Here is a 55,380-nt window from a genome sequence, read left to right on the forward strand (position 1 = left end):
ATCTTGGTGGTCGAGGCCCGGATGAAGTTGACGGCCTCGGGCACATCCTCTCGCACGGCGCGAACGGCTTCAGGATCGATCAGGTCCGGATGGGTCTGCTCGATGCGCGACAACTGCTCGTTCAGCGTCAGACCGACCTGCTCCAGTTCGGAGGTGTAACCCATGACGTTGACCAGCGGCGAGCGCAGGTCGTGGCTGACGATATAGGCGAAACGTTGAATCTCTTCGTTGGCGCGGGTCAGCTCGGCGGTCCGGTCACGCACCTGGTTCTCCAGGCCGGCGTTCAGGCGATCCAGCTCGAAGTGCGCGGCCTGAATTTCATCGACGTAGCGTCGAACGAGCCAGACGCTGATGCCGGCCAGAATCAGGATGAGCACTCCGGCCAGGGCATTGACGGACACCGTGATCGCTGAAGCCCGTTCCGATTGGCGGGTGCGCTCGACCAGTCGACGCGCCTCAATCGCATCGATCGCCGTCAGTTCGACCCGCATGGCGTCCATCAGCGCCTTGCCGCGTCCGCCCCGGATCAGCGACACCGCCTCGCCGATCCGCCCCGTCCGCGTGAGCTCGATCGTATCGAGCATCAACTGCATCCGCTCATGATACAGCGCCTGAACCAGCTCCAGCCGGGGAGCCAGTTCGGGATCCTCGCCGATCAGCCCCTCCAACCGCACCATCACGCCCGGCAAGGCGGCGACGGCGCGGTCATGGACCTTGAGGTATTCCGGCCTCGCGGTCAGCATGAAGCCCCGCTGCCCCGTCTCGGCGTCCACGACCAGGTTCAGAACATCCTTGGCGGCCAGGCGGACCTGCTGACTGTGATCGACCGTGTCGTTGTAGGCGGTCGTTCGCTGGATCATCACGAAGGTGGCGGCGTTCACCGCCAGCAGCAGCAGGATGGCCAGGGCCAGCAGGGCGATAATCGAACGACTGAGGGTCGGCGTGCGCAGGAAGACGCCGAAGGTCCTGAGGGCCGGCCGAATACGTTTCATATGTTGAACATCAACGACCTAACTCCCTGAGTCCAGTCGTTAACCTCGACGGCGGTCAGACCGTGCCGACCGTGCGCAGTCGGGCCTTGGGATGGACCTCGTTCTGGCTCATCACCACGGTCTGGCCGCGGAAGCGCTCGATGATGGAGCGGACATAGGGGCGCACCTGGGGTCCCGTCAGCAAGACCGGATTCTCACCCGCCATGGCGGCGCGCTCAAACACATCGCGGACGTTGCGGATGAAGTCCTGCAGGCGGCTGGGCGCCATGGCCAGTTGCTTGTCCTCACCGGGGCCGATCAGGCTCTCGGCGAAGGCCTGCTCCCAGTCCGGCGACAGGGTGATGATGGGCAGGGCGCCGTCGTCGCCGCGGTTGGCCCAGCACAACTGACGCGCCAGACGGGTGCGGACATGCTCGACCAGGGTGGTGACGCTGGTGGTGTGGGGCGCGGCCTCGGCCAGCCCTTCGAGAATGGCGGGCAGGTCGCGGATCGAGACCTTCTCACGCAGCAGGCTTTGCAGCACGCGCTGCAGGGTGGTGACGGTGACGACGGTCGGGATCAGTTCCTCGACCAGCTTCTTCTCTTCGCCGTTCAGTTCGTTCAGCAGCTTCTGCACCTCGGCGTAGGACAGCAGTTCGGCCATGTTCTCCTTGAGGATCTCGGTCAGGTGCGTGGTCAGCACCGTCGAGGGATCGACCAGGGTGTAGCCGCGGAAGGTCGCCTCTTCGCGCAGGCTTTCGTCGATCCAGGTGGCGGGCAGGCCGAAGGCGGGCTCGCGCGTGTGCTCGCCCGGCAGTTCGACCTGACGGCCCGCCGGGTCCATAGCCATCAGCGACGACAGACGCACCTCGCCGGCTCCGGCCTCCATCTCCTTGATCCGGATGGCGTAGCCCTGATTGGGCAGACGCATGTTGTCGAGGATGCGCACGCTCGGCATGACGAAGCCGTATTCCTGGGCCAGCGAACGGCGCAGGGCGCGGATCTGATCGGTCAGGCGACGCCCCTCCAGATCATTGATCAGCGACAGCAGGGCGTAGCCCAGTTCGATCTTGACCTCGTCGATGGTCAGGGCGGTCGAGATCGGCTCCTCGACGTCCTCCTTGGGCTTGCCCAGGTCCACGGTCTCGACCGGGGCGGGCTTGAGCCGGTCACGCCCAAGCTTCCACGCCATGAAGCCCGAGCCCAGGGCCAGGGCGGCGAAGGGGATCAGCGGCATGCCGGGGATCAGGCCGATCAGGCCCGCCGCCCCGGAGACGACGCCCAGACTGACCGGATTGGTCGCCAACTGGTTGACCAGGGCCTTGTCCGCCGAACCCTCGACGCCCGCCTTCGACACCAGGAAGCCGGCGGCGACCGAGACGATGATGGCCGGGATCTGGGTCACCAGACCGTCGCCGACGGTCAGCTGGACATAGGTGTTGGCCGCCTCGCCCACCGGCATGCCGTGCTGCGTCACCCCGATCAGCAGACCGCCGATGGCGTTGATGAAGGTGATGATCAGACCGGCCACGGCGTCGCCGCGCACGAATTTGGAGGCGCCGTCCATGGCCCCGAAGAAGGTGGATTCCTGCTCCAGCTCCTTGCGACGCAGCTTGGCCTGGTCTTCGTTGATCAGGCCCGACGACAGGTCGGCGTCGATGGCCATCTGCTTGCCCGGCATGGAGTCCAGGGTGAAGCGGGCCGAGACCTCGGCGATACGGGTCGAGCCCTTGGTGATGACGACGAAGTTCACCACCAGGATGATGGCGAAGATGATCACGCCGATGATGAAGTTGCCGCCCATCATCAGCTCGCCAAAGGCGTTGATGACCTGACCGGCGCTGTCGTGGCCTTCCTGGCCGTGGGTCAGGATCAGGCGCGTCGAGGCCAGGTTGAGGCCCAGCCGATACAGGGTCGAGACCAGCAGGACCGTCGGGAAGATGGCGAAGTCCAGCGGCCGCTTCATCATCACGGCCGTCATCAGGATCAGCACGCTGGACACCAGCGAGATCGCCAGCAACAGATCCAGAAGCATCTTCGGGATCGGCAGGATCAGCAGCATGATGACCGCGATCACGCCGATCGCCAGCCCCACGTCGCCGCGCAGCAGCCAGCCGAGCGCATCGCGCCCGGTGGGGCGCGCGTAGCCATCCTTCATCAGGATCGGCGCATCAGCCATGGCGGCAAGCGAAGGTCATCTCGCCTGATGACAGGATTCGCGTGGTGTCAGCCATGCCCGAGGGCCTTCAGCGCCAGACGAGTCGCGTCGGCGATGACGGCTTCGCGCTGGGCGTCCGTCGAATCCCGCGTGGCGTGGAAATAGACGGCGATGACGATGGGCTCACCACCGTCGGGGCGCTGGATCAGGCCGATGTCATTGGTCGGACCATAGCCGCCGGTGCCGGTCTTGTGCGCCACCGTCCAGCCGGTCGGAACGCCCGCCTTGATCCGCCCCGCCCCCGTCGGCGTCTCGGTCATCCAGCGCATCAGCAGGGCCCTGGACGCCGCGTTCAGCGGGGTGTCGGGCGCGACCAGCAGGCGGCTGATGTTCTGCACCGACTGGATCGGGGTGATGGTGTCCTTGTCGCCGTCGAGGCGGTTCATCTCGGGCTCGAGACGGTCGACGCGGGTGCTGTCGTCGCCGATGCCGCGATAGAAGGCGCGCAGGGTCTCCAGCCCGCCCATCTCGCGGATCAGGATATTGGCGGCGGGGTTGTCGCTCAGCTCGACCGTGGCCTTCATCAACTGTTCGACCGTCAGGGTCGAACCGACCGCCTTTTCCGTGGTCGGGGCGTGGTTGATCATGTCGGCGGCGGTGATCGGAACGGCGCGGTCCAGCCGCTCCTGCCCCGTCTGGACGCGCAACAGGGTGGCGGCGGCCAGATACATCTTGAAGGTCGAGCAATAGACGAAGCGCTCGTCGCCGCGCCAGGCGGCGTTCACGCCCCCAGAGGCGACGGCCAGACCCAGGCGGCCGCCATGACGCGCTTCCAGATCCGACAGATCCAGGTCCAGGGCGCCGGCCTCCTCGACGTCGGCGTCCAGATCGGTCTCGGCCGACTGCACCTCGCGCGAGCAGGCGGCCAGCGCCAGCGCGCCTGCTCCCAGCAGAACCGTGCGGCGGTCGGCGCGCATGGGTCTAGCCCGCCGCGCCGTAGGCGGCGGCGACGCCCGACTGGGGCGCCGGAATGGCCGTGCCCTCGTCGGCGTATTCGTTCAGCTTGTTGCGCAGGGTGCGGATCGAAATGCCCAGGATGTTGGCCGCATGGGTGCGGTTGCCCAGGCAGTGGTTCAGGGTGTCGAGGATCAGGGTCTTTTCCATCTCGGCGACGGTCTGACCGACGAAGCTGCGGGTCATGGCGTCAGCCATCTGGGCCGCGTGACCGGCGACGCCCGCGTCATAGACCGAGGCGGTCGGCGACGGGACGGTCGAACCGCCCTCCAGCAGGGGGCGGCCGTCCGGCAGGCGGATGGCGTCGATGTCGATCTCGGCGCCGGTCGCCAGAAGGACGGCCCGGTGCATGGCGTTTTCCAGCTCGCGCACATTGCCGGGCCAGCGGTGGCCGACCAGGGCGCGGCGGGCGTCCGACGAAATGGGGCGCGGCGGCACGCCGTTGGCGGCGGCGTATTTGCGGATGAAGTGGTCGCACAGGACGGCGATGTCGCCCGGGCGCTCACGCAAGGACGGCAGACGCAGGTTCACCACGTTCAGACGGTACAGCAGGTCTTCGCGGAAGGTCCCCTCGGCCACGGCCTTGGCCAGGTCGCGGTTCGAAGTGGCGATGATGCGGATGTTGACCGGCACCGGCTTGGAGCCGCCGACGCGATCAATGACGCGTTCCTGAATCGCGCGCAGCAGCTTGGCCTGCAGGCGGGCGTCCATCTCGCTGATTTCGTCCAGCAGAAGCGTGCCGCCGTCGGCCTCCTCGAACTTGCCGATGCGGCGGGCCACGGCGCCGGTGAAGGCGCCCTTCTCGTGGCCGAACAGTTCGGATTCCAGCAGGTTGTCGGGAATGGCGGCGCAGTTGACGCTGATGAAGGGCTTGTCCGCGCGCTTGGAGCCGGTGTGCAGGTGACGGGCCATCACCTCCTTGCCGACGCCGCTTTCACCGGTGATCAGGATCGAGGCTTCCGAACGCGCCACCTGATCGGCCAGGCTGATGACGGCCTTCATCGCCGGGTCGGCCGAGATCATCGGGCGCTCGTCGTCGGCCACGGCGGACAGGACGGCGGCGATCAGGTCCGCTTCGGGCGGCAGGGGGATGAACTCCTTGGCCCCGGCGCGGATGGCGTCGGCGGCTTCACGCGCGTCGGCGTCCACCCCGCAGGCCACGACCGGAACGTGGATGCGCTCGGCGTCGTTGGCGGCGATCAGGGCGGCGATGTCGATGCGGTAGTCGACCATCATCAGGTCGGCCCCCTGCCCCCGGCGCAATTGCTCGGTCGCCTGATCGGCGCGTTCGACGTGCTGGACCTTGGCGCCGTGCGCCATGGCCATCTTCACCGCCGTCGCCAGCTGTCCGCTGAGCCTGCCAACCACCAGAAGCCGCATGGGTCTTCTCCTCTAGATCTCTACTGCGAAAACCGGGCGGCCAATCAGGCGCCCGAGTCCTCGGTCTTGATGATTTCCGTCATGGTCACGCCCAGGCGGTCCTCGACGACGACGACCTCCCCACGGGCGACCAGGCGGTTGTTGACGAAGATGTCGATGGCCTCGCCGACCTTGCGGTCCAGCTCCAGCACCGAGCCGCGGTTCAGCTTCAGCAACTGGGCGACCGACATATGGGCCTTGCCCAGGACGGCGGAGATGTTGACCGGCACGTCGAAGACGGTGGCCAGGTCGGCGGCGGACTTGTCTCCGGCCTCGTCGGCGAGGGTCAGGGCGGTGGAGTCGCCGAACTCTTCCAGCGAGAGATCGTCGGTGGCCATCAGAAGGCGCTCCTGTCGAGGGATTCAGCATGACCGGCCTCGGCCGCGAGCGCGGCCTCCAGCGCGGCGGAAACACGGGCGGCGACGCCCTCGGGATCGAACTCGGCGCGGCCGTCGGCCCATTCCAGGGCGAAGGCGGCGGCCGGCGCGCCGGCGTCCTCGCGGAAGGCGATCAGACCGGTGAAGCCGGCGTCGGCGCACAGGGCCTCGATGTGGGCGCGGGCCGTCTCGTCCAGACCGGCGGCGCGGACCAGCAGGCGCGGCGAGGCGTCGATCTCCTGGCCCAGTTGCTCGATGGCGGCTTCCAGCGGACGGCGGGGGAAGCGGTCGAAGGCGGTCGAGGCCAGGACGCGGGCGGCGGCGACCGCCAGCTCGGCCGACTGACGGCGATGGGCCTCGGCGATGGTGCTGAGGGCGCCGGCGGCATGGGCCGCCTGCTGGGCCAGGGTCGACAGGGCGTCGGCGCGCAGGGCCTCGACCTCGGCCAGGGCCTGCTGACGGGCTTCCAGCCGAGCCTGCGCCACCAGGGCGTCGACCTCGGCGGGGGCGAAGGATCGCTTGACCGGTTGCCAGGCCGAGGGGCGCACGACGTCGCCCGAGGCGTCGAACTCGGTGTCGAAGATGAAAGGGCGGGCTGTAGAGGGGATGCCGGTCATGTCAGTAAATCAACTCGTCGTCGCCGCTCTGGCCGGCCAGCATGATGTCGCCGCGCGCGGCCAGGTCCTTGGCCACCTGGACCATGGTCATCTGGGCGGCGTCGACGTCCTTGAGGCGCACCGGCCCCATCGACTCCATGTCCTCGCGCATGATCTTCGAGGCGCGCTCGGACATGTTGGAGAAGAACATTTCGCGCAGGGCATCCGAGGCGCCTTTGAGCGCCAGGGCCAGTTGGTCCTTCTCGACCGCGCGCAACAGGGTCTGAACCCCGCCGGGGTCCAGCTTGGACAGGTCCTCGAAGACGAACATCAGCGAGCGGATACGCTCTGCGGAATCACGGCTGCGCTCCTCCAGGGCGCCGATGAAGCGGGCTTCGGTCTGGCGGTCGAAGCTGTTGAAGATGTCGGCCATCAGTTCGTGGCTGTCGCGCTTGGAGGTGCGGGCCAGGTTGGACATGAACTCGGTGCGCAGGGTCTGCTCGATCTTGTCGAGGATGTCGCGCTGCACCGGCTCCATGCGCAGCATCCGCTGGACGCACTCCAGGGCGAAGTCCTCCGGCAGGGCCGTCAGCACGCGCGAGGCGTGGTCGGGCTTCACCTTGGACAGGATGACGGCGACTGTCTGCGGGTATTCGTTCTTCAGATAGTTGGCGAGGACGGCCTCGTTCACGTTGCCGAGCTTGTCCCACATGGTCCGCCCGGCGGGGCCGCGGATTTCCTCCATCAGGGCGTCCACGCGGTCGCCCGGCATGAAGGAGGCCAACAGACGCTGGGTCTGCTCATAGCTGCCCATCAGGGCGCCGGCGCCGCCGATGCCCGAGACGAACTCGACCAGGACTTCCTCGACCACCTGAGCCGCGACGGTGCCAAGACCAGCCATGGCCTGGGAGATTTCCTTGATCTCCTCCTCGTCCAGCTGCTGCCAGAGGATGGTGTGCTCCTCGCCCAGCGACAGCAGGACGACAGCGGCCTTCTCAGGCCCCGTCAGCTTGCGGATATCGTCGATCGGCCCCTTTTTTCCCACGAGACGGGTCATCAGCTTTCATGCACCCAGGAGCGGAGGATCGCGGTGGATTCCTCCGGATGCGTGTCCACGAAGTCGGCGACCTTCTTGATCGAAGAGGCCTTCACCTGACCCTCGATGCGAGCGATGTCGAGGCGTTGATCCATGTCGCTGGGACCGGCCAGCATCTGCGGTTGGCCCGGCAGGGTTCCACCGACCAGTTGCGTGTCCAGCGGCGTCACAGGCATGCCGTTGGCGCCGACCAGCGCGGGCGTCGCCGCACCGCCCGTCGCAGCCTTCAGCAGGGGACGGACAACGAAGAAGATCAGCAGGAAGCCGGTGATGACCAGCACCAGCAGCTCGATCCCGCGCATGATGTCGTTCTTGTCGAAGTTGAACATCGACGAGCCTTCGTCCGCGCCCGGCGCCGCCGAGGGTTCGCGATTGAAGCGGACGTTGACAACTTCGATCTTGTCGCCGCGCGTCTCGTCGATGCCGACAGCGGCGGCCACCAGGGTCTTGATCTGCTGGACCTCCTCGGCCGTGCGAGGAGCGTAGGTCGGCGCGCCCTTGCCGTCGGCGGCGGGGGTGTACTTGCCGTCCACGGCGACCGAGACCGACAGCTTCTTGACCTCGCCCGGCTCCTTCACCGTGGTGGTGGTGGTGTTGGAGATCTCGTAGTTGGTCGTCTCGGTGTTTTCCGAGTTGGTCGAGCCGATGGGCGTCGTGTTCGGAGCCTGACCGCCGGGGATGTTGTTGGTGGCGGTGACGCCGCCGTCGGCCTGACCCGTCGTATCCTGGGACTGCGAGCCGTTGGTCGAGGTCGAGCGGACGACCTGGCCGTCGGGGTCGAACTTCTGCTCCTGGGTGGTCGAGCGGCTGTGATCGATGTCGGCCGTCACCTGGACGCGCGCCGCGCCGGCGCCGACAACGCCCTCGACGATGTCCTTGATGCGGGTCTGCAACTGGGACTCGGTCGTGGCCTTGGCCGCCTCGGCGGTGGCCGAGGTGAAGCCGGTGTCTTCCGAGCCGGCCGCCAGGGTCCGGTTGGACTGGTCCGTCACCGTGACCTTGTCCGGCTTCAGGTTCGGCACCGAGGAGGCGACGACGTTGCGGATGGCCCGGACCTGATCGGCGCTGAGGTCGCGACCGCCGACGCCTACGACCACGGCGGCGGTCGGGTCGGTGGCGGCGGCCTGGAACATCTCACGGCGCGGCATGGTGATGTGCACGCGAGCCGAGGTGATGCCGCGCATCGACATGATGGTGCGCGACAACTCGCCTTGCAGGGCGCGCTGTTCGTTCAGGTTCTGCTGGAACTCGGTCTGACCCAGGACCGACTGGTTATCGAAAATCTCGTAGCCGACGCTGCCCGAGGTCACCAGCCCCTTGCCCGCCAGCATCAGGCGCGCCGTGCCGACTTCGTCGCGGCTGACGAAGATGGTCGAGCCGTCGCCCTTGGAGCTGTACCTGATGCCCGCCTGATCCAGGGCGGCGCCGATCTCCGACGCCTCGCGCAGGTCGAGGTTGGAATAGAGCAGAGCGTCGGGCGCTTGGCCCACCCGCAGCATGACGGCGACCAGCACCGCGGCCACGCCGGCGGCGACGCCGAGCACCGCGGCCAGACGGCCGATACCGAACTTCTGCAACGCCGCCGTGAAGCCGCCCACGCGTCCCCGCCCATCCACTGGCGGGATGAACTGATCCCGCTAGGCAGAAACTGCCGCCTGGATGGTAAACGCCGCGTTAAGATGCGTTAAAGATTGAGGGAATCCCGCTTCACCATTCCGCCACGCGGCAGGGTTGGAGTCCGCACAACGACGGTATACATCATGAAGGAAAGGCGGGGCGATGAAACGGGAAGCTTGGATTTACAGGGCGGCAGCGATCCACGGGCTGGTCCTGCTGCTCGCTGTCTTCTGCGTTTGGCAAGTCATTCAACTGGCGGTTTGGGTCTGGCCCCATCTGCCCGAGTGGGCGACCCGCCCGGCCGGTCGCGGGTTGGCGCTTGCCGACTACCCGTTCGTCGCGCTCGGAGCCTACGCCTTGGTTGGCTTGGCCCACTATGTGCTTTTCCCCTTGTATCGCTTGATGCGGGTGCCGGACGACGTGCTTGATCCCGAAGGACAGACGCCCGACTACCCGTTCAAGTCACAGCCAAAGACGCTCGAGGAAATCGCGAAGCGCGAGGCGCAAAGAGAGCCTTAGGCCGCCTTCAGCAGCTCGGCCTTCTGATCGCCGGCCGCCTTGATGCGGGCTTCGGCGATGGCGTCGGCGATCAGGTGGGTCGGCTTGTTCTCGACGACCGAACGCTCGAGGATCTCCTCGAAGGTCTCCATCAGACGCGACAGCTTGCCTTCGACCCACGAGGCGTCATAGGCGCCGCCCGACTGGCGAGCATTCATTTCCGAGGCGACGTTGATGATGCCGCCGCCGTTGACGACGTAGTCGGGGGCGTAGAGCACGCCGCGACGGAACAGCTCGTCGCCGATGTCCGCGGTGGCCAGCTGGTTGTTGGCAGCGCCGCAGACGGCCTTGACCTTGAGGCGGTCCAGGGTCTGCAGGTTCAGCGTCGCGCCGAGGGCGCAGGGCGCATAGATGTCGGCGGCGACGCCATAGATGGCGTCGGGGGCGACGATCTCGGCGCCGGTCGCGGCGGCGACGGCTTCCAGGTTGGCCTGGTTGACGTCGGTGATGATCAGCTTGGCGCCGGCCTTGTGCAGCTTCTCGGCCAGATAGGCGCCGACGTGACCCACGCCCTGGATGGCGACGGTCAGGCCGGTCATGTCGTCCTGCTTGAACAGTCGGCGCGCGACGACCAGGTTCGAGCGGAACACGCCCTCGGCGGTGACGGGGCTGGGGTCGCCCGAGGCTTCCGGGCCGTCCTTCAGGCCCAGGACGTATTCGGTGACCTTGCGCGCTTCGGCGATGTCCTCGACCGAGGTGCCGACGTCTTCGGCGGCGTAGTAGTTGCCGCCCAGGCCGTTCAGGGCGCGACCGAAGGCGCGGAACAGTTCCGGCGATTTCTGGGTGCGGCTGTCGCCGATGATGACCGACTTGCCGCCGCCCATTTCCAGATCCGCCACGGCGTTCTTGTAGCTCATGCCCTTGGACAGACGCAGGACGTCCTCCAGCGCCTCGGCGGCGGTGGCGTAGTTCCACATGCGGGTGCCGCCGACGGCGGGACCGCGCGCGGTGGAGTGAACCGCGACAATGGCCTTCAGGCCGGTTTTCTCGTCGTGGAAGGCGTGGACGCCTTCATGGTTCGCGAAAGAGGGGGAATCAAACAGCGTCTTGCCCATGACAGGCCTTTCCTGGGGTATTTTTTATGCGCGTGGAGATACGCCGCGCCCGCCTACAGGGCAAGCGTGTCGGTTTCACGTCAGGAAAAGGCGGGTTCAGCGGGCTTTGGGGTCGGCCCGCAGGGCCGGAAGCACAGGTCCGGCGCCGGACGGCAAGGGGGCGGCGGCGTCGCGCAGCCAGGCCTCGACGTCGTGATAGACGACCTCGCCCTGCAGGTCGCGGTTCAGGATGTGCCAGCCGTCCGGATAATAGCCCGTGTGCAGGTTGGGTCGCTCGCCCGCCCGCTCCAGCGCCAGCCGCATCGGCCCCTTGCGCACGATCTGGTCATGGGCGCCGTAGAGCAGCAGGGTCGGCTTTTCGACCGCCCCCAGACGCATGGACGCCGCCTCCATCAGGTCGACCAGGCCGTGCATGGAATCGAACCGGGTGGAGAGGATGCTCTGCGGATCGCGACCGTTGCGGATCAGCTCCAGCGTATTGTCCGAGGCGCGGATATTGCGAACGGCGAAAGCAGGCGGCTCGACAGTCTTGGCCCCCATCAGACGGGCGGCGGCCCATAGGCCGGCGCGGTTGAACGGGCTCTGGCTGGACCAGCCCCAGACGCCAGGCGCCAACAGGACCACCCGGTCGGCGTCGGGCGGCGCCTCGCCCCCGAAGGCGGCGATGGTCGAGGAACCGCCCATGCTTTCGCCCGCCACCACGATCAGGGCGTTGGGGCGTTCGGCGCGCACCAGGGCTACGATAGTGCGCAGGTCAGCGCTGGTCAGGCTTTCCTGTGCGAACTCGCCGCGATGGGGCGACAGGCCGAAGCCGCGCTGGTCATAGGCCCAGGTCTCGATGCCGCGCGTCGCCCACCACGGTCCGGCCAGACGGAAGGAGGCGTAGTGATCGTTGAAACCGTGCAGGGCGACGATGACCGCCCACGGCTCCTGCCCCTCGGGGCTCCAGCGCAGGTAGGGCAGCCGCGCGCCGTCCTGAACGATAAAGGCGCCGCGTCCCAGCGTCCCGGCCTCGATACGCGGACCATGAAAGCCGTTGGGCGGAGTCTGCGGCCCTTGCAGATGTGGCGTGGCGCAGGCGGACAGGGCGAGCGAAAGCGCCAGAAGACCCGCCGTCAGTCCGCTTCGTCCGATGCTCACGCCAGTATCTCCGCTGTCCTCTGGCGAAGGTAGGGCAGAACATCGGTCTCGAACCACGGGTTTTTCTTCAGCCAGGCCGTATTGCGCCATGACGGGTGCGGCAGGGGCAGGACGGCGGGGGCGTAGTCGCGCCAGGCGCGGACGGTATCGGTCATGTTGGGCTTGGCCGCCGCGCCCAAGGCCCAGGCCTGGGCGTAGCCGCCGACCAGCAGGGTCAGCTCGACCTTCGGCAATTCGGCCAGCAGTCGGGGCCGCCACAGCTCGGCGCAGCGGCGCGGCGGCGGATAGTCTCCGCCCTTGGGGTCCGTGCCGGGAAAGCAGAAGGCCTGGGCCGCGACGCCGAGGCGCGGATCGCCGTAGAAGGTCGCCTCATCCACGCCCAGCCAGTCGCGCAGGCGATCGCCGGACGGATCGGTAAAGGGCAGACCGCTCTCATGCACCCGTCGGCCCGGCGCCTGACCGCAGATCAGCAGACGCGTTTCGGGCGCGACCATGACCACCGGGCGCGGCGTGTGGGGAAGTTGTCCCAGGCACGCCCGGCAGGCGCGGATTTCGGCCAGGACGTCAGCCAGGCCGGTGCCCGTTTCAGTCGAAATCGTCATCCGATTTTTCGACGGGCGGCAGGGCCGCCAGGGCTGCGGCCGTCTCGGCCTCGGTCGGCAGGCGCAGACGGATCACGCCCTTGAAAGCGTTGGGGTCGACCGCCCTGCCCTTCTTGGTGATGGTCAGCTTGCCCTGACGCATCAGGCCCAGGGCCGTGGCGCGGACCTTGGGCAGCATGCGCTGCCACTGCTCGGGCTGCAGCGCTTTGGCCACATCCGAGGGTTCAATGCTCTTGCCGCCGACGTTCTTGGGATCGGCCTTGGCCAGTTTTTCGAAAATGGCCGCTTCGATTGGATCGTTCATCAGGTCTATATGCTGCACCGCAAGATCGGAAAGAAGGCGTAATCGGCATGGTCGCGAAAATCACCATCACGGAAGGCGAGTTCGCCGGCTGGCAGACCTATGACCTGCACGACACCTTCGACGTGGTGGTCGGCCCCTTCTACGGCAAGCTGGATCCCGACGGCCACATGCGCTGCGCCTTCCGCGCCGAGCAGAAGCACATGAACGCCGGCGGGCGGATGCACGGCGGCTGCCTGATGACCTTCGCCGACATCGCCATGTTCCAGATCGCCTATCAGGAGATGGAGGGCGCGTCGGGCGTGACGGTGCAACTGGATTCCACCTTCATCGACGGCGCTTACGTGGGCGAACTGATCGAGGCGACCGGCCAGGTCACCAAGGCCGGCAAGAGCCTGATCTTCGTCCGTGGCCAGATCAATACGGGCGAACGTCTGCTGATGACCTTCTCGGGCGTGATCCGCAAGTTCACGCCTCGGGACTGACGCGGGCGAAGACGGCCAGACCCGCCGCCAGCGCGGCCGCCGCCCACAGGGCGTTCAACCCCAGCGCGCCGTAGCTGAAGGCGCCCACCACCGCCCCGCCGAACAGGCCGGCCCACAACAACAGATAGGGCGCGAAGGCCGTGCGATGTCCGCCGCGCATGGCACCGGCCAGCGCCTGCCCCAGCTTGACCAGGGCCCCGGTCATATAGGTCAGTCCTACGCCGACCTCGCCGTCACGCAGGAAGACGGCGTTCTCGATCCCCATGGCCAGAACCATCAGGCCCACCGCCAGCGGCACCAGCCCCGTCGGCGCGGCCAGGGCGGCGCCCGCCAGCAGCGCCGCCTCCAGCATCAGAACGCGGCTGCGCGAGCGCATCCCCTCGCCGCCCGCGACCAGCGCGCCCACAGCCGCGCCCAGGACGAACAGGATCAGGATCGCCGCCGCCACGCCCACGGTGCGCCAGTCGCCCATCGACACCCCGACCGCCATCCGGGTCGAGTTGCCGCTCATGAAAGAGACGAACAAGCCGCCCAGTTGCAGGAAGCCGAGACTGTCGACATAGCCGGCCAGGGCCGCCAGCAGCACAGCCATGCCCCGCTCGGGCGGGGCCAGGGTCCGCATGGAGGCTAGACCCCGGCCTTCGCGGCCGGACGGGCGCGGCAGGCCTCCATCCAGCGGGCCAGATGGATCAGGTCTTCCGGCGGGCGGTATTTGACCAGGCGGGCGAAATCCAGACCCACGGCGGCGACGATGTCGGCGATGGTGAAACGATCAGCGGCGATGAAGTCGTGCTCGGCCAACTGACGGTCCAGCAGGCGCATGAACTTCTCGGCGCCGAGGCGGCTGTACTCGGCCACCTGGGGCTGGGGCGCTTCAAGGGCGGCCAGGGCCGGGTGGCTGAAGCGCACGTTCAGCATCATGGGATTGGCCAGGTAGATCTCGCAGCGGCGAGTCCACATCTCGATGATCGCCTGCTCCTTCGGGTCGCGCCCGAAAAGATTGGGCTCGGGATGCAGGGCCTCCAGATAGCGGCAGATGGCGATGGATTCGGAGATGCAGGCCCCGTCGTCCAGTTCCAGCGCCGGGACGTGGGGCACGCCGACCCTGGCGCGATAGGCCGGGGTGCGGTGCTCGCCCGCGAGCAGGTCGATCTCGACGAAGTCGACATTGTCGATACCCTTCTCCGCCATGACCCAGCGGACCCGGCGCGGGTTGGGCGCGCGATAGGAGGTGTAGAGCTTCATCGGATGCTTCCCCCGGTTCAGATCAAACCTACTGGCCGAACACCGAGGCCGGCATGGCCCCGACGATGCAGGCGGTCATCAGGGTGGCCAGGAAGCCCGCCAGCAGCGCCTTCCACACCAGACCCAGAACCTCCTCGCGGCGTTCGGGCATCAGGACCGACAGGCCGGTGACGGTGATGCCCACCGAGCCGATGTTGGCGAAGCCGCACAGGGCGTAGGTCATCAGCATGCGCGTGCGCTCGGTCATCTCTCCGTCCGGCACAGCGCCCAGTTTGATGAAGGCGACGAACTCGGTCAGGGTCAGCTTGACGCCCAGCAGCCAGCCGGCCGTCTGCGCATCGGCCCATTCCACCCCGATCAGCCAGGCGACGGGGGCGAAAACCACCCCCAGGATGCGCTCGACGCTCAGCGGCTCGCCGCCGATCCAGAAGGCGCCCAGCATGACGTTGGCCAGGGCCACCAGGGCCACGAAGACGATCAGGACGGCCGAGATGTTCAGCACCACCATCAGGCCGTCGGACGTGCCCTTGACGATGGCGTCGACGGCGCTGTCGTATTTCAGCGCCGAGTTGTAGTCGGCGACCGCCCCGCCCTCGCCCGGCTTCTCGGGGATGATGACGCGGGCCAGCAGGACGCCCGCAGGCGCCGAGACGATGGAGGCGACCAGGACGTGGCCCGCCGCATTGGTCAGGACGGGCGCCAGGATGGTGGCGTAGGCCACCATGGTCGAACCCGCCACCGTGGCCAGGCCGACCACCATCATCAGGAAGACCTCCGAGCGGGTCAGCTTGTCCAGATAGGCGCGGATGACGATGGGGCTCTCGATCATGCCCAGGAAGACATTGGCCGCCACCGCCAGGGCCGAGGCCCCGCCCAGGCCCATGGTCCGCTGGAACAGGAAGCCGAAGCCGAGGGTGATCCACTTCAGGATCTTCCAGTGCCACAGCAGGGCCGACAGGGCCGAAATGACCAGGATCAGCGGCAGGACCTTGAAGGCGAAGGTGAACAACGCCCCTTCATTGGCGACGGCGTAGGGTTGGTCCCCGCCCGCCAGATAGCCGAAGACGAACTTGGTCCCCTCCTCGGTCGCCAGTTCCAGCCCCTTCACGGCGTTGTTGACGCCGTCCAGCACCACCTGCGAGCCGGGAATGGCGAAGGTCGCCAAAATCAGGGCCGCCTGCACCAGCACCGCCCCGATGGCCAGACGCCAGGGGAAGAGTTTGCGGTTCTCGGACAGGGCCCAGCAAACGGCGATGATGACGACCAGGCCCAGCAGGCTCTGCAGGTTCAGAAGGCTGAACATGGGAAAAGGCGGCTCCGCGACCGGCCGACGGCCAGCAGCCGCCCTTGAAATCTGCTTGAACGCTACCGTGCGCCCTCTGGTCAAGAGCGCATGCGGCGTCCTGCCGCGCCCGCCTCGGCCCAGGCGTGAAGGCGCGCAAGAAAAAGGCGGAGGGTGAACCCTCCGCCTGATCTGATCAGAGCTGGCCGCGGACCAGCTTGCCGTAGTCGTCCATCAGGCTCAGCGACAGCTCGCCGGGCGTGAAGCGGTAGTCGCCGATCTCGCTGACCGGCGTGACCTCGGCGGCCGAGCCGGTGAGGAAGCACTCCGAGAAGCCCGACAGCTCTTCCGGCAGGATGTCGCGGATCACCACCTCGATGCCCTTGGCCTGCGCCATCTCGATCACGGTCTGACGGGTGATGCCGTCCAGGATGTGATCGACGCGCGGAGTGTGCAGGGCGCCGTTCTGGACGAAGAAGACGTTGGCGCCGGTGGCTTCGGCGACATAGCCGCGCCAGTCCAGCATCATGGCGTCGGCGAAACCGCGCTTCTCGGCCGCCGTCTTGGACATGGTGCAGATCATGTAGAGACCGCCGGCCTTGGCCGTCGAAGGGGCGGTGGCCGGGTCGGGTCGACGCCACTTGGCCCACTCCAGACGGATGCCCTTCTTCTTGACCTCGGGGTCGAAGTAGCTGGGCCATTCCCAGGCGGCGATGGCCAGGTGGACCTTGCTGTTCAGCGACGAGACGCTGAGCTGTTCGGCGCCCAGATAGGCCACCGGACGGATGTAGCAGTCGGTCAGGCCGTTCTTTTCACAGGTTTCCTTGCAGGCGGCGTCGATCTCGGCCACGCTGTAGGGAATGTCGAAGTCCAGCAGCTCGGCCGAGCGCTTCAGCCGTTGGCTGTGCGCCGTCAGCTTGAAGATTTCGCCGCCATACATACGCTCACCCTCGAACACCGACGAGCCGTAGTGAAGGCCATGGGTCAGAACGTGCGTTTTCGCGTCCCTCCAGGGCACGAACGCGCCGTCAAACCAGATCCAGCCGTCACGATCGTCGAAAGGAACGAAGGCCATTGAATAACGTCTCCTCGGGATGTGGTCCGGTTACACTCTTCTCTCCCGCCGCCGTCAACGCCTTTGCGTTCGGCAGGATCGCCTAAGACATGACTGATACGCGCTCGAACGGCCGCTCCGGCCCCATCGCTGCTCCCGGCGCCGGCCGTCACCTGCTGGTCGTCGACGACGACGACAGAATCCGCGAACTGCTGAAAGAGTTCCTGACCCGCGAAGGCTATCGCGTCACTGGCGCCGCCCACGCGGGCGCGGCGCGCCGCCTGGTCGAACTGATCGAGTTCGACCTGATCGTGCTGGACGTCATGATGCCGGGCGAGAGCGGTTTCGACCTGACCAGCTGGATCCGCAGCCAGGCGTCCCTGTCCAAGACCCCGGTCCTGCTGCTGACCGCCAAGGGCGATCCCAACGACCGGATCGAGGGCCTGTCGCGCGGCGCCGACGACTACATGTCCAAGCCCTTCGACCCGCGCGAACTGGCCCTTCGGGTCGAGGCCATCCTGCGTCGCACCGGCGGCAAGCCGATGACGCCACGCGAGATCCGCATGGGGCCGGCGGTGTTCGACATGGAGCGGCTGGAACTGACCCGCGACGGCGAGTTGCAACGCCTGACCGAGGCCGAGGCGCAACTACTGAAGACCCTGGCCATCCACGCCCACTCGCCGGTCGAGCGCATGAACCTGTCGCCCGACACCGCCGACATCACCGGCCGCGCCGTGGACGTCCAGGTGACGCGCCTGCGCCGCAAGCTGGAGGCCGACCCCAAGAACCCGCGCTACCTGCAAACGGTGCGCGGCGTCGGCTACATGCTGGCGCCGGACTGACCCGTCGATGAGACTGCTGCCCTTCAACGTCTGGGCGCGAATGATAAAGCGCCGCCTGCCGACCTCGTTGTGGGGGCGGTCGTTGCTGATCATCGTCCTGCCGGTGCTGATCATGCAGGGGGCCGTGACCTGGGCCTTCTTCGACGCCCACTGGCAGGCGGTGACCGCTCGCCTGTCCGAGGGGCTGGCGGGGGATGTGGCCTGGGCGGCCGAGAGCTACCGCGACCAACCGACGCCGCAGAACCTGACCGTCATCGCCGATCGGGCCGAACGATCGATGCAACTGTCCATCGCCTTCCAGGACGGAGCGGTCCTGCCCAAGGAACAGCGACGCGGCGCGCTCGGCGTGGTCGACCGCACGCTGGAAAAAGCCCTGGCCTCGCGCCTGGATCAGCCCTTCTGGTACGACACCACCCGCTATCCGGCCTATGTCGACATCCGTGTGCAGGAGCCCGGCGGCGTGCTGCGCGTCATCGCCCCGCGCGAACGGGCCGTGGCGACCCAGGCCCATATCTTCGTCCTGTGGCTAACGATCGCGACCGTCCTGCTGCTGGGAGTGGCGGTGCTGTTCATCCGCAATCAGGTGCGCGCCATCGAACGCCTGGCCGACGCCGCAGAAGCCTTTGGCCGGGGCGAAAGCGTGCCGCGCTTCAAGCCGCACGGCGCACGCGAAGTGCGAGCAGCCGCCTCCGCCTTCCTGGACATGCGCGGGCGTATCCAGCGTCATATCGACCAGCGTACAGCCCTGCTGGCCTCGGTCAGCCACGACCTGCGCACGCCCCTGACCCGTCTGCGCCTCGAACTGGCCCTCGCCCCGCCGTTCAAGCGGGCCGAGGCGATGAAGGGCGACCTGGACGAGATGGAGCACATGATCGACGAATACCTGGCCTTCGCGCGGGGCGAGGCGGGCGAGGCCATGCAGTCGATCTCCGTGCCCGAAATGCTGCGGCGCGCCGCCGAGGACGCGCGTCGCGCCGGCGCCGAGGTCACGGTCGAGACGCCGGACGAACTGGACGCCATGCTGCGCCCCCTGGCCTTCCGCCGCGCCCTGAACAATCTGGCAGGCAACGCCGCCGTTCACGGGGAACATGTCCGTCTGTCGGCCCGCCCCCTGCCCTCGGGCGGCATAGAGATCGCGGTAGAGGACGATGGACCGGGCATTCCCGACGACATGCACGAGGAAGCCTTCCGGCCCTTTTCGCGGCTGGACGCCTCACGCAACCAGAACAGCAAGGGCGTCGGTCTGGGCCTGGCCATCGCCCGCGACGTGGCCCGCGGCCACGGCGGCGACATCACTCTGAGCCGTAGCGATCTCGGCGGCTTGAAGGCCTCGATCCGCCTGCCGGGATAAATCGTCACGCGCCCTCTGGCGTGACTGTAAAATCATCGCCATCTTGCGAGTGTTCCAGGGGGGCCTGGATCAGGAGTCCGTATGATGCGCCGTTTCGCATTTCTCGCACCGCTCGCCGCCACGCTGGCCCTCGCCGGCGCCGCAGCAGCCCAACCCTCCGCCGTCATCGTCACTGTCAGCCCGGATTTCGCCAAGACCGCCGAGGAACTCGGTCAGCGCGACGTTCAGCAACAGGTCGACGACCTGACCGCCACGGTCACCCGCGTCCTGACGGAGCGCCACGCTCTGGACGGGGCCCGGATCGAGCTGACGATCACCGATCTCAAGCCCAATCGCCCCACCATGCAGCAGACCGTCGCCAAGCCTGGCCTCGACCCCATGCGCAGCATCTCCCTGGGCGGCGCCGCCATCGAGGGCACGGTGACCACCGCCTCGGGCGAGGTTCATCCGGTCAAATATGAACGCTATTCGACGACGCTGAGCGACGTGCGCGGGTTCAGCACCTGGCAGGACGCCAGCACCGCCTATGGCCGCCTAGCGCGCAACCTTGCCGAAGGGCGCTACGTCACCCGCTGAGTTCGGTGGACTTGGCCACAGCCGCCTGAACGGCGCTCTCGACCGCCCGGTCGAGGGCGCTGTTTGCGTTCAGGGCCAGAAGACCGGCCTGGGTCACGCCGCCGGGCGAGGCCACACGGTCGATCAGAGCGTCCAAGGCCTCTGTCCCTTCCACACCCGCTGCGGCGGAGCGCAGGGTGGCGCGCGCCAGACGCACAGCGGCCTCAGGCGACAGGCCTTCCTCGATCCCGGCCTGGGCCAGGGCGCGGGTGAAGGCGAAATAGTAGGCAGGCCCGCAGCCCGACACGGCGGTCGCGGCGTGCATGGCGGCTTCCTCGTCCAGATGGACGGTCTCGGCGAGGGGGGCGAACAGGGCCTCGCCCACGGCGCGGGCCGCCTCGTCGCCGGCCCAGATGGTGGCCACGCCCTGGGCCTGGGCCACGCCGGTCGTCGGCATGATGCGGACGACAGAGCGGCCGTCGAAGCCCTCGGAAATGGTATCGCCCCTCACCCCGGCCATGACCGAGACGATCACGGCGTCAGCGGCCAGATGCGGCAGGACCGGACGCGAGGCCTCGAACCACTTGGCCGGCTTGACGCCGATGACGAAGGCGCGGGCCTCGGCCAAAGCCTCCGATGGCGGATTGATCCGCGCGCCCAGGGCTCGCGCGGCCTCGGCGGCGGGCTTGTCGGAAGGTGTCAGGATGATGAGGTCGACGGGATCGACCGCCCCGGTCTTCAGCCAGCCTTCCAGGATGGCCGAGCCCAGCCGCCCCACGCCTTGCAGGACGACAGGGCGTCCCATGTCAGGCGGTGCCCACGGTTTCGAACAGGCAGGCGTCGATGGCTTCCTGCGCCTTCTTGGAGCCGCGCACCATGAAGTCGAAGGCGGGGTAGTAGCGGTCGGCGGCCTCGATGGCGGCGTCGATCATGGAGGCCGCCTGGGCCAGGGTCGGCCTCTCGCTGTGCGGCAGGGCCAGGGAATGACGGAAGACGATCTCGCCCTCGTCCGGCCAGATCTCGAAGTGACCCAGCCAGGTGCGCTGGTTGATCATCGACACCAGTTCATAGGCGGCCGCGCGCCGCGTCTTCATGACCCGCAGGTCCAGGGCGCAACACAGCTGAAGGCAATCGCCCTCGGGCCGCCAGGCGAACCACAGCTCATAGTCCTTCCAGTCGCCCGCCAGGGCGAAGGCCAGGTCACCGTCGTCCGTGCGGTCGAACGGCAGGTTCTCCGCGTTGAGGACATGCTCCACGACATCCAGAGGATCGTAGGGAACGTCGACCTCTTCGGGCCGGGCTGCATCCATCAGGGGTTCACAATCTTCACTCGAGGGGTCGCGACTCACGACCTGCAAACGAACGGTAAACGCGTTCGCAGATTCGGCTCAACCGGTGGCGTCGGCGTCAGGCTTCGCAGCTGTGGACGTTCCGGAGGACGACTTTTTCACGGGCGTTTTCTGAGCCTTAAGCTCCGCGATCTCGGCGCGCAGGGCAGCGATCTCGTCCTTCAGCACGTCGAACTCGTCGCGGCGGACCAGGTCCATCTCGGCGACGAAACGATCGGTCTGGGCGCGCCATGCGGCCTTGGCCTCATCGCCCGCGGCCTGGGCCAGACCCATGGCGCCCGTCGTCAGCTTGGCGAACTCGTCGAGGATCGGATTGCGCGTCTGCATAGTGAACTCTCGCGTCTTTGCCGCACCAGTATATGGTTAATGGCGTCGTAAATTGGGTGAACGAAACCTTGCCGTCAAACCGGCTATAAACTGCTTCGCGGGAAAAGCGCGCGACGAATGCGGTCTCGCTTGCTAGATGATTTCGGGTTCCAAACGGCGCTGACGGAGGCCCTGTGCCCTTCCCCGAATTCGACCCTGTCCTGATCCATCTGGGGCCCCTGCCCATCCGCTGGTACGCCCTGGCCTATGTCGCCGGGATCGTGCTGGGATGGTGGTACGCCTCGCGACTGGCCAAGACGGAACGACTGTGGGCGCCGGGCAAGCCGCCCGTGACGGGACCGCAGCTGGACGATCTGGTGCTGTGGATCACCCTGGGCGTCATCCTGGGCGGCCGCTTCGGTTACGCCCTCTTCTACAAGCCGGCCATGTTCGCCCAGTTGTTCACCGGCGACAGCTGGGGCGAGCGGCTGGAGCTGCTGCAGCTGTGGACCGGCGGCATGAGCTTCCACGGCGGCTTCCTCGGCGTGGTCATCGCCATCGCCCTCTACGCCAATCGCCAGAAGGTGAACCCGCTCAGCCTGGGCGACCTGATCGCGCCGGTCGCGCCGTTGGGTCTGTTCTTCGGCCGTATCGCCAACTTCATCAACGGCGAGCTGTGGGGCCGCGAGACGACGGTTCCCTGGGCCATCCGCTTCTGCAACGCCCGCATCGAACAGATGTACGGCTTCTGCCCCGCCGGCAACGAGCCGCGCCATCCCAGCCAGCTGTATGAGGCGGGCCTGGAAGGCCTTCTGCTGTTCGTCATCCTGTCCCTGGCCATCTGGAAGTGGCGGATGCTGAAGCGTCCGGGCTTCGTCACCGGCCTGTTCCTGCTGGGCTATGGCGTCTGCCGCGCCGCGCTGGAGAACGTGCGTCAGCCGGACGCCGGACTGGAGAACCTGCCGCTGGGTCTGACCATGGGCATGATCCTGTCGATCCCGATGATGCTGGTCGGCGCCTGGCTGATCTGGCGGGCGCTGAACAAACCGGCCGTCGCGGAGGCGTAAGGCGTCATGACCGAGACCCTCAAGGACCGTCTGGTCCGCGAGATCGTGCTGACCGGGCCGATGACGGTGGCGGACTATGTCACCCGCTGCCTGCACGACCCGAAGGGGGGCTATTACGCGACGCGGCCCGCTCTGGGCGAAGGCGGCGACTTCATCACCGCTCCCCTGGTCAGCCAGATGTTCGGCGAGCTGATCGGCCTGTGGGCCGTCGAGACCTGGAGCCGCATGGGCGCGCCCGAGCGCGTGCGGCTGGTCGAGGTCGGGCCGGGCGACGGGACGCTGATGTCCGACGCCCTGCGCGCCGCGCGACTGGTTCCCGGTTTCCTCGAGGCCGTGGACCTGATCCTGATCGAACCCAGCGCCCCGCTGCGGGCCGAACAGGCGCGACGGCTGGCCGACGCCGACGCCCATGCCCGCTGGCTCAGCGCCCTGCACCAGATCGAGACCGACGCCCCTGTCATCCTGATCGGCAACGAGGTGCTGGACTGCATGCCCGCGCGCCAGTTCATGAAGACCGAGGGCGGTTGGGCCGAACGCCGCGTCGGCGTGACGGACGACAACGAGCTGACCTTTGGGCTGGTCGCCATCTCCGGCGGTTTCGACCGGCCTGAGTACGACGTCGAGCCCGGTCAGGTGGTGGAGATTTCCGAGCAGCAGGCCGCCTTCGCCCGCGACCTGGCGACCCTGGTCAAGGCCGCCTCGGGCGCTGCCCTGCTGATCGACTACGGCCGCAGCCAGCCGGGGCCGGGCGACACCCTGCAGGGCTTGCGGCGCCATCAGAAGGTCGATCCCCTGACGACGCCCGGCGAGGCCGATCTGACCCAATGGGCCGACTACCCCCTGGTGCTGGAAGCCGCCGTGCGCAGCGGCGCCGACGTGACCGGCTGCGTCGGTCAGGGCGCCTTCCTCAAGGCCCTGGGGATCGAAGCCCGCGCCCAGCGGTTGATGCAGGCCCGCCCCGACGCCGCCCCGGTCATCCAGCGCCAGCTGGACCGCCTGACCGCGCCGGACCAGATGGGCGAACTGTTCAAGGCGGCGGCGATCTTCTCGCCCCGCGCGCTGGCCCTGCCGGGCTTCTGAGGACTGCGGACGGTTTCCGCAGGGAGTGTGACGATGCGTTTTTCCGACCGGGAACGGGAAATACTTCTGGCCGTGAAAGGCGTCGGCCCCAAGGTGGTCGAGCGTCTGGAGGAACAGGGTCTGGGCGCCTTCGAGCGGCTGGCCTTGGCCGATCCGACCGTCGTCTGCGCCGGAGCCGCCGTCAGTGTCGGCTCGACCTGCTGGAAGAACAGCCCCCAGGCCCGTAAGGCCGTCGAAGCCGCCGTCGAAGCCGCCCGTAGCTCGCTGGAGGCCGCATGAGCCTGAACCCCATCACTCACCCCCTGCTGGACAAGGCCGGGATCCGGCACGGCTTCTTCACCCGCGAAGGCGGCGTGTCGGAGGGGATCTACGCCGGGCTGAACACAGGCGTCGGTTCAAAGGATGACCCGGCGCGTGTGGCCGAGAATCGTCGCCGCGTGGCCGACTGGATGGGCGGCGCGCTGGACGACCTGTGCGGCTGCTATCAGATCCACTCCGCCGTGGCCCGTGTGGCCGAGGCAGGCTGGGCGGGCGAAAGGCCGGAGGGCGACGCCGTGGTCAGCGCCGTGCGCGGCCCCATCGCCTCCGTTCTGACTGCCGACTGCGCGCCCGTCCTGTTCGCCGACGCCGAAGCCGGCGTGGTGGGCGCGGCCCACGCGGGCTGGAAGGGGGCGCTGGGCGGGATCATCCACTCGACCGTCGCAGCCATGGAGGCCTTGGGCGCAAACCCGGCGCGCATGGTCGCCGTGGTCGGCCCCTGCATCGCCCAGGCCAGCTATGAGGTCGGCGCCGATTATCAGGAGCGCTTCGCCCACCACGACCCCGGCAGCGAACGCTTCTTCGCCGCCGGCGCCGCTGAAGACAAACGCCTGTTCGACCTGCCTGGCTTCGTCCTGTGGCGGCTGGAGCAAGCTGGCGTCGCTGACGCCGCCTGGACCTGCGACGACACACGCGCGGACGCGGGCCGCTTCTACTCGAACCGTCGAGCGTTTCTGGCGGGAGAACCGGATTTCGGACGGCTGATCTCGACGATCAGCCTGGGCTGAACTAGCCCGCCATCGCCATGTCGGGGACGCGGGTCGTGACGCGCCAGGCGTCGGGCTGGGCCAGCAGGGCGCGGACCAGTTTGTTGTTCAGGGCGTGACCCGCCTTGACGCCTTCGTAGCGGCCCAGCAGGGGCGCGCCGAGGACGTAGAGGTCGCCGATGGCGTCCAGGGCCTTGTGGCGCACGAACTCACGTTCCATGCGCAGACCGCCGGGGTTCAGGATCTCGTCGCCGTCGATGACCACGGCGTTTTCCAAGCTGCCGCCGCGGGCCAGACCGGCCTGACGCAGGGCCTCGACCTCATGGGCGAAACCAAAGGTGCGGGCGGCCATGATGTCCGAGCGGAAGGTCGCCTCGTCCACGACGAAGTCCACCACCTGATTGCCGATGACCGGCGTGGGGAAGTCGATCTCGAAGCGCATCTCGTAGCGGTCGCAGGGCAGCAGGACGGCGGACTTGTCGCCCTCCCCCACCCGGATCGGCTTGAGAATCTCGATGTAGCGGATCGGGGCTTCCTGGCGGCGGAAGCCGGCGCGGTCCAGCAGTTGCACGAACTGCAGGGCCGAGCCGTCCAGGATCGGCAGTTCGGGGCCGTCGACCTCGATCACGGCGTTGGAGACGCCGAGCGCGCACAGGGCGGCCATCAGGTGCTCGATGGTCGACAGACGCACGCCCGCCGCGTTCTCGATCATGGTGTTCAGGCGCGCATCAACGACAGCCTCGCCCGAGACGGGGATGCGGTTGTCGCGATCCGTGATGTCGGTGCGCACGAAGACGATGCCCGCGCCGGGCGCGGCCGGACGCACGACCAGCTTGACGCGCTGGCCGGTGTGAACGCCGACGCCGGCGGTGATGGCCGGGGCGACGATGGTCTGTTCGTGATGGTCGTTACGGACCGACAAGCTGAAACTCTCTGTATTGCGCGGCCCCGCACGGTCGCGCGGAGTTCGCCTCGTCTGTCGTTTAACCACGACGGCTCAAGCCTGAAATGAAAGATGGGTTTCGGATTGTTTCGGTCTGGCGACAGCCCGTAACAACGCAAAACGCCCCGGAGCCTAGCTCCGGGGCGTTTCAGTCAGGATTTCTTCCGATCAGTTCGCGAGGCGGCGAAGAAAGGAAGGGATTTCAAGGTCGTCGTCTTCAGCGTGACCTGCCTGGAAGTCCTGGGTCGGCTGGGTCGCCTGGGTCTGGCGCAGCTGTTGGGTCGTGCGGTTCGACGAGGGTTGCGGTGCGTAGGAGGGCTGCTGCTGTTGCGGCTGCTGGCGCTTCTTGCCGAACAGGCTCCAGCCGCTGCGACGGTGATCGCGGTCGTCGTAGTATTCTTCTTCAGCGACCGGCTCTTCGCGACGCGGGGCCGGACGGGCCGCCGGCTGCTCAGGCTGGGCGCGGTCGAAGTAGAGGTCGCCCTGCGAAGCGGCGGCCGGTTGGGCGCGGACCGCGCCGGATTCGTATTCCTCAACCCAGGGATCGACGATCGGCTCCAGGTTGCGGGGCGCGTCATGGATGACCGGCTCGGGGCGCGGCTCGGGCGCGGCGCGCGCGGCCGGGGCCTCATAGACCGGGGCGGGCTCGGGCGCGCGGGCCGGTTCGCGAACCGGGTCGATGCGGACTTCAGGCTGACGCGGCGCGGCGGCGGCCGCAGCCGGACGGCGGTCCGAGAAGGCCGACCCTTGGGGCTCGATCTTCTGGATGACGGCCTCGTCCATGCCGGTGGCGACGACCGAGACGCGGATCTTGCCGTCCAGGGCCGGGTCGAAGGCGGCGCCGAAGATGATGTTGGCGTCGCCGTCCACTTCGGCGGCGATGGCGTTGGCGGCCTCGTCCACTTCCAGCAGGGTCATGTCCAGACCGCCGGTGATGTTGACCAGCACGGCCTTGGCGCCCTTCAGGCTGGTCTCGTCCAGCAGGGGGTTGGCGATGGCGTTCTGGGCCGCCAGCAGGGCGCGGTCGTCGCCCGTGGCCTCCCCCGTGCCCATCATGGCCTTGCCCATTTCGGACATGACGGCGCGGACGTCGGCGAAGTCGAGGTTGATCAGGCCCGGCAGGATCATCAGGTCGGTGATCGAGCGCACGCCCGAGTGCAGGACCTGGTCGGCCATGCCGAAGGCGTCGGCGAAGGTCGTGCGCTCATTGGCGACGCGGAACAGGTTCTGGTTCGGAATGACGATCAGGGTGTCGACATAGCGCTGCAGCTCGGCGACGCCGGAGTCGGCCAGACGCATGCGGTGACGGCCTTCAAAGGTGAAGGGCTTGGTCACGACGCCGACGGTCAGGATGCCGCGATCACGCGCACACTTGGCGATGACGGGGGCCGCGCCGGTGCCGGTGCCGCCGCCCATGCCGCAGGTGATGAAGACCATATGCGCGCCGTCCAGGTGCGCGTGGATCTCGTCAGCGCTCTCCTCGGCGGCGTTCATGCCGACTTCGGGGTGGGCGCCGGCGCCGAGGCCCTGGGTGATGGTCTCGCCCAGCTGGATGCGGCGGTCGGTCTTGGCGAAGCTGAGGTGCTGGGCGTCGGTGTTGGCGACGACGAACTCGACCCCTTCAAGGCCGGCGTCGATCATGTTGTTGACGGCGTTACCGCCCGCGCCGCCGACGCCGAAGACGACGATCCGGGGCTTCAGTTCCGTGTGTTGCGGCTTCACCAGCGAGAGAGACATGATTGTTGTTCCGACTTTCCGACTCTGCCCGTTAACCCCAATGCGAAATCCCCGCCGAATCGCATTGGTTATGAGCGCGTTAAGGAAAACCCTCTTTGCGTTAACGGAGTGTTACTGCGTTAATATGAGTCGGCGCTTTTGGAAGCCGCAACCGTAGCTTGGCTGCAGATTCCGATAAGGTTTATCGCCAGAAGGCCGTCGGCCGCCTTCCGAAGAAGCCTCGACTAGAGGTTGTCGCGCAACCAGCCGGCGGCGCGGGCCACCATGCCGCCGCGGTGCACCTTGGGGGCGTCGGCGGCGGTGATCTGACGGGACATCAGCTTGCGGGCGGAAACGGCCTCGCGCGGACCATAGGCGGCGCGCAGCAGGACGCCGGAGGCCGAGCAGAAGGCCGGGCCCGAGGCGGCGTCGGCCAGGTGGGGGGCGCGTTGTGGCTTGCCCAGGCGGACCGGGCGGTCGAACACGCGCACAGCCAGTTCGCGCACGCCGTTCAGCTGGCTGGCGCCGCCGGTCAGGACGATGCCCGCGCCCGGGTCCATGCCGACGCCGGCGTGCTTAAGCCGGTCGCGCAGCAGCTCCAGCGTCTCCTCGACACGCGGGGCGATGACGGTCTTCAGCATGGCGCGCGGGACGATGACGGGGCCGGCGGAGGGGTCCTCGCCGCGCGGCGGGGCCTCCAGCATCTCACGGTCTTCGTTGGCGCTGGCCATGGCCGAGCCGTGCAGGGTCTTCAGGCGCTCGGCGCCGACCTTGGAGGTCGACAGGCCGCGCGCGATATCGGCGGTGACGTGATCGCCGCCGACGTTCAGGCTTTCGATATGAAGCAGACTGCGTCCGCCCCAGACCGCCGCCGAGGTCGAGCCGCCGCCCATGTCGATGCAGACGCTGCCCAGCTCCATCTCGTCCTCTTCCAGCGCGGCGAGCGAGGAGACGACGGGGGCGGCGGCCACGCCTTGCAGGTCGAGGTGGGCCAACTCCAAGCAGTGGCTGAGGGCGCCGAAGGAGCCTTCGGACATGGAGACGACCAGCAGGTCCAGCCCCAGCGAGCCGCCGCGCATCGAGCGCGGGTCATGAACGCCACGCGCCCCGTCCACCGACCAGGCGATGGGCAGGACGTGGATCGGACGGCGATTGGGCAGACGGATCTGGGCCAGGGCCATGCCGATGGCGCGGGCCAGGTCGCCGTCGCTGATCGGATGGGCGCCCAGGGAGACGCGGGCCTGGACCCGGTGGCTGGCCATCTGGCCGATGGCCGTGGTGACGATGACGCCGGAGACGGGCGAGCCGGCGGCGCGTTCGGCGCGCTCGACCGCGTGACCGATGGCCTGGGCCGCCTCGTCCATGTTGACGATGGCCCCGCCGCGCACGCCGCGCGACTGGACGTGGCTGGCCCCGGCGACGCGGATGGTGCGGTCGGCGTGACGCACGCCCTCGGGCTTCATGATGAAGCAGGCGACCTTGGACTGGCCCAGGTCGAGCGCGGCCACGGCCGGAGCGCGCGGGGCGCCCTTGGCTTGGTCCGTGTTCGTGTCTCGGCTGCGTCCGGCCATGATGCTGGTGTCCTGGGTATTCGTTGTCAGACGGCGCCTTCGGAGGGCCGGACGGCGACCTCCTCGGGCGTGCGGAGATCGACCCGGGCGAAGCCCAGATCGAGAAGGCGTTCGCGCTGGTCCAGCGCGTCGAGGCGGATCAGGGCGCTGTCCTGATCGACGGCCGGCAGTTGGATCAGAGCGCCGTCCTTGAGGCGCAGATCCCAGCGGCGCTCGTCCACCCGGACCAGGGCTTCAACGCGCGCCATCAGGCGCGGGCGCTGGGCCAGAAGAGGCAGAATCTCGGCGGCGGTCTGATCCGCGCCCTTGCCTACGACCAGCGGCAGCCCGGGGTAGCGGCCGGCGTCGGCGCCCTGGATGACCTGGCCCCGGCTGTCGATGACATAGGCGTGGCCGCCGGTCTGCCAGACGGCCAGACGGTCGTGCTCCTTGACGTCGACGATCAGGGTGTCGGGCAGCAGGCGCACCACGCGCGCCTCCTTGACCCAGCCCACGGCCTGCACCCGGTCGCGCACGGCGTTCAGGTCCAGACTGACGATGGGCTGGTCGGCGCTGACGCCCACGGCCTGCTGGATGGCCGCCCGGGCCTCGGGCGAGGCGCCGGTGACGTGCAGGTTCCTGACCTTCAGGCCCATGCCCGAGGTGATGCTGTCGAACTTGTTGGAGACCGAGTTAGAGATGCGCTCGGCCCGCGCGCCGGTGGCCAGGACCCCGCCCAGAACGACGACGCCCGCCACGATGGAGATCAGGACGGCGCGCGGCGACAGGTCCAGCCGACCGATGGCGGCGACCTTGCCCGGCGTGGCCGGAGCGTTGCGGGAGCCCTGCCCCCTGCCCTTCGTCGCGCCCTGTCGCCGACCGCCGCGCACTACCGCGGGCATGAGGCGTCCTCCACCATCCACCGAACCAGATCACGATACGCCATCCCGACATGGGCGGCCTGCTCGGGACTGAGCGAGGTCGGCGTCATGCCGGGCTGGGTATTGACCTCCAGAAGAACGAGAACGTCGTTAACATCGTCATAACGAAAATCGGACCGGGACACGCCGCGACACCCCATGGCCGCATGGGCCAGCTCCGACTGACGCAGGGCCTTGTCAAAGACGTGGGCGGGCAGCTCGGCGGGCAGGACGTGCCTGGAGCCGCCCGGCGCGTACTTGGCCTCGTAGTCGTAGAAGCCCTTGGTCGGGGTGATGTCGGTGACGGTCAGGGCGCGCGGGCCGCTGGCCTCGCCCAGAACCGTGACCGCCAGTTCCTTGCCCGCGATGAAGGGCTCGACCATGACCAGATCGCCATAGGTCCAGCTGTCGTCGCCGACGACGGCGCAAGGCGCGTCGCCCGGCTGGATGACATAGACGCCGACCGAGGAGCCCTCGGCGTTCGGCTTGACGACATAGGGGGGCGCGATGACATGGCCCGCCGCCACCGCCTTGCGGTCGAACAGGCCGCCGCCGGGCACGACGACGCCCGCCGCACGCAGCACGGCCTTCGACTTGTCCTTGTCCATCGCCAGGGCCGAGGCCAGGACGCCGGAGTGGGTATAGGGAATCCGCAGGGTCTCGAGGATGCCCTGAACGCAACCGTCCTCGCCCCATTCGCCGTGCAGGGCGTTGAAGACGACGTCGGGTTTCAGGGCGGTCAGCACCTGGGCCAGATCGCGACCGGCGTCGACGCGCGTGACCTTGGCGACCTGTCCTTCCAGGGCGTCGGCGCAGCCTCGGCCCGAGGACAGCGAAACCTCGCGTTCGGACGACAGGCCGCCCATCAGGACAGCGACGTGAAGAGTGTTCAGGGGCGCGCGCATGGGACGATCCGACTACTAGCCCGCCCCTATGGACTGAATACGGTTAACCGGTTGGAAACGATAGCGGGCCGGAAGCGGAATTTAAGCTGCCGATCAGCTTCCCTTCTCCCGATGGGAGAAGGTGGCCCGTAGGGCCGGATGAGGGTCGCGGGCGTCCTTCGGCGCAAGCCGTCGCGCAGCCCGCGCCAAGGCTGTCGCCTACTGAAAGGTTAGCCCCTCACCCTTTCGCGCAAGAACGATCGCTTCGCGCTCGTGCGCTCAAGCCCTCTCCCGCCGGGAGAGGGTTACTTCCGCCCGATGCGCTTGATTTCCCAGTCGAGCTGAACACCCGTCTTCGCCAACACGTCGGCGCGAACCGCCTCACCCAGACCTTCGATGTCGGCGGCGGTGGCCTCGCCCGGGTTGATCATGAAGTTGGAGTGCAGTTCGCTGAACTTGGCGCCGCCGCCGGTTTCGGCGTGCAGCTTGCCGCGCCAGCCCGCCTCGTCGACCAGCTTCCACGAGGAATGACCCTCGGGGTTCTTGAAGGTCGAGCCGCCGGTCTTTTCGCGGATCGGCTGGGTCGTCTCGCGGCGGCTGGTGATCTCGTTGATGCGGGCCGTGACGGCCTCGGGTGCGTCGGGCCTGCCGCGATAGGTCGCCTCCATCCAGATGACGCCCGCCGGGGCGTTGGAGTGACGATAGGTGTAGCCGAAGTCGGCCAGCGTCAGCTCGATCCGCTCGCCCTGGCGCGTCAGGCCCCAGGCCGAGACCAGGACGTCCTTGGTCTCCGAGCCATAGCAGCCCGCGTTCATGGTCAGGGCGCCGCCGATGGTGCCCGGGATGCCGGCGTAGAACTCCAGCCCGGCGATGCCCGCTTTCGCAGACGCCTTGGCCACCATCGAATCCAGCGCGCCCGCACCCGCCGTGATGGTCTCGCCCTCGGTCGTGATGGCGGCGAAGGCTCGTCCGGCCAGACGGATAACCACGCCCTCGACCCCGCCGTCACGCACGATCAGGTTGGAGCCGACGCCGATGATGGTGACCGGCACGGCCTCGGGCAACGCCTTGAGGAAGTCGGCCAGATCCTCGGCGTCCGCCGGGATGAACAGGGCGTCCGCCGCACCGCCCACGCGGAACCAGGTGTAGGGCCCCAGCGGCTCGTTCAACAGCAGCTTGCCGCGCACGTCAGGAAGAGCTTCAGTCCAGGTCGTCATTCAAATCTCTTGCGCACGTCCAATGTGCGATAAGGCTGCGATGCCCCGAACCACGTCGACACGCAAGGGAAAGCGCTTCCTTCCCGCCCTGCAAGAGCCGCTGCGCTCCATCCTGTTGATCCTCGCGATCACGCCGCCCAGCGTCATCGGGATCGGCGCCCTGTGCATCGGCCTGCTGTTCGCGGCCGAGGGTATGGGTCGCAGCCTGACCTTCGAACAGTCGCTCAACGGCGTTCTGGCCGTGCTGATGGCGGTCTTCTTCCTGCCCCTGTGCCACGCGGGAACCTATCGCTGGTTCTGGCATATCGAGAAACGGCGCGTCGCCGGCGATTTCCTGCATGGCGCGGCGATGCCGGACGCCTTTTCCGAACCGACGGAGCCGCCGCCCGCCGTTCCGATCAGCCTGGGGCAGCGAGCCTTGTACGCCCTGCTCTATCTGGCGGCGATCAGCCTCTTGCTCTTCGTCTATCTGCCGCTGGGCCACCAGGAAGTCATCCACGGCTTCATCGCTCGCTTCAGCTCCGGCCGCGCCTCGGCGGGATCCCTGGCGTCCCTGCTGACGGCCTGGCTGCCGCTGCTGGGCGGCATGGCCGTGGTCCTGCTGGCGCTGGAGGGCGACATGAAGAAGATCAGATCGGGCCAGCTGGACCCGGCCGAGACCCTTCGTCTTCAGGGGCGCGTCGAATGGCTGGGCGCCTTTGTCACGGCCTTCGCCATGACCAGCCTGCTCTGCTTCTTCTTCGGCGCGATGATCGCGCGCTACCTGGGCTGAGACCTCAGCCCAGGGCCTCCAGCTGCGCCGGCAGGGCGTAGGCCCAGCTGGTGATGTCGCCGGCGCCCAGCAGGACGACCAGATCGCCCGGCTTCGCCTCATCCTTGATGACGCGCGGCAGGACGGCGGCGTTTTCCAGGGCGGCGACCTGACGGTGGCCATAGCGGCGGATGCCCTCGGCCAGGGCGTGCTTGTCGACGCCCTCGATCGGCTGCTCGCCTGCCGGATAGACATCGGCGACCAGAACGCTGTCGGCGTCGGCGAAGCAGGTTGAGAAGTCCTGCATCAGGTCGCGCAGGCGGGTGTAGCGATGCGGCTGGACCACGGCGATGACGCGGCCCGGATTGTCGGCCGACTGCACCACCTGACGGGCGGCCTTCAGCACGGCGGCGATCTCGACCGGATGGTGGCCGTAGTCGTCTATGACGCGCACCCCGCCGACCACGCCCGTGGTGGTGAAGCGACGCTTGACCCCGCCGAAGCCGGCCAGACCCTGACGGATGGAGTCGTCGTCCACCCCGAGCTCGCGGGCCACGGCGATGGCGGCCAGAGAGTTCGACACATTGTGCCAGCCGGCCATGGGCAGATAGAGGCCCTCGATCCGCGTCGGCTCGTCCAAGGCGGCCAGTCCCTGCCCCTGGATGACCACGTCGAAGCGCGAGCCGTCGGGCGACATCTGCACGTTTTCGGCGCGAACCATGGCCTGGGGATTCAGACCGTAGGTGACGAGACGGCGGTTATCGATCCTGGCCGCCAGCTTCTGCACTTCCGGGTGGTCCAGACACACCACGCCGAAGCCGTAGAAGGGAATATCCTCGATGAAGTCGCAGAAGGCCTTCTTGACCGCGTCGAAGTCGCCGTAGTGGTCCAGGTGTTCCGGGTCGATGTTGGTGATGACCGCGACCGTGCACTTCAGGCGCAGGAAGGAGCCGTCGCTCTCGTCGGCCTCGACCACGATCCAGTCGCCCTCGCCCACCTTGGCGTTGGTGCCGTAGGCGTTGATGATGCCGCCGTTGACCACCGTCGGGTCCAGCGAACCGGCGTCCAGCAGGGCTGCGACCATGGAGGTCGTCGTCGTCTTGCCGTGGGTGCCGCCGACGCCGACCGAGAATTGCAGACGCATCAGCTCAGCCAGCATCTCGGCGCGGCGCACCAAGGGAATGCGACGCTCGCGCGCCACGACCAGCTCGGGGTTCGTCGCCTTGACCGCGGTCGAATAGACCACCGCCGAGACGCCCTCGGTGACGTGGGCCGCGTCATGGCCGATGTAGATGCGGGCGCCCAGCTTCTCGAGCCGCTCGGTGTTGGCGCTGGCCTTGGCGTCCGAGCCGGACACCTGATAGCCGATCTTCAGCATGATCTCGGCGATGCCGCTCATGCCGATGCCGCCGATGCCGACGAAGTGGACAGGCCCGAGGGCGAACGGAACGGGGCGAAGGCGTGCGATCATGTTCGCGTCATAGCTCAGACGGGATGCGTTTTGCATACCCTTCTTTCCTTCTCCCCTTGCGGGAGAAGGTGGCAGGCGGAGCCTGACGGATGAGGGGTCTCGCCACGTTTTGGCTGCGGGCCGTTCCAGCGTCGCGCAACCCCTCATCCGACCTCGCTTTGGCTCGGTCACCTTCTCCCGCAAGGGGGGAAGGATTTTGTTGATCCGCCCGGATCTTAAGTTTGGTTACTCCGCCTTAACCGTAAGGATTCACCATAAGCCTCTCATCTGTCCGGGGCCGCTTTTCCATGTCCGAGTTGAAGACCGACGTCATCCTGCGTGGCGACTGCATCGAGGTGCTGAAGGGCCTGCCGGACAAGTCGGTGGACATGGTCTTCGCCGACCCGCCCTATAACCTGCAGCTGGGCGGCGACCTGCTGCGCCCCGACAACTCCAAGGTCGACGCCGTCGACGACGACTGGGACAAGTTCGACAGCTTCGCCGCCTATGACGCCTTCACCCGCGCCTGGCTGACCGAGTGCCGCCGGGTGCTGAAGGACGAGGGCAGTCTCTGGGTCATCGGCAGCTATCACAACATCTTCCGACTGGGTTCGGCGATGCAGGACCTGGGTTTCTGGGTGCTGAACGACATCATCTGGCGCAAGTCCAACCCCATGCCGAACTTCAAGGGCACGCGCTTCACCAATGCGCACGAGACCCTGATCTGGGCCGCCAAGTCGCGCGAGCAGAAGCGCTACACCTTCAACTACGACGCGCTGAAGGCCTTCAACGAAGACACCCAGATGCGCTCGGACTGGACGCTCGCCCTGTGCACGGGCGCCGAACGGCTGAAGGACGACAACGGCGACAAGGCCCACCCGACCCAGAAGCCCGAGGCCCTGCTGCACCGGGTGCTGCTGTCGGCCAGCCGCGTCGGCGACGTGATCCTGGACCCCTTCTTCGGCACCGGCACCACCGGGGCCGCGGCCAAGCGTCTGGGCCGCCACTTCATCGGCATCGAACGCGACGAGACCTACGCCAGGCTGGCCGAAAAGCGCATCAAGGCCGTCATCCCCGCCGCGCCGGAAGACCTGGTCGTCACCGGCTCCAAGAAGGCCGAGCCCAAGGTGCCGTTCGGGGCCCTGGTCGAGGCCGGCCTGCTGGCTCCCGGCGACAAGCTCTACTGCCCCAAGGGCGACCATGAGGCTCGCGTGCGCGCCGACGGTTCGCTGGTGTCCGGCTCCATGACCGGCTCGATCCACAAGCTGGGCGCCCTGCTGGAGAACGCCCCGGCCTGCAACGGCTGGACCTACTGGCGCTTCAAGACCGACACAGGCCTGCGCCCCATCGACGCCCTGCGCGCCGAGATCCGCGCCGGGATGCAGTAGACCCGCAAGCCACTGTAAAGCTTGCGACTATCGTTCCAGCCAAGCTGGAACCCCGCTCACCGACCCGTGTTGACGATTCCAGTGCGTCTGCGGGGGCGCGGGAGTCGGATGATGAAGATCGCCCAGGTCACGCCCCTCTATGAGGCGGTGCCGCCGCGTCTCTACGGCGGCACGGAAAGGGTCGTGGCCCATCTGACCGACGCCCTGGTCGACCTCGGCCATGACGTCACCCTGTTCGCCAGCGCCGAGGCCGCGACACGGGCGCGGCTGATCCCGGTGCGCGATCAGGCCATCCGGCTGGACCCTGAGCCGCTGAAGTCCGACCTGGCCGCCCACATGACCATGCTGGCCGAAGTGCTGGATCGCGCCGACGACTTCGACGTCATCCACTTCCACACCGACATGGTGCATTTCCCCTTTTTTCAGGAACTGGCCGACAAGACCGTCACCACCCTGCACGGACGCCTCGACCTGAAGGACCTGCCCGAGGTTTATGAGCGCTGGCCTCAGTTCGGCCTGGTCTCCATTTCCGACGATCAGCGCCGCCCTCTGCCCGGCGCCAACTGGAAGGCGACGGTGCATCACGGCATGCCGGGCGACCTGTATCGTTTCTCGCCGAAATCGCAGGGCTATCTGGCCTTCCTCGGCCGCATTTCACCCGAGAAGCGCCCCGACCGGGCCATCGAGATCGCCACGCGTCTGGGCAAGCCGCTGAAGATGGCGGCCAAGGTGGATGCCGCGGACAAGGCCTATTGGGAGACGGCCATCAAGCCCCTGGTCGAGGGCGACCCGCTGATCGAATTCGTCGGCGAGATCGGCGACGATCAGAAGTCGGCCTTCCTCGGCGGGGCCGAAGCCCTGCTGTTTCCCATCGACTGGCCCGAGCCCTTCGGTCTGGTGATGATCGAGGCCCTGGCCTGCGGCACGCCGGTCGTGGCCTTCCGCTGCGGCTCGACGCCCGAGATCATCGAGGACGGGGCCACAGGTTTTCTGGTCGAGACGATGGACCAGGCGGTCGCCGCCGCCGGACGGGCCCGCACCCTCGACCGCGAGGCGATCCGGGCGCGGTTCGACCTGCGCTTCTCGGCCACGGCCATGGCCCGGCGCTATCTCGACGTCTACGGCGACCTGCTGGCCCGCCGCCCCTATGCCGCCCATGTGCTGGACGCAGCGCGGCCCGGGGTCCGCATCGCCGGCGAGGATCGCAGCTTCGCCGCCCTCGGCTGAACCCTTCGCCCGTTCGGCCATTTTCCTGAGGGGCGGCTGAGCGACTTTCGCGCTGAAGCGAGGCAGACCATGGACGACGCCTATTCGGTCCAGACCACCGCCGCCGACAACAGCGATCAGGACGGGCTGGAAACCCTGATGGCGCTCAAGGACGCCGACACCTTTCTGGTGGCGGACCACTGGGGCGACGTCAAAAGCGGGGCCGACGGCCTGTTCGACCGGGACACGCGCCTGCTGTCGCACTTCGTCCTGACAGTGGGGCGAGCGCGGCCCTCGCGGCTGAGTTCGGGCGTGACCGAGGACAACGTCTTCTTCACCTGCCATTCCACCAACCGCCCCCTGCCGCCGATGGGCGGGCGCTCGGCCCCGGCGGGGGTGCTGCACCTGGAGCGGCGGCGCTTCCTCTGGGACAAGAGGCTGTTCGAACGGGTGCGGATGGTCAACCACGGCATCGAAGACATCCTGTTGCCGCTGTCGTTCGAGTTCGGAGCCGATTTCGCCGACATCTTCCAGGTGCGCGGCACGCCCCGCCTGACGCGCGGCGAGGTCCACGCCCCGGTCATGGACGGCCGCCGCGTCAGCTTCAGCTATACAGGGCTGGACGGGGTCTTGCGGACCAGTTGCCTGGCCTTTTCCGAACCGCCCGCCCGGCTCAGCGCCAACCGGGCCGAATTCATGTTCAGCCTGCCCAAGGGCAAGAAGCTCGACCTCTATGTCGAATGCGGTCTGGACGCCTGCGACGCCCCCGATCAGGCGCGCTGGCGCTGGAATTCCATTCAGGCGCGGCTGGCCATGCGCCGTCGGATGCGTCGGGGAGCCAGCGTTCAGGCGGCGCGCAATCCCCGCGTCAACGACTGGTTGAGGCAGTCGCGAACGGACGTGGCCCTGCTGACCACCGATCTTCCGACCGGCCCCTATCCCTATGCCGGCGTGCCCTGGTTCTCGACCCCCTTCGGGCGCGACGGCATCATCACCGCCTGGCAGATGCTGTGGATCGACCCCAGTCTGGCCAAGGGGGTCCTGACCTACCTGGCGGCGCGTCAGGCGACCGAGGTCAACGCCTTCATGGACTCCGCCCCCGGCAAGATCATGCACGAGACGCGCGGCGGCGAGATGAGCGTGCTGGGCGAGGTGCCGTTCGGCCTCTATTACGGCGGGGTCGACACCACCTGCCTGTTCATCGCCCTGGCCGGCGCCTATGCCCGCCGCACTGACGACATGGAGACCATCCGCGCCCTGTGGCCCCACCTGATCGCGGCGGCGGGCTGGATGAGCGACTACGGCGACAGCAACGGCGACGGCCTGATCGACTACGCCCGCGGGGCCGAGACGGGCCTGTCCAACCAGGGCTGGAAGGATAGCGAGGACTCCATCTTCGACCGCGACGGCTGCTTCCCCCAGGGTCCCGTCGCCCTGCTGGAGGTCCAGGGCTACGCCTTCGCCGCCTGGAAGGCCCTGGCGGAAATCGGCGCCCGCCTGGGGGATGACCGCGCCGAACAGTGGCGGGCGCGGGCCGAGACGGTGCGCGCCCTGGTCGAGGAACGGTTCTGGATGGAGGACCAGAACTTCTACGCCGTGGCCCTGGACGGGAACGGGCGTCAGATGCGGGCGATCGGCTCCAACGCCGGGCATCTGCTGTTCAGCGGCCTGCCCTCGCCTGAGCGGGCGCGGATCGTGACGCGGCGGATGCTGACGGCGGAGTTCCGTTCAGGCTGGGGCCTGCGGACCCTGGCCAAGGGTCAGGCCCGCTTCAATCCCATGAGCTATCACAACGGCTCGGTCTGGCCGCACGACACGGCCATGGCGGCGGCGGGCATGGCGCGCTACGGCGAACGGCAGGCCGTCTCCATGCTGCTGGGCGAGGTCTTTGGCGCGGCGGCCCATTTCCAGTTGCGCCTGCCGGAACTGTTCTGCGGCTTCGTGCGCGAGACGGGCGAGCCGCCCATCGCCTATCCGGTCGCCTGTCTGCCGCAGGCCTGGGCGGCGGGCTCGGTCTTCCTGATGCTGAAGGCCGTTCTGGGCGTGTCGATCAACGCCGCCGAGGGGCTGGTCGAGGTGTCCAACCCCGCCATGCCGACAGGACTTCACCAGATGTCGATCCTGGACCTCGAGGTCGGCGACAGCGCCATCGACCTGACCTTCCAGAGATTGAACAACCACGTCGTCGTCATACCGCGCGAACGGCGGGGCACGGTCAGCCTGAGAGTGACCGGCTAGGCCGCCAACCCGCGCTCCAGCGCCTTGCGGAAGACAGTCGGCAGTGTCGCCAGCGCCTCGTCCGGTTCGATCCACAGGAAGTCGCCCGCACCATCGCCGACATGGACAGTCAGGGTCAGGCTGAAGTGGGTGAAGACATGCTCGACCGCCCCGGCCTCGGTCCAGTTCGCCGTAGAGGGAGCGTCAAAGGCGGGCGCCGCGCTCCAGTCCGAGGTCGGCAGGCCAAGCATGCCGCCCAGCAAGCCCTTGTCCGGGCGACGCACCAGACCGACGCGCCCCGCCTCGTCGCGCAGGACAAAGGCATGGCCCAGACGGTGCGGCCGCTCGGCCTTCTTCACCCTCAGCGGATAACGCGCCGGTTCGCCGGTCTTCAGTCCCTCGCAGCCGAAGGCCAGGGGGCAGGCCTCGCACGACGGCGACCTGGGCCGACAGACGCCGGAGCCCAGGTCCATCAGGGCCTGGGGCCAGTCGCCGGGGCGCTCGTCGCTGACGAACAGGGCGGCCAGCCGCTTCAGCTCGGGCCGGGCGGCGGGCAGAGGCGTCTCAAGCGCGAACAGGCGGCTCATGACCCGTTCGACATTGCCGTCCACGACATTGGCGGGCCGGTCGAAGGCGATGGCGGCCACGGCGGCGGCGGTATAGGCGCCTACCCCCGGCAGGGCCAAAAGCGCCGCCTCGCTGTCGGGAAAGACGCCGCCGTGATCGCGCGCCACGGCCCGGGCGCAGGCCAGCAGGTTTCGGGCGCGGGCGTAGTAGCCCAGCCCCGCCCAGGCGGCCATCAGCTCAGAGTCCTCGACCGCCGCCAGATCGCTGATCGTCGGCCAGCGCGTGGTGAAGCGCTCGAAATAGGGGGCGGCGTGCGGCACCGTCGTCTGTTGCAGCATGACCTCGGACAACCAGACCCGATAGGGCTCGGTGCGCCTGTCCGCCCCCGGCGGCGCGCGCCACGGCAGGGTCCGCGCATGGGCGTCGTACCAGTCAAGCAGAGCAGCGCGGAGGGAAGAGACGTCGGGCATGGGTCGAGCTATATAGGACGAATGCGTCGTCCTCTGCCCACCGAAAGCGAAGCCCGCGAAATCCTGGCGCGGCGCCGGACGCGCCCGCAACTGCGCCCGCCGCCCCCGGCCGGCAAGTCGCTGGCCCCGCTGATCAAGAAGCTGGACGCCCAGTTCGGACGCGGCGCCGGCGCGCTTGAGCCGCGCTGGGTCGAGATCGTCGGCGAACGCCTGGCCCGCGTCACTCGCCCGCAGAAGCTGACCAAGGGTCGCGGAACCGCCGGGGGGACGCTGGAACTGCGCGTGGCCGGTCCCGCCGCCCTGCTGGTCCAGCACCAGTCCGAGGACATCATCCAGCGCGTGAACCTGTTTCTCGGCGCCGGATCGGTCGAGAAACTGCGCATCGCCCAGGGGCCTGTGAAGCCCCTGCCCGTGGCGGGCGCCAAGCCCCGCGCACGCGGCAGAGCCGTCCTGCCGCCCCTGCCCGCCTCGGTCGAAGCCGAACTGGCCGCCGCCGTCGAGGACGCCCCGGACAGTCTGAAAGCCGCGCTCAGAAAACTGGGCCGCGCCGTGCTGTCACAGCCTGCTGACGACGAGCGCCGTTGACAAACCTTCGCCGCACCTGTTCTCGACAATCAAGCGGATCGCGCATGCCTCAGGGAATCGCGCCATCCTTCAGAGTCACACTCTCGTTCAAGGACGCCCCATGGCTACGTTCCGTTATGCATCGATGAGCCGCCGCGCGGCGCTGACCGCCGCCGCCCTGGCCGCCATGGCGACCGTCGCCGGCTGCACCGCCAAGTCCGGCGGCGCCGCCGAAGGCGATATGAGCGTCGGCGCCGGTGCGGACGCCAAGGTGACGGTTGTCGAGTACGCCTCGGTCACCTGCGGTCACTGCGCCGTCTGGAACGAGGAAGTCTGGCCGGAATTCAAGACCAAGTATGTGGACACCAACAAGGTCCGCTACGTCTTCCGCGAATTCCCGACGCCGCCGCAGGATATCGCCGTGGCCGGCTTCCTGATCGCGCGCTGCGCCGGGCCGGACAAGTATTTCGACGTCGTCCACGACATCATGGCCAGCCAGAAGGAATGGATGGCGGGCGTGGCGCCGCGCACCACCCTGTTCCGCGCCGCCGCCGCGGCCGGCCTGAGCCAGGAGCAGACCGAGGCCTGCATCCGCGACAAGGCCGCCATCGAAGAAATGAGCAACCGCATCAAGGCCGGCATCGACGCGGGCGTGACCGGCACGCCGACCTTCATCGTCAATGGCACCAAGGTCGCCGACAGCAGCCTGTCGGGCCTGTCGCAGGCTATCGACGCCGAACTGGCCAAGTAAATGGCGGTGCAGGCGCGACCGGACATGTTCAAGGCTCTGGCCATGATTATCGCCACGGCCACGGCGACCCTGACGATCGCGCCTGCCGCTTTCGCGGCGGACGTTCCTTCAGCCACGATCACGCGGACCGTGGCCGCCGTGCCTGCGGTCACAGCGGCGGATCGGGTGGTTGGCCGGGCCGACGCCCCAGTGACGGTGATCGAGTACGCCTCCTTCACCTGCAGCCATTGCGCGGACTGGACCAACGACGTCATGCCGACCTTCAAGGCCCGGTATATCGACACCGGCAAGGTCAGGCTGGTGTTCCGCGACCTGCCTACGGCTCCGGCCGCCATCGCCGTCACCGCAGCAGCCATCAGCCGCTGCGCCGCACCCGGCCGTTTCTATGACGTCGCCCGCAGCTTCATGTCGGGACAGGCCGCCGCCTTCGCCGCCGGAAACGCTCGCACATGGTATCGTGACGCCGTCGCCGCCAGCGGCCGCAGCGAGGCGGAAATCGAGACCTGCCTGACCGATCCGGCGACGAGCGAGGCCTTGCAGCGTGACGTCGCCGCCGCCCAGGCGGCCGGCGTGACCGGCACCCCCACCTTCTTCGTCAACGGACGACGGATCGCCGACCACTCGCTCGAAACCCTGGCGGCGGCCATAGACCCGCTGCTCAAGGGGCGCTAAGCCCCCGCCGATGCAATTCCAGAGACTGAAGCTCGTCGGCTTCAAATCCTTCGTCGACGCGGCGGAAGTCCAGATCGAGGCCGGCCTGACCGGCGTCGTCGGACCCAACGGCTGCGGCAAGTCCAACGTGCTGGAAAGCCTGCGCTGGGTCATGGGCGCCAACTCGGCCAAGGCCATGCGCGGCCAGGGCATGGACGATGTCATCTTCGCCGGAGCCGCGGGCCGTCCGCCGCGCAGCCACGCCGAAGTCGTCCTGACCATCGACAACGCCCAGAAACGCGCGCCCCAGCCCTTTACCGACTCTCCCGTTCTGGAGGTGTCGCGCCGCATCGACCGGGGTCAGGGCTCGACCTATCGCATCAACGGCAAGGAGGTCCGCGCCCGCGACGTCCAGCTGCTGTTCGCCGACGCCTCGACCGGCGCCAACAGCCCCGCCCTGGTGCGTCAGGGCCAGATCTCCGAACTGATCGCCGCCAAGCCGCAGAACCGCCGCCGGATTCTGGAAGAGGCCGGCGGCGTGGCCGGTCTGCACACCCGTCGTCACGAGGCCGAACTGCGTCTGAAGGCCGCCGAGACGAACCTCGATCGGCTGGACGACATCGGGCGCGAGCTGGAGACCACGCTGAACCGGCTGAAGCGCGAGGCGCGTCAGGCCGAGAAGTACAAGAAGATCTCGGCCGAGATCCGCGCCCTGCAGGCCGCCCTGCTCTATGTGCGCTGGAACGACGCCAAGGCGGCCGCCGAGGTCGCGGCTCAGGAGCTGCGCGACGCCGACCGCGCGGTGGCCGAGGCGACAGCCGCTGCGACCAGGGCCGAGGCCGACGCCCTGAAGGCCCAGGAGGCGATGAAGCCCGCGCGGGAGGAAGACGCCGTCGCCGGCGCCCTGCTGCACCGGGCCACGCTGGAACGCGACCGCCTCGACATGGCGGAGCAGGCCGCCCGCGCCGAGGTCGACCGCCTGAAGGCCGAGGCGACCCGCATCGCCTCTGACGTCGAGCGCGAGGAGCGGATGGCCGCCGACGCCAGGCGCGAACTGGACCGGCTGGACCACGAACTGACGAAGCTGAAGGCCGAGATCGCCGCCGCCCCCGAGCGCGCGCCCGAGCTGGAAAAGGCCCTGCTGGCCGCCGAGGACGCCCGCAAGGCCGCCGACGCCGAGGTCGAGCGCCTGGCCGGGACCCTGGCCGCCGTCGAGGCCCGCGCCAACGCCGAGAGCGCCCGTAAACGCGACGCCGAGGCCCGTCTGGCCCGCGTGGTCGGCCAGTTCGAGCAAGCCAGACGCGAACGCGAGGCGCTCGGCCCGCTTGAGACGCCGGAACTGGCCGTCGCTCGCACCGCGCTGGAGACGGCGCAGGCCGAGCTGACCGCCGCCCGCGAAGCCGTCGAGGCCGCCGAAGCCGCGCGCGGCGATCTGGCCCGTGTCGAGGCCGAGGCCCGCACGAATGCTCGCGCGGCCGAGGATCGGCTGGGACGTCTGCAGACCGAAGCGCGCGGACTGGCGCAACTGCTGGTCACCGGCAAGCGCGACCACCCGCCGGCTCTGGACAAGGTGTCGGCGGCCAAGGGTTATGAGGCGGCGCTGGCAGCGGCCCTCGGCGACGATCTGGACGCCGCGCTGGACGCCCGCGCCGCCGCCCACTGGGCCGGGGCCGACGCCCCCTCGCCGGTCTGGGCCGAGGGCGTGACGCCGCTGGCCGCTCACGTGACCGCGCCTGTCGAACTGGCCGCGCGTCTGGCCTTGTGCGGCGTCGCGCCCAAGGAACGGATCGCAGCCCTCGCCAGGACCCTTCCGACCGGCGCCCGTCTGGTGACGGTGGAGGGCGACCTCTATCGCTGGGACGGCTTCGTCAGCCGCGCCGAGGCCCCGCGCCCCGCCGCCGTGCGTCTGGCCCAGCGCACGCGTCTGGCGGAGCTGGAAGCCGAGATCGACACGGGCAAACCGGCTCTGGAGACCGCGCAAGCGGCTCAGAAGGCCGCCACCGAAGCCTTCCGCGCGGCGGAAGAAGCTGTGAAGACCGCCCGCCTCAAACCCTTCGCCGCCGACAAGGCCGTGGTCGCCGCGCGTGACCGGGTCGAGAGCCTGATGCGCGACCAGACCCGGCGCGAGGCCCGCGCCCAGGCCCTGGACGAGACGGTGGCCCGTCTGGACGGCGAGGTGGCCGAAGCCAAGGCCGCGCTGGAGGCCGCGCAAAGCGTGGAGGCCCCGTCCGAAACCATCGCCGGGCTGCGTGACGAACTGGCCGGCGCCCGCGTCGCCGCCGATGCGGCCCGTCAGGCCGCCCAGACCGCCCGCTCGACCCGCGACGAAGAGGCTAGAGACCGCGCCGGACGCGAACAGCGTCTGGGCAGCCTGACCCGCGCCCACGAGGGCTGGGCCGGACGCTCGAAGGAGAGCGCCGCTCGCGTCGCGGCCCTGGGCAAGGACGCCGACAAGACCGCCGCCCTGCTGAAACAGGCCGAGATCGCGCCGCAGGGCTTCGCGGAGCAGCGCGGAACCCTGATGGACGCCCTGATCGCCGCCGAGACGCGCAAGAGCGCCGCCGCCGAGGCCCTGTCGCTGGCCGAGAGCACGGCGGGCGAGAGCGACCGCGCCAGCCGCGCCGCCGAGGCCGGCGCCGGCGCCGCGCGTGAGGCCCGCGCAGGGCTCGCCGCCCGCGCCGAGGCCGCGACCGAACGCCTGGCCGAAGCCGAGGCCAATGTCCGCGAGACAGCGCAGATGTCGCCGGACGAGCTGGGCCAGAAGCTGATCGACGACGCCATCGCCCGCCCGCCGGACACGGCCGGCGCCGAGAGCCTGCTGACCGGGCTGGAGCGCGAGCGCGAGGCCCTGGGCGCGGTCAACCTGCGCGCCGAGGAAGAGGCCGCCGAATACGGCGAGCGTCTGGGCGCCATGAAGTCGGAACGGATCGACCTGACCCAGGCGATCGCCAAGCTGCGCGACGGCATCGACGAGCTGAACGCCGAAGGCCGCGAGCGGCTGGTGGCGGCCTTCGACGTCATCAACGCCAACTTCAAGGCCCTGTTCGAGGCCCTGTTCGGCGGCGGTCAGGCCGAACTCAAGCTGGTCGAGAGCGACGACCCGCTAGAGGCCGGTCTGGAAATCTACGCCTGCCCGCCCGGCAAGCGGCTGTCGGTCATGAGCCTGATGAGCGGCGGCGAGCAGGCCCTGACGGCGGCGGCGCTGATCTTCGGCGTCTTCCTGGCCAATCCGGCGCCCGTCTGCGTGCTGGACGAGGTGGACGCGCCGCTGGACGACGCCAACGTCGACCGTTTCTGCCGGATGCTGCACGAGATGCGCAGCCGCACCGACACCCGCTTCATCGTCATCACCCACAACCCGGTGACCATGAGCCGGATGGATCGCCTGTACGGCGTCACCATGCCGGAACGCGGCATGAGCCAGCTGGTCAGCGTCAACCTGAAACAGGCCGAGCAGATCGTGGCGGCCTGATCAGAGGCGTCCGTTCGATGCCGGATAAAAACAGAGTCCAATTCGTCTGAATCGTCTGAAATCGGCGCTGATGCCTCCCCGTCGTCGCGCCATGGGCCCGGCGCCTCGGCCAGTATGGGGGCGCGGGGAAGCCTGTCAGGTCGATTGCGTCTGTTTCGGGCGAAGTCGTGGAAATTCAAAGCCCCGGCCAGCGTCATTGCGATGGCTCGACGAGCGCCCCTGATTCAGCGCTTCTTGCGCCGCATCGCCTCGCGCACATCGCCCAGGGCCGGGCCGATCAGGAACCAGGGCTCGACGCAGTAGCGGGTGAACAGGCGTTTCGGGTCGGCGAACAGGCGGAACAGCCATTCGACGCCGAGCCGGCCCATCCAGCGGGGCGCCGCCTTCTGGACGCCCGCCTCATAGTCGAAAGCCGCGCCGACCGGCAGGATGACCGCATTGGGCAGCGCATCGATGTTATCGGCGATCCACAACTCCTGACGCGGCATGCCCATGCCGACGAAGAGGACATTGGGTTGGAAGTCACGCACGGCGGACAGGACGGCGGTATTGCCCGCCGATCCCGGCGTGGCGTCGAAATAGCCGGACAACCCCTTGATCACGGCCCCCGGATAGCGCGCGCCCAGACGCTCCGCCGCCGCCGTCGCCACCCCGTCGGCCCCGCCGACATAGAGGACGCGCCAGCCTTTGCGGTCGGCCATGCTCCAGAACTGGTCGCGCCAGTCCAGATAGGTGCAGCGGTGGAAGGGTCGGCTGTGCAGGCCCAGCAGCCGGGTGAAATGGATCAGGGGGGTGGAATCCAGCTCGACCACGTCGGCCAGATCATAGAGCCGTCGCATCCCCGGCGTGCGCGGCAGCAGATAGAGGCTGTGCAGGTTGTGGTTGGCGATGATGCTGCGCGCGCCCGCCTCGATGCAGCGCTCGACGTGCAGCAGGACCTCTTCGGGCCGCATCAGATCGACGGTCTCGCCCAGGATGCGGACGCGCTCCTCCGGACGGCGCTTCTGCCGGAACGGGCGACGTTCACGCGCCCGGCGGTCGGGCGGGGCGACGGCGAGATCGACTCCGAGCGGTTCCTGATACATGGCTTGGTTCTAGACGCGGCGTCTCAACACGTGGTTTGCGGATGCGGTTAACGAAACACAGGATGCCACGATGACGCGAGCCCTGACGGTCCTGACAGCCGCTCTCGCCCTGTCCGCGACCACAGCGGCGGCCCAGGATCACGCCCTGGTCCTGACCGGCGTGGGACGGTTCGCCGTTTTCGCCGACGCGGCCTCTCTAACGCCGGATGGCGACGGGGTGCGGATGCGGTCCCTGCAGGTCAGCGAGGAGGTGGTCATCGGCGGCGTGGCCTATGCCGGCGGCTGGTCCTGGTGGCGGTTCGATTGCGTCGCGCAGACGGCGGATCGGCTCGACTTCGCGTCATTGAAAGCCGACGGGACCGAGGGGCCGATCACGCCGGAGAACGCCTCGCCCTACGCCATTGCGCCGGGCGGGGATGCGGCGGAGCTGGCGGCGGTGGCCTGCGGGGCGGACACGCGGACGGCGGATGCGCTCAGCACGGCCGACGCCGTGCGCATCGGGCGCGAGCAGATGAAGAACTAACGCCCCTCTCCGCCCCCTTCGTGCCTAGGGAGAGACAGGCCCGAGTTCCGATCCAGGTCCACCCGATCCCTCGGCAGGGCCTGCGGGCATTCGTCTCGCATGAAGGCCAGCATCTTCTCGCGCACCTCGCAGCGCAGGTCGAAGGCGACCGAGGCGTTCCTGGCGCTGGTCAGGCAGCGGACCTGGGCCACGCGGGCCGTGATGTCGGTGACCTGTAGCGACACCACGTCGCCGTCCCACAGGGGCGAGGCGTGGGCGATGGCCTCCAGCTTGACCCGCAACCGGTCGATCGGCGCCTCGTAGTCCACGTAGAGGAAGGCGACGCCGATCAGGCGGCTGTCGTCGCGGGTCCAGTTCTGGAACGGCTTCTGGATGAAGTAGGTCAGCGGCAGGACCATGCGCCGCCAGTCCCACAGCTTGACCACGACATAGGTCGAGGTGATCTCCTCCACCCGGCCCCATTCGCCCTCGACGATGACGGCGTCGTCCAGACGTATGGGCTGGGCCGTGGCGATCTGGATGCCCGCGATCAGGTTGGTCAGGAAGGGTTGCAGGGCCAGACCGGCGACGATGCCCACCACCCCCGCCGAGGCCAGCAGGGACAGCCCCCACTGGCGCACCCCCGGAATGGTCATCAGCGCCAGCCCCAGGGTGATCAGTCCAATGAGGATGGCCGCCACCCGCTGCAGGATGCGCGTCTGGGTGACGTGTTTGCGGGCCAGGAGGTTGTCCTCCGTGTCCATGTTGAACTTCTTCAGGTGGACGACGGCCCCCATGTCCACCGCCCCGGCGATCATCCAGCCGCACACCAGGATGAAGCCGAACAGCAGGGTGCGCCGGATCAGCAGCGACGGCTCGGGGTCCAGCGGCGACACCGTGACCGCCAGGGCCAGGGCGATGATCATGACGGCGATGCGGACCTTGAGCCGGGCACGGCCCAGCATCCCCTTCCAGAAGACGTCGCGGTTGCGCACCGCCAGCTTCAGCAGGGCGAAGACCACCTGATTGGCCGCCCAGCCGATGAAGACGAAGACGACCGTGATGATCGAGATCACGGCCCATTCGGGCAGCCAGTAGAACTGGTTCCACAGGGCGAAGACGTTGTTGGTCAGGTCGACGACGAACTGGGGCATGGGCGAAGGTTAGACGGGACAAACAGGATCGTCACCCGCTTCCCTCTCCCGCCGGGAGAGGGGTCCTAGACCGCAGCCTCCACCAGATCGGCCAGACGGGCGGCGGCGTCGGGGATGGCGACTGAACGGGCGGCGGCGGACATAGCGGCCAGCCCGGCCGGGTCCGACAGAACCTCGGACAGGGCGACGGTCAGGCTGTCGACCGTCACATCGTCCTCGGCGATGACGCGGGCGGCGCCGGCCTCGGACAGGGCGCGGGCGTTCAGGGTCTGGTGGTCGTCCATGGCGATCTTCAGCGGGATCAGGACCGACGGCAGGGCCGCCACCGCCAGCTCCGAACAGGTCGAGGCCCCGGCGCGGCCGATGACCAGATGGGCCTTCGACAGGCGCTCGGCCATGTCGCGGAAGAAGGGGGCGACCTCGGCGTCGATGCCCGCCTCCAGATAGATCTGGCGGGCGCTCTCCAGGGTCTCGGGCCGCGACTGCTGCTGCACCTTGAGGCGACCGCGGATGACCTCGGGCAGGGCTGCGAGCGCACGCGGCGCGGTCTCGGACAGGATGCGGGCGCCCTGGCTGCCGCCGGTGACCAGCACATGGATCGGGCCGTCGTCTTCGGGCGCGACATAGGCGCGGTCGAACAGGGCGCGGATATCGGGGCGAACCGGGTTGCCGACGACCTGGGCGCGGGCCTTCACCGCCTCCGGCGCGCGGCCCAGGGTCGGAAAGGCCGAGGCCACGCCGCCGACGCGCGGGGCCAGCATCCGGTTGGTGCGGCCCAGGACGGCGTTCTGTTCGTGGATCAGGGTCGGGCGCTTTTGCAGGATGGCGGCGACCAAGGCGGGGGCCGACGGATAGCCGCCGAAGCCGACCACCACGTCCGCGCCGGTGCGGTCAAAGGCCGACTTCGCCTGGCCCACGCCGCGCCAGATGGCCAGACCGGCCTTCAGCAGACCAATGGGGCCGCTGCCGGTGGCGGCGTCCAGCGCCAGACGTTCCTCGGCGGGAAAGGCGTGGGCGTATTGCTCGCCGCGCGCATCGGTGGCCAGCACCACGCGCCAGCCGCGCGACGCCAGTTCGCGAGCCAGAGCCTCGGCGGGGAACATGTGGCCCCCGGTGCCCCCGGCGGCGACGACGCAGACCTTGTTCATGCGAATACTCTCTTACGGCAGCAGGCGACGGCGCGGCGGGGAGATGTTGGAGCCCGGCTCATAGGCGCCCGGACGACGACGGGTCAGGGCCAGGGCGAAGCCCATGGTCAGGCCCATGGCCATCATCGACGAGCCGCCATAGCTGATGAAGGGAAGCGTCATGCCCTTGGTCGGGATCAGGTTCAGGTTCACCGCCACATTGATGCAGGCCTGCAGCCCGATCAGCATGAAGAGGCCCGCCGCCGCCGTCTGCTCGAACGGATCGTTCAGCTTCATGGCCTTCCTCATCCCGCGAATGACGATGAAGGCGTAGAGGCCGATCAGGATCAGCGACAGGACCAGGCCGAACTCCTCGGCGCCGACCGAATAGATGAAGTCGGTGTGCAGGTCGGGCACATGGCGCTTCATCACGCCTTCGCCGATGCCGCGTCCGACCAGGCCGCCGGCGCGGATGGCCTCGGAGGCGCGGTCGATCTGGTGGGTGTCGGTCGTCTCGGGCGACAGGAAGCGGCTGAGGCGATCGCGCATGTGGCTGAAGGTGAAGTAGAGCGACACCACGCCGCCCGCGCCCATGGCGGCGATGACGGCCACCCATTTCAGCGGCACCCCGGCCATGAAGAAGACGGCCATGAAGGTGGTGGTGATCAGCAGGGTCTGGCCGATGTCGGGCTGGATCAGCAGCAGGCCGACGGTCAGGGCCCAGAAGCCGAAGGCGATGCTGACGCCCGGCACCCCCTGCCCTTTCTGGGCCTCGGCGAACATCCAGGCGGCGAAGACGATCAGGCCGGGCTTGGCGAACTCGGAGGGCTGCAGACTGAAGGGGCCGAGATTCACCCAGCGCGCGGCGCCCTTCACCGTGTCGCCGATGAAGGGCAGGGCCGCCATGACCACGATGGCCCCGAACAGGGCCAGGACCGCGATCCGCCGCACGCCGCGCGGCGACAGCAGGGAGGTGGTCAACATCAGGGTCGTGCCCATCGAGGCCCAGACGATCATCCGCCACGAATAGTGGAAGGGATCGGTGATGGATTCATCCGCCAGAATGGCCGCCGGGCTGGAGGCGAAGCTGAGCGACACGCCCAGCGCCACCAGGGTCAGGGCCGCGCCCAGCAGGCCGCGATCCACGGTCCAGAACCAGCGCGCGATCAGGCTCTGGTCATTGCGCGAGAAGGGGTGGCTGTAGCTGCCGTGGCTCATGCGGCGGGCTCCGGCTTGGCGCCCAGGGCCAGGACGGAGGCGCGGAAGGCCTCGCCCCGCACCTCGAAGTCAGGGAACTGGTCGAAGCTGGCGCAGGCGGGCGACAGCAGGACGACCTGCTCGCCACCGGCAGCAGCCGCATCGGCGGCGGCCAGTTCGACGGCGCGCTCCATGGTGTGGGCCACGACATGCGGCGTGTCGGCCAGGGTGACGGAAAAGGCGTCGGCGGCCTCGCCGATCAGATAGGCCTTGGCCACATGGGGGAAGAGGTCGCGCAAGCTGTCGATGCCCCCCTCCTTCGCCTTGCCGCCCGCGATCCAGAAGACGGAGGGGTAGGAGGCCAGGGCCTGACGCGCGGCGTCGGCGTTGGTGCCCTTGGAGTCGTTGATGAAGCGGACGGCGCCGAGACGGCCCACGGCCTCCATGCGGTGCGCCAGACCGGGGAAGGTCAGCAGGCCCTCGACCGCCGCCTCGTGCGACACACCGAGCGCGCGGGCGGCGGCGTAGGCGAAGGCGGCGTTCTGGGCGTTGTGCCGGCCGGGGAGCGAGCGGGCCAGACGAAGGTTCACTTCAGGGGAACCTGTCGCTCCGTGATACACGCCGTCGGCGTCATACGAATAGCCGACAAATGGGGACCCGGGCTTACCTGGAGCTATTGCCATGACGCGTCCTTCCCCCCGCGCCATCAGCTCCTGATGTATCTCCGCCCCAAAGGCATCGTCGATCCCGATCAGAGCAAGCGGAGACCCATACACGTCGAACTCCGGCCCGACTTCGGGGTCGAGTTCGATCCAACGCGAATGAAGATTGGCGAATATCCGGCGCTTGGCGGCGACATAGCCTTCCATCCCGCCGTGACGGTCCAGATGGTCGGGGCTGATGTTGGTCAGGATGGCCACGTCGGGCACGAAGCTGGTGGTCAGGTCCAGCTGATAGGACGAGACCTCGATGACATAGACGGCCTCGGGCGTCGGGGCCGGCAGGGCCAGAACGCCGATGCCGATGTTGCCGCCGATGTGGACGCTCAGACCCGCCGACTTCAGCACCCAGCCGATCAGGGCCGTGGTGGTGGACTTGCCGTTGGTGCCGGTGATGGCGACGACGCGGGGACGCTGGCCTTGCGGCAAGGCGTGCAGAGCGCGGGCGAACAACTCCACGTCGCCGATGACCGGGACGCCCGCCGCATGGGCGCGCTCGACGGTCCAGTGCGGCCTGGGATGGGTCAGGGGCGCGCCCGGCGACAGGACCAGGGCGGCGAAACCCGACCAGTCGGCGCGGGTCAGGTCCTCGACCACGAAGCCCTCGGCCTCGGCCTGCATCCGGCCCGAGACGCCGTCGTCCCACAGGATGGGGATGGCCCCGCCCGCCTGAAGCGCGCGCGCCGCCGTGATCCCGGACCGGCCCAGGCCGAAGACCGCGACGCGTCTGCCCTCGAAGCCGGGAACCGGGATCATGGGATCAGCGCAGCTTCAGCGTGGCCAGACCGAGCAGCGCCAGCATGGCGGCGACGATCCAGAAACGGATGACGACGGTCGATTCCGGCCAGCCCATCTTTTCGAAATGGTGGTGGATGGGCGCCATCAGGAAGATGCGCTTGCCGGTCAGCTTGAAGTAGCCGACCTGGATCATGACCGAGGCCGCCTCGACCACGAACAGGCCGCCGACGATGCCCAGAACCAGCTCATGCTTGGTCGCGACGGCGATGGAGCCGAGCGCCCCGCCGAGGGCCAGCGAGCCGGTGTCGCCCATGAAGATCTTGGCCGGGGGGGCGTTATACCAGAGGAAGCCCATGCCGCCGCCGATCATGGCGGCGCAGAAGATGGCCAGTTCGCCCGCGCCAGGCACGTGGTGGACCTGCAGATAGTCGGCGAACAGGAAGTTGCCGACCAGGTAGGAGATGATGCCGAAGGCGCCCGCCGCCATCATGACCGGCACGATGGCCAGGCCGTCCAGACCATCGGTCAGGTTCACGGCGTTGGAGAAACCGATGATGGTGAAGGCGGCGAAGGCCACATAGAACCAGCCGATGTTCAGCAAGACCGCCTTCAGGAAGGGGAAGGCGATGGAGGTTTCCAGGCCCGGCGAGGTCGGCGACTGAGTCATCCACAGAACGGTCAGAACGCCCGCGATCACGGCCACGACCGCCTGGGCCGCCAGTTTCTGCTTGGAGGTCAAGCCGGCCGAGGTCTGCTTGGTCACCTTGGCGTAGTCGTCGATGAAGCCCAGCACGCCGAAGGCCGCCGTCACGCCCGAGACGATCCAGATATAGGGATTGGTCAGGTCGCCCCACAGCAGGACGGCCACGCCGATGCCCGCCAGGATCATCAGCCCGCCCATGGTCGGGGTGCCGACCTTGGACAGGTGCGAAACCGGGCCGTCGTCGCGGATCGGCTGGCCCCGGCCCTGCTTGGCGCGGATCCAGTTGATGAAGCGGCTGCCCATGGCGACCGCCACGATCATGGCCGTGGCCATGGCCAAGGCCACGCGCACCGTCTGATACTGGATCAGGTGCAGCAGCGGATATTCCTGGGCGATGTCCGCGTAATAGAGATAGAGCAGGTAGAACATGGCTTTTTAGTCCCCTATCGGACCGCGCACGGCGCGACCCTGCTTGAGGGGGTTTCTCCTCATTTCTCTATCGAGCCGCGCGCGGCGTCATGCAATCCGGCCAGAGCCGCAGCGACCAGCGAGGCCCTGGACCCGTTCGAGCCCTTGACCATGACCACGTCGCCCGGCTGGATCAGGGTCGCGGCCTCGGCGGCCAGCTCGGCGGCGGTCTCGCGCCATTGGCCGCGCAGCGCGGGCGGCAGGGCTTCATGCAACAGGCGCATCTGCGGCCCGGCCGTATGCACCAGGTCGAGACCCGCGGCGACGATAGCCGGGGCCAGACCTTCGTGCAGGGCGCGGCTGTGGTCGCCCAGTTCCAGCATGTCGCTCAGGACGACGACGCGGCGCCCGCCCTGCCCGACCGGCTTGGCGCCGAGGCTGACGAAGCCCGCCTTCATCGACAGCGGATTGGCGTTGTAGCTCTCGTCGATCAGGGTGAAGGCGCCGCCGGGGATGGCGACCGTCTTCATCTGGCCGCGCCCGGCCAAGGGCTGGAAGCCGGCCAGGGCCTGCAAGGCGGTGTCCAGCGACACGTCCAGGGCCTGCAGCATCAGGATGACGCACAGGCTGTTCAGGCCCCAGTGGACGCCGGATTGGGCCAGACGATACTCGATGCGCCGGCCGTCCAGCTCGGCGACGACCGCCGCGCCTTCGCTGTCAGGCGTAAAGTCCAGCAGGCGGGCGTCGCAACCCGCGTCGCGGCCGAAGCTGCGCAAGGTCGCCCCGGCGTCCAGCGCGCCCTGGCGCACGATGTCGGCGTGGGCGTCGGCGGCGTTGACCACGGCGATCCCGCCGGGGACCAGACCCTGGAAGATGGCGGCCTTCTCGCGCGCCACCCCGGCCTCGCCGTCGGCGAAGGCCTCGATGTGGACCGGGCCGACCGTGGTGACGCAGGCGGCGTGCGGGCGGACGAAGGCCGACAGCGGCCCAATCTCACCCGGATGGTTCATGCCGATCTCGAACACGGCGCGATCCGTGCCGTGCGGCATCCGCGCCAGGGTCAGCGGCACGCCGATATGGTTGTTGTAGCTCTTGATCGAGGCGTGGCTGGACCCGGCCAGATCGAGACCCGCCTTGATGGCCTGGGTCACGCTGGTCTTGCCGACGCTGCCGGTGACGGCGCCGCGCAGTCGGGCGCGCTCGCGGGCGGCGACACCCATGGCCTCCAGCCCCTTCAGGGTGTCGGGAACCTGAACATAGGGCCCGCCCTCGACGGGTCGGTCGACCAGGGCGACCGCAGCCCCGGCGGCGAAGGCGGCGGCGGCGAACTCATGCCCGTCGCGCGCGCCGTGCAGGGCCAGGAAGAGGTCGCCGGGCTGAATTTCGCGGCTGTTGTAGGTCAGGCCCGAGACAGTTGCGTCGGGTCCGTGGAGCTGGCCGCCGGTCGCCGAGGCGATGGCTTCGGCGGTCCAGAGCGGCGTTTGGGTGTCAGGCATGATCGCGCAGGGCTTCAGTCGCTTCGGTGGCGTCGTCGAAGGGATGCACGACCCCGGCGACGATCTGTCCCTGTTCATGCCCTTTTCCAGCGATCACCACCACATCTCCTTCGCGCATCAGCGATACGGCGTGGCGGATGGCTTCGCGGCGGTCGCCGATCTCCAGCGCGTCGGGGCAGCCGGCGCGGACCTGGGCGCGGATGGCGGCGGGGTCTTCCGAGCGCGGATTGTCGTCGGTGACGATGGCCACGTCGGCCAGACGTCCGGCGATCTCGCCCATCATCGGCCGCTTGGCGCGGTCGCGGTCGCCGCCGGCGCCGAAGACGACGATCAGGCGACCCGTCGCGTGGGGACGAAGCGCGTTGAGCACGGTCTCCAGTCCGTCCGGCGTGTGGGCGTAGTCGACATAGACCTCGCCGCCGCGCGCGCCTTCGCCGAGGATGCGCTGCAGACGGCCCTGCGCGCCCTGGATGAACTCCATGGCCGGGATGACGCGGTCGGGATCTTCGCCGCCCGCGATGCACAGGCCCGCCGCCACCAGGGCGTTCGAGGCCTGGAAGGCGCCGGCCAGGGGCAGCAGGATGTCGTGGATACGGCCGCGCGCGTCGATGGTCAGGCGCTGGCCTTCCGGCGTGGCCCGGCGCGCCAGCAGGCTCAGGTCGCGCCCGCGCTCGCCCACGCCCATGACGCCCAGGCCGGCCATGATCGAGGCCGAGGCGAAGGCCGAATAGGCGTCCGAGTCCGCGTTCAGGACGGCGGTGCGGCCGCGCGGCAGCAGGGCCTCGAACAGGCGCAGCTTGGCGGCGCGGTAGTCCTCCATCGTGCCGTGATAGTCGAGGTGGTCCTGGGTCAGGTTGGTGAAGCCCGCGGCGCGGATGGCCACCCCGTCCAGACGGCGCTGCTCGATGCCGTGCGACGAGGCCTCCAGCGCCAGATGGGTCACCTCCTTGGCGGCCAGTTCGGCCAGCAGGCGCGCGGCGTCGGCGGCG

53 protein-coding genes (2 of these 53 only partly in view) are annotated in these 55,380 nt (G+C 68.5%); 18 read left to right on the plus strand and 35 right to left on the minus strand.

Annotated features, from left to right (window positions below; translation table 11 throughout):
* The 8 genes in view from ACZ5XO_RS11375 to fliF are tightly spaced (at most 55 nt apart) and all read right to left on the minus strand, a layout consistent with a single transcriptional unit that may run on beyond the window.
* On the minus strand, positions 1-992 hold the 5' portion of the coding sequence (locus tag ACZ5XO_RS11375; protein ID WP_464162458.1) for a sensor histidine kinase. 541 nt of this gene lie to the left of the window's left edge; 992 of the gene's 1,533 nt are visible here — the first part of the coding sequence; its start codon is at positions 990-992; the stop codon falls past the left edge of the window.
* A gap of 55 nt (positions 993-1,047) precedes the next feature.
* Positions 1,048-3,150 (minus strand): flagellar biosynthesis protein FlhA, encoded by a 2,103-nt coding sequence (gene flhA, locus ACZ5XO_RS11380; RefSeq protein WP_464162459.1) that lies wholly within the window; start codon positions 3,148-3,150, stop codon positions 1,048-1,050.
* 47 nt (positions 3,151-3,197) lie between these two features.
* On the minus strand, positions 3,198-4,106 hold the full coding sequence (gene bla, locus ACZ5XO_RS11385) for a class A beta-lactamase (RefSeq protein ID WP_464162460.1): 909 nt from the start codon (positions 4,104-4,106) through the stop codon (positions 3,198-3,200).
* Between the two features lie 4 nt (positions 4,107-4,110).
* Positions 4,111-5,523 (minus strand): sigma-54-dependent transcriptional regulator FlbD, encoded by a 1,413-nt coding sequence (gene flbD, locus ACZ5XO_RS11390; protein ID WP_464162461.1) that lies wholly within the window; start codon positions 5,521-5,523, stop codon positions 4,111-4,113.
* 44 nt (positions 5,524-5,567) lie between these two features.
* The gene (gene fliN / locus ACZ5XO_RS11395) at positions 5,568-5,900 is read right to left on the minus strand and encodes a flagellar motor switch protein FliN (RefSeq protein ID WP_464162462.1); all 333 of its coding nucleotides are present in this window, start codon (positions 5,898-5,900) and stop codon (positions 5,568-5,570) included.
* A complete protein-coding gene (locus tag ACZ5XO_RS11400; protein WP_464162463.1) occupies positions 5,900-6,556 on the minus strand; it encodes a FliH/SctL family protein in 657 nt (218 codons plus the stop codon). Before ACZ5XO_RS11400 ends, fliN begins: the two co-directional genes overlap by 1 nt.
* A gap of 1 nt (position 6,557) precedes the next feature.
* Positions 6,558-7,592 carry a flagellar motor switch protein FliG gene (gene fliG, locus ACZ5XO_RS11405; protein WP_464162464.1) on the minus strand — a complete coding sequence of 345 codons (1,035 nt, stop codon included), beginning with the start codon at positions 7,590-7,592 and terminating at the stop codon, positions 6,558-6,560.
* The gene (fliF, locus tag ACZ5XO_RS11410) at positions 7,592-9,229 is read right to left on the minus strand and encodes a flagellar basal-body MS-ring/collar protein FliF (protein WP_464162465.1); all 1,638 of its coding nucleotides are present in this window, start codon (positions 9,227-9,229) and stop codon (positions 7,592-7,594) included. Before fliF ends, fliG begins: the two co-directional genes overlap by 1 nt.
* Before the next feature lie 181 nt (positions 9,230-9,410).
* On the opposite strand from fliF, the gene ACZ5XO_RS11415 reads away from it, so the two are divergent.
* Positions 9,411-9,767, plus strand: a complete 357-nt coding sequence (locus ACZ5XO_RS11415; RefSeq protein WP_464162466.1) for a hypothetical protein — start codon at positions 9,411-9,413, stop codon at positions 9,765-9,767.
* On the opposite strand, the gene ACZ5XO_RS11420 is transcribed toward ACZ5XO_RS11415, so the two are convergent.
* The 4 genes from ACZ5XO_RS11420 to ACZ5XO_RS11435 form a co-directional block, all read right to left on the minus strand.
* Positions 9,764-10,861: a Glu/Leu/Phe/Val family dehydrogenase gene (locus ACZ5XO_RS11420; protein WP_464162467.1), complete on the minus strand. Its 1,098-nt coding sequence runs from the start codon at positions 10,859-10,861 to the stop codon at positions 9,764-9,766. The genes ACZ5XO_RS11415 and ACZ5XO_RS11420 overlap by 4 nt on opposite strands.
* 96 nt (positions 10,862-10,957) lie before the next feature.
* Positions 10,958-12,001: an alpha/beta fold hydrolase gene (locus tag ACZ5XO_RS11425; RefSeq protein WP_464162468.1), complete on the minus strand. Its 1,044-nt coding sequence runs from the start codon at positions 11,999-12,001 to the stop codon at positions 10,958-10,960.
* Positions 11,998-12,603: a uracil-DNA glycosylase family protein gene (locus tag ACZ5XO_RS11430; RefSeq protein ID WP_464162469.1), complete on the minus strand. Its 606-nt coding sequence runs from the start codon at positions 12,601-12,603 to the stop codon at positions 11,998-12,000. Before ACZ5XO_RS11430 ends, ACZ5XO_RS11425 begins: the two co-directional genes overlap by 4 nt.
* On the minus strand, positions 12,587-12,907 hold the full coding sequence (locus ACZ5XO_RS11435) for a DUF3253 domain-containing protein (RefSeq protein WP_464162470.1): 321 nt from the start codon (positions 12,905-12,907) through the stop codon (positions 12,587-12,589). The genes ACZ5XO_RS11430 and ACZ5XO_RS11435 overlap by 17 nt, the downstream gene beginning before the upstream one ends.
* A 47-nt stretch (positions 12,908-12,954) precedes the next feature.
* Between ACZ5XO_RS11435 and ACZ5XO_RS11440 the strand changes: the two genes are divergently transcribed.
* Positions 12,955-13,389 carry a PaaI family thioesterase gene (locus tag ACZ5XO_RS11440; protein ID WP_312063911.1) on the plus strand — a complete coding sequence of 145 codons (435 nt, stop codon included), beginning with the start codon at positions 12,955-12,957 and terminating at the stop codon, positions 13,387-13,389.
* Here ACZ5XO_RS11440 and ACZ5XO_RS11445 read toward each other — a convergent pair.
* The 4 genes from ACZ5XO_RS11445 to ACZ5XO_RS11460 all read right to left on the minus strand — a co-directional run bounded on the left by ACZ5XO_RS11445 (position 13,373) and on the right by ACZ5XO_RS11460 (position 16,991).
* Positions 13,373-14,011 carry a YoaK family protein gene (locus ACZ5XO_RS11445; RefSeq protein ID WP_464162471.1) on the minus strand — a complete coding sequence of 213 codons (639 nt, stop codon included), beginning with the start codon at positions 14,009-14,011 and terminating at the stop codon, positions 13,373-13,375. The genes ACZ5XO_RS11440 and ACZ5XO_RS11445 overlap by 17 nt on opposite strands.
* 5 nt (positions 14,012-14,016) lie before the next feature.
* Positions 14,017-14,634, minus strand: coding sequence for a glutathione S-transferase family protein (locus ACZ5XO_RS11450; protein WP_464162472.1), 618 nt, complete (start codon positions 14,632-14,634; stop codon positions 14,017-14,019).
* A gap of 28 nt (positions 14,635-14,662) precedes the next feature.
* The gene (locus ACZ5XO_RS11455) at positions 14,663-15,937 is read right to left on the minus strand and encodes a NupC/NupG family nucleoside CNT transporter (protein ID WP_464162473.1); all 1,275 of its coding nucleotides are present in this window, start codon (positions 15,935-15,937) and stop codon (positions 14,663-14,665) included.
* Positions 15,938-16,112: 175 nt separating this feature from the next.
* A complete protein-coding gene (locus ACZ5XO_RS11460; protein ID WP_464162474.1) occupies positions 16,113-16,991 on the minus strand; it encodes a branched-chain amino acid aminotransferase in 879 nt (292 codons plus the stop codon).
* 89 nt (positions 16,992-17,080) lie between these two features.
* Here ACZ5XO_RS11460 and ACZ5XO_RS11465 point away from each other — a divergent pair, with 89 nt between their 5' ends.
* The 3 genes from ACZ5XO_RS11465 to ACZ5XO_RS11475 all read left to right on the plus strand — a co-directional run bounded on the left by ACZ5XO_RS11465 (position 17,081) and on the right by ACZ5XO_RS11475 (position 19,739).
* Entirely contained in the window at positions 17,081-17,812 is a 732-nt protein-coding gene (locus ACZ5XO_RS11465) for a response regulator (RefSeq protein WP_464162475.1), read from the plus strand.
* 7 nt (positions 17,813-17,819) lie between these two features.
* Entirely contained in the window at positions 17,820-19,163 is a 1,344-nt protein-coding gene (locus tag ACZ5XO_RS11470; RefSeq protein WP_464162476.1) for an ATP-binding protein, read from the plus strand.
* Positions 19,164-19,247: 84 nt separating this feature from the next.
* Entirely contained in the window at positions 19,248-19,739 is a 492-nt protein-coding gene (locus tag ACZ5XO_RS11475; RefSeq protein WP_464162477.1) for a hypothetical protein, read from the plus strand.
* Here the strand turns inward: ACZ5XO_RS11475 and ACZ5XO_RS11480 are convergent.
* From ACZ5XO_RS11480 to ACZ5XO_RS11490, 3 genes are all read right to left on the minus strand, one after another.
* Entirely contained in the window at positions 19,729-20,523 is a 795-nt protein-coding gene (locus ACZ5XO_RS11480; protein ID WP_464162478.1) for a pyrroline-5-carboxylate reductase family protein, read from the minus strand. The genes ACZ5XO_RS11475 and ACZ5XO_RS11480 overlap by 11 nt on opposite strands.
* Position 20,524: 1 nt before the next feature.
* Positions 20,525-21,028 carry a type III secretion system chaperone family protein gene (locus tag ACZ5XO_RS11485; protein ID WP_207822535.1) on the minus strand — a complete coding sequence of 168 codons (504 nt, stop codon included), beginning with the start codon at positions 21,026-21,028 and terminating at the stop codon, positions 20,525-20,527.
* A gap of 78 nt (positions 21,029-21,106) precedes the next feature.
* Positions 21,107-21,394 (minus strand): accessory factor UbiK family protein, encoded by a 288-nt coding sequence (locus ACZ5XO_RS11490; RefSeq protein WP_464162479.1) that lies wholly within the window; start codon positions 21,392-21,394, stop codon positions 21,107-21,109.
* A gap of 173 nt (positions 21,395-21,567) precedes the next feature.
* On the opposite strand from ACZ5XO_RS11490, the gene lgt reads away from it, so the two are divergent.
* The 4 genes from lgt to ACZ5XO_RS11510 are packed head-to-tail and all read left to right on the plus strand — an operon-like array spanning position 21,568 to position 24,566.
* Positions 21,568-22,440, plus strand: coding sequence for a prolipoprotein diacylglyceryl transferase (gene lgt / locus ACZ5XO_RS11495; RefSeq protein WP_464162480.1), 873 nt, complete (start codon positions 21,568-21,570; stop codon positions 22,438-22,440).
* Positions 22,441-22,446: 6 nt separating this feature from the next.
* Positions 22,447-23,520: a class I SAM-dependent methyltransferase gene (locus ACZ5XO_RS11500; protein WP_464162481.1), complete on the plus strand. Its 1,074-nt coding sequence runs from the start codon at positions 22,447-22,449 to the stop codon at positions 23,518-23,520.
* A gap of 33 nt (positions 23,521-23,553) precedes the next feature.
* Entirely contained in the window at positions 23,554-23,799 is a 246-nt protein-coding gene (locus ACZ5XO_RS11505; protein ID WP_464162482.1) for a helix-hairpin-helix domain-containing protein, read from the plus strand.
* A complete protein-coding gene (locus ACZ5XO_RS11510) occupies positions 23,796-24,566 on the plus strand; it encodes a purine nucleoside phosphorylase YfiH/LACC1 family protein (protein ID WP_464162483.1) in 771 nt (256 codons plus the stop codon). The genes ACZ5XO_RS11505 and ACZ5XO_RS11510 overlap by 4 nt, the downstream gene beginning before the upstream one ends.
* Position 24,567: 1 nt before the next feature.
* Here the strand turns inward: ACZ5XO_RS11510 and lpxC are convergent, their stop codons facing one another.
* From lpxC to murB, 6 genes are all read right to left on the minus strand, one after another.
* Positions 24,568-25,467 (minus strand): UDP-3-O-acyl-N-acetylglucosamine deacetylase, encoded by a 900-nt coding sequence (gene lpxC, locus ACZ5XO_RS11515; RefSeq protein WP_464162484.1) that lies wholly within the window; start codon positions 25,465-25,467, stop codon positions 24,568-24,570.
* Positions 25,468-25,656: 189 nt separating this feature from the next.
* Entirely contained in the window at positions 25,657-27,225 is a 1,569-nt protein-coding gene (gene ftsZ, locus ACZ5XO_RS11520) for a cell division protein FtsZ (protein WP_464162485.1), read from the minus strand.
* A 224-nt stretch (positions 27,226-27,449) separates the two neighbouring features.
* Positions 27,450-28,775 carry a cell division protein FtsA gene (ftsA, locus tag ACZ5XO_RS11525; RefSeq protein WP_105563928.1) on the minus strand — a complete coding sequence of 442 codons (1,326 nt, stop codon included), beginning with the start codon at positions 28,773-28,775 and terminating at the stop codon, positions 27,450-27,452.
* A gap of 26 nt (positions 28,776-28,801) precedes the next feature.
* The gene (locus ACZ5XO_RS11530) at positions 28,802-29,656 is read right to left on the minus strand and encodes a cell division protein FtsQ/DivIB (protein ID WP_464162486.1); all 855 of its coding nucleotides are present in this window, start codon (positions 29,654-29,656) and stop codon (positions 28,802-28,804) included.
* Positions 29,644-30,579, minus strand: a complete 936-nt coding sequence (locus ACZ5XO_RS11535) for a D-alanine--D-alanine ligase (RefSeq protein WP_464162487.1) — start codon at positions 30,577-30,579, stop codon at positions 29,644-29,646. Before ACZ5XO_RS11535 ends, ACZ5XO_RS11530 begins: the two co-directional genes overlap by 13 nt.
* A 284-nt stretch (positions 30,580-30,863) precedes the next feature.
* Entirely contained in the window at positions 30,864-31,775 is a 912-nt protein-coding gene (murB, locus tag ACZ5XO_RS11540) for a UDP-N-acetylmuramate dehydrogenase (protein ID WP_464162488.1), read from the minus strand.
* 40 nt (positions 31,776-31,815) lie between these two features.
* Between murB and ACZ5XO_RS11545 the strand changes: the two genes are divergently transcribed.
* Positions 31,816-32,547, plus strand: a complete 732-nt coding sequence (locus ACZ5XO_RS11545; protein ID WP_464162489.1) for a hypothetical protein — start codon at positions 31,816-31,818, stop codon at positions 32,545-32,547.
* A 4-nt stretch (positions 32,548-32,551) separates the two neighbouring features.
* Here ACZ5XO_RS11545 and murC read toward each other — a convergent pair whose 3' ends face one another.
* Complete coding sequence (murC, locus tag ACZ5XO_RS11550) at positions 32,552-33,997, minus strand: UDP-N-acetylmuramate--L-alanine ligase (RefSeq protein ID WP_464162490.1); 1,446 nt, start codon at positions 33,995-33,997, stop codon at positions 32,552-32,554.
* Between the two features lie 287 nt (positions 33,998-34,284).
* Here murC and ACZ5XO_RS11555 point away from each other — a divergent pair, with 287 nt between their 5' ends.
* The 3 genes from ACZ5XO_RS11555 (at position 34,285) to ACZ5XO_RS11565 (ending at position 38,808) form a co-directional block, all read left to right on the plus strand.
* Positions 34,285-35,364: a DNA methyltransferase gene (locus ACZ5XO_RS11555; RefSeq protein ID WP_464162491.1), complete on the plus strand. Its 1,080-nt coding sequence runs from the start codon at positions 34,285-34,287 to the stop codon at positions 35,362-35,364.
* Positions 35,365-35,475: 111 nt separating this feature from the next.
* Positions 35,476-36,591 carry a glycosyltransferase family 4 protein gene (locus ACZ5XO_RS11560; protein WP_464162492.1) on the plus strand — a complete coding sequence of 372 codons (1,116 nt, stop codon included), beginning with the start codon at positions 35,476-35,478 and terminating at the stop codon, positions 36,589-36,591.
* Between the two features lie 69 nt (positions 36,592-36,660).
* Positions 36,661-38,808 carry an amylo-alpha-1,6-glucosidase gene (locus ACZ5XO_RS11565; protein WP_464162493.1) on the plus strand — a complete coding sequence of 716 codons (2,148 nt, stop codon included), beginning with the start codon at positions 36,661-36,663 and terminating at the stop codon, positions 38,806-38,808.
* Here the strand turns inward: ACZ5XO_RS11565 and mutY are convergent.
* Entirely contained in the window at positions 38,805-39,824 is a 1,020-nt protein-coding gene (gene mutY / locus ACZ5XO_RS11570; RefSeq protein WP_464162494.1) for an A/G-specific adenine glycosylase, read from the minus strand. The two genes, ACZ5XO_RS11565 and mutY, sit on opposite strands and share 4 nt — an antisense overlap.
* A 21-nt stretch (positions 39,825-39,845) precedes the next feature.
* Between mutY and ACZ5XO_RS11575 the strand changes: the two genes are divergently transcribed.
* From ACZ5XO_RS11575 to smc, 4 genes are all read left to right on the plus strand, one after another.
* Complete coding sequence (locus ACZ5XO_RS11575) at positions 39,846-40,409, plus strand: DUF721 domain-containing protein (protein WP_464162495.1); 564 nt, start codon at positions 39,846-39,848, stop codon at positions 40,407-40,409.
* Between the two features lie 100 nt (positions 40,410-40,509).
* On the plus strand, positions 40,510-41,139 hold the full coding sequence (locus tag ACZ5XO_RS11580) for a DsbA family protein (protein WP_464162496.1): 630 nt from the start codon (positions 40,510-40,512) through the stop codon (positions 41,137-41,139).
* Positions 41,140-41,163: 24 nt separating this feature from the next.
* On the plus strand, positions 41,164-41,811 hold the full coding sequence (locus tag ACZ5XO_RS11585) for a thioredoxin domain-containing protein (protein ID WP_464162497.1): 648 nt from the start codon (positions 41,164-41,166) through the stop codon (positions 41,809-41,811).
* 10 nt (positions 41,812-41,821) lie between these two features.
* A complete protein-coding gene (gene smc / locus ACZ5XO_RS11590; RefSeq protein ID WP_464162498.1) occupies positions 41,822-45,262 on the plus strand; it encodes a chromosome segregation protein SMC in 3,441 nt (1,146 codons plus the stop codon).
* 224 nt (positions 45,263-45,486) lie between these two features.
* Here smc and ACZ5XO_RS11595 read toward each other — a convergent pair whose 3' ends face one another.
* On the minus strand, positions 45,487-46,347 hold the full coding sequence (locus ACZ5XO_RS11595; RefSeq protein ID WP_464162499.1) for a WecB/TagA/CpsF family glycosyltransferase: 861 nt from the start codon (positions 46,345-46,347) through the stop codon (positions 45,487-45,489).
* Between the two features lie 70 nt (positions 46,348-46,417).
* Here ACZ5XO_RS11595 and ACZ5XO_RS11600 point away from each other — a divergent pair, with 70 nt between their 5' ends.
* The gene (locus ACZ5XO_RS11600; protein ID WP_464162500.1) at positions 46,418-46,870 is read left to right on the plus strand and encodes a hypothetical protein; all 453 of its coding nucleotides are present in this window, start codon (positions 46,418-46,420) and stop codon (positions 46,868-46,870) included.
* Here ACZ5XO_RS11600 and ACZ5XO_RS11605 read toward each other — a convergent pair.
* The 7 genes from ACZ5XO_RS11605 to ACZ5XO_RS11635 all read right to left on the minus strand — a co-directional run.
* Complete coding sequence (locus ACZ5XO_RS11605; protein ID WP_464162501.1) at positions 46,867-48,003, minus strand: mechanosensitive ion channel family protein; 1,137 nt, start codon at positions 48,001-48,003, stop codon at positions 46,867-46,869. The genes ACZ5XO_RS11600 and ACZ5XO_RS11605 overlap by 4 nt on opposite strands.
* 65 nt (positions 48,004-48,068) lie before the next feature.
* Positions 48,069-49,151: an undecaprenyldiphospho-muramoylpentapeptide beta-N-acetylglucosaminyltransferase gene (murG, locus tag ACZ5XO_RS11610; RefSeq protein WP_464162502.1), complete on the minus strand. Its 1,083-nt coding sequence runs from the start codon at positions 49,149-49,151 to the stop codon at positions 48,069-48,071.
* 12 nt (positions 49,152-49,163) lie between these two features.
* Positions 49,164-50,348, minus strand: a complete 1,185-nt coding sequence (gene ftsW / locus ACZ5XO_RS11615; RefSeq protein ID WP_464162503.1) for a putative lipid II flippase FtsW — start codon at positions 50,346-50,348, stop codon at positions 49,164-49,166.
* Positions 50,345-51,802: a UDP-N-acetylmuramoyl-L-alanine--D-glutamate ligase gene (murD, locus tag ACZ5XO_RS11620; protein ID WP_464162504.1), complete on the minus strand. Its 1,458-nt coding sequence runs from the start codon at positions 51,800-51,802 to the stop codon at positions 50,345-50,347. The genes ftsW and murD overlap by 4 nt, the downstream gene beginning before the upstream one ends.
* Positions 51,803-51,806: 4 nt before the next feature.
* Entirely contained in the window at positions 51,807-52,916 is a 1,110-nt protein-coding gene (mraY, locus tag ACZ5XO_RS11625; RefSeq protein WP_464162505.1) for a phospho-N-acetylmuramoyl-pentapeptide-transferase, read from the minus strand.
* Between the two features lie 59 nt (positions 52,917-52,975).
* Positions 52,976-54,391 (minus strand): UDP-N-acetylmuramoyl-tripeptide--D-alanyl-D-alanine ligase, encoded by a 1,416-nt coding sequence (locus ACZ5XO_RS11630; RefSeq protein WP_464162506.1) that lies wholly within the window; start codon positions 54,389-54,391, stop codon positions 52,976-52,978.
* Positions 54,384-55,380 carry the 3' portion of a UDP-N-acetylmuramoyl-L-alanyl-D-glutamate--2,6-diaminopimelate ligase gene (locus ACZ5XO_RS11635; RefSeq protein ID WP_464162507.1) on the minus strand. 464 nt of this gene lie beyond the right edge of the window, so 997 of the gene's 1,461 nt are visible here — the last part of the coding sequence; its start codon lies beyond the right edge, outside the window — the gene reads right to left on this strand; its stop codon occupies positions 54,384-54,386. Before ACZ5XO_RS11635 ends, ACZ5XO_RS11630 begins: the two co-directional genes overlap by 8 nt.

This window comes from Brevundimonas sp. T2-11 (genome assembly GCF_055397675.1).

Coding starts and splice junctions, on each gene's coding strand:
- flhA (WP_464162459.1), bottom strand. CDS start 3,150: ATGGCTGATGCGCCGATCCTGATGAAGGATGGCTACGCGCGCCCCACC.
- bla (WP_464162460.1), bottom strand. CDS start 4,106: ATGCGCGCCGACCGCCGCACGGTTCTGCTGGGAGCAGGCGCGCTGGCG.
- flbD (WP_464162461.1), bottom strand. CDS start 5,523: ATGCGGCTTCTGGTGGTTGGCAGGCTCAGCGGACAGCTGGCGACGGCG.
- fliN (WP_464162462.1), bottom strand. CDS start 5,900: ATGGCCACCGACGATCTCTCGCTGGAAGAGTTCGGCGACTCCACCGCC.
- ACZ5XO_RS11400 (WP_464162463.1), bottom strand. CDS start 6,556: ATGACCGGCATCCCCTCTACAGCCCGCCCTTTCATCTTCGACACCGAG.
- fliG (WP_464162464.1), bottom strand. CDS start 7,592: ATGACCCGTCTCGTGGGAAAAAAGGGGCCGATCGACGATATCCGCAAG.
- ACZ5XO_RS11415 (WP_464162466.1), top strand. CDS start 9,411: ATGAAACGGGAAGCTTGGATTTACAGGGCGGCAGCGATCCACGGGCTG.
- ACZ5XO_RS11420 (WP_464162467.1), bottom strand. CDS start 10,861: ATGGGCAAGACGCTGTTTGATTCCCCCTCTTTCGCGAACCATGAAGGC.
- ACZ5XO_RS11430 (WP_464162469.1), bottom strand. CDS start 12,603: ATGACGATTTCGACTGAAACGGGCACCGGCCTGGCTGACGTCCTGGCC.
- ACZ5XO_RS11435 (WP_464162470.1), bottom strand. CDS start 12,907: ATGAACGATCCAATCGAAGCGGCCATTTTCGAAAAACTGGCCAAGGCC.
- ACZ5XO_RS11440 (WP_312063911.1), top strand. CDS start 12,955: ATGGTCGCGAAAATCACCATCACGGAAGGCGAGTTCGCCGGCTGGCAG.
- ACZ5XO_RS11445 (WP_464162471.1), bottom strand. CDS start 14,011: ATGCGGACCCTGGCCCCGCCCGAGCGGGGCATGGCTGTGCTGCTGGCG.
- ACZ5XO_RS11450 (WP_464162472.1), bottom strand. CDS start 14,634: ATGAAGCTCTACACCTCCTATCGCGCGCCCAACCCGCGCCGGGTCCGC.
- ACZ5XO_RS11455 (WP_464162473.1), bottom strand. CDS start 15,937: ATGTTCAGCCTTCTGAACCTGCAGAGCCTGCTGGGCCTGGTCGTCATC.
- ACZ5XO_RS11460 (WP_464162474.1), bottom strand. CDS start 16,991: ATGGCCTTCGTTCCTTTCGACGATCGTGACGGCTGGATCTGGTTTGAC.
- ACZ5XO_RS11465 (WP_464162475.1), top strand. CDS start 17,081: ATGACTGATACGCGCTCGAACGGCCGCTCCGGCCCCATCGCTGCTCCC.
- ACZ5XO_RS11470 (WP_464162476.1), top strand. CDS start 17,820: ATGAGACTGCTGCCCTTCAACGTCTGGGCGCGAATGATAAAGCGCCGC.
- ACZ5XO_RS11475 (WP_464162477.1), top strand. CDS start 19,248: ATGCGCCGTTTCGCATTTCTCGCACCGCTCGCCGCCACGCTGGCCCTC.
- ACZ5XO_RS11480 (WP_464162478.1), bottom strand. CDS start 20,523: ATGGGACGCCCTGTCGTCCTGCAAGGCGTGGGGCGGCTGGGCTCGGCC.
- ACZ5XO_RS11485 (WP_207822535.1), bottom strand. CDS start 21,028: ATGGATGCAGCCCGGCCCGAAGAGGTCGACGTTCCCTACGATCCTCTG.
- ACZ5XO_RS11490 (WP_464162479.1), bottom strand. CDS start 21,394: ATGCAGACGCGCAATCCGATCCTCGACGAGTTCGCCAAGCTGACGACG.
- ACZ5XO_RS11500 (WP_464162481.1), top strand. CDS start 22,447: ATGACCGAGACCCTCAAGGACCGTCTGGTCCGCGAGATCGTGCTGACC.
- ACZ5XO_RS11505 (WP_464162482.1), top strand. CDS start 23,554: ATGCGTTTTTCCGACCGGGAACGGGAAATACTTCTGGCCGTGAAAGGC.
- ACZ5XO_RS11510 (WP_464162483.1), top strand. CDS start 23,796: ATGAGCCTGAACCCCATCACTCACCCCCTGCTGGACAAGGCCGGGATC.
- ftsZ (WP_464162485.1), bottom strand. CDS start 27,225: ATGTCTCTCTCGCTGGTGAAGCCGCAACACACGGAACTGAAGCCCCGG.
- ftsA (WP_105563928.1), bottom strand. CDS start 28,775: ATGGCCGGACGCAGCCGAGACACGAACACGGACCAAGCCAAGGGCGCC.
- ACZ5XO_RS11530 (WP_464162486.1), bottom strand. CDS start 29,656: ATGCCCGCGGTAGTGCGCGGCGGTCGGCGACAGGGCGCGACGAAGGGC.
- ACZ5XO_RS11535 (WP_464162487.1), bottom strand. CDS start 30,579: ATGCGCGCGCCCCTGAACACTCTTCACGTCGCTGTCCTGATGGGCGGC.
- murB (WP_464162488.1), bottom strand. CDS start 31,775: ATGACGACCTGGACTGAAGCTCTTCCTGACGTGCGCGGCAAGCTGCTG.
- ACZ5XO_RS11545 (WP_464162489.1), top strand. CDS start 31,816: ATGCCCCGAACCACGTCGACACGCAAGGGAAAGCGCTTCCTTCCCGCC.
- murC (WP_464162490.1), bottom strand. CDS start 33,997: ATGATCGCACGCCTTCGCCCCGTTCCGTTCGCCCTCGGGCCTGTCCAC.
- ACZ5XO_RS11555 (WP_464162491.1), top strand. CDS start 34,285: ATGTCCGAGTTGAAGACCGACGTCATCCTGCGTGGCGACTGCATCGAG.
- ACZ5XO_RS11560 (WP_464162492.1), top strand. CDS start 35,476: ATGAAGATCGCCCAGGTCACGCCCCTCTATGAGGCGGTGCCGCCGCGT.
- ACZ5XO_RS11565 (WP_464162493.1), top strand. CDS start 36,661: ATGGACGACGCCTATTCGGTCCAGACCACCGCCGCCGACAACAGCGAT.
- mutY (WP_464162494.1), bottom strand. CDS start 39,824: ATGCCCGACGTCTCTTCCCTCCGCGCTGCTCTGCTTGACTGGTACGAC.
- ACZ5XO_RS11575 (WP_464162495.1), top strand. CDS start 39,846: ATGCGTCGTCCTCTGCCCACCGAAAGCGAAGCCCGCGAAATCCTGGCG.
- ACZ5XO_RS11580 (WP_464162496.1), top strand. CDS start 40,510: ATGGCTACGTTCCGTTATGCATCGATGAGCCGCCGCGCGGCGCTGACC.
- ACZ5XO_RS11585 (WP_464162497.1), top strand. CDS start 41,164: ATGTTCAAGGCTCTGGCCATGATTATCGCCACGGCCACGGCGACCCTG.
- smc (WP_464162498.1), top strand. CDS start 41,822: ATGCAATTCCAGAGACTGAAGCTCGTCGGCTTCAAATCCTTCGTCGAC.
- ACZ5XO_RS11595 (WP_464162499.1), bottom strand. CDS start 46,347: ATGTATCAGGAACCGCTCGGAGTCGATCTCGCCGTCGCCCCGCCCGAC.
- ACZ5XO_RS11600 (WP_464162500.1), top strand. CDS start 46,418: ATGACGCGAGCCCTGACGGTCCTGACAGCCGCTCTCGCCCTGTCCGCG.
- ACZ5XO_RS11605 (WP_464162501.1), bottom strand. CDS start 48,003: ATGCCCCAGTTCGTCGTCGACCTGACCAACAACGTCTTCGCCCTGTGG.
- murG (WP_464162502.1), bottom strand. CDS start 49,151: ATGAACAAGGTCTGCGTCGTCGCCGCCGGGGGCACCGGGGGCCACATG.
- ftsW (WP_464162503.1), bottom strand. CDS start 50,348: ATGAGCCACGGCAGCTACAGCCACCCCTTCTCGCGCAATGACCAGAGC.
- murD (WP_464162504.1), bottom strand. CDS start 51,802: ATGATCCCGGTTCCCGGCTTCGAGGGCAGACGCGTCGCGGTCTTCGGC.
- mraY (WP_464162505.1), bottom strand. CDS start 52,916: ATGTTCTACCTGCTCTATCTCTATTACGCGGACATCGCCCAGGAATAT.
- ACZ5XO_RS11630 (WP_464162506.1), bottom strand. CDS start 54,391: ATGCCTGACACCCAAACGCCGCTCTGGACCGCCGAAGCCATCGCCTCG.